At 68.8% G+C, this 56,630-nt stretch carries 53 protein-coding genes, 3 tRNA genes and 1 pseudogene (2 of these 57 running past the window's edge); 27 read left to right on the forward strand and 30 right to left on the reverse strand.

Annotation, left to right across the window (positions count from 1 at the left end; translation table 11 throughout):
• Positions 1-614: the 5' portion of a threonine/serine dehydratase gene (locus tag BJEO58_RS06800; protein WP_101588717.1), read on the reverse strand. It extends 313 nt beyond the left edge of the window; only the first 614 of its 927 coding nucleotides appear in the window; it begins with the start codon at positions 612-614; the stop codon falls past the left edge of the window.
• A 171-nt stretch (positions 615-785) separates the two neighbouring features.
• Between BJEO58_RS06800 and BJEO58_RS06805 the strand changes: the two genes are divergently transcribed.
• Positions 786-1,436, forward strand: a complete 651-nt coding sequence (locus BJEO58_RS06805; protein ID WP_246076125.1) for an RraA family protein — start codon at positions 786-788, stop codon at positions 1,434-1,436.
• Between the two features lie 81 nt (positions 1,437-1,517).
• On the opposite strand, the gene BJEO58_RS06810 is transcribed toward BJEO58_RS06805, so the two are convergent.
• The gene (locus BJEO58_RS06810) at positions 1,518-1,835 is read right to left on the reverse strand and encodes a 4a-hydroxytetrahydrobiopterin dehydratase (protein ID WP_101588719.1); all 318 of its coding nucleotides are present in this window, start codon (positions 1,833-1,835) and stop codon (positions 1,518-1,520) included.
• Positions 1,836-2,038: 203 nt separating this feature from the next.
• Here BJEO58_RS06810 and BJEO58_RS06815 point away from each other — a divergent pair, with 203 nt between their 5' ends.
• Positions 2,039-2,689 carry a hypothetical protein gene (locus BJEO58_RS06815; RefSeq protein ID WP_246076124.1) on the forward strand — a complete coding sequence of 217 codons (651 nt, stop codon included), beginning with the start codon at positions 2,039-2,041 and terminating at the stop codon, positions 2,687-2,689.
• Positions 2,690-2,820: 131 nt separating this feature from the next.
• Here BJEO58_RS06815 and BJEO58_RS06820 read toward each other — a convergent pair whose 3' ends face one another.
• The 3 genes from BJEO58_RS06820 to BJEO58_RS06830 all read right to left on the reverse strand — a co-directional run bounded on the left by BJEO58_RS06820 (position 2,821) and on the right by BJEO58_RS06830 (position 5,850).
• Positions 2,821-4,050 (reverse strand): cysteine desulfurase family protein, encoded by a 1,230-nt coding sequence (locus BJEO58_RS06820; RefSeq protein WP_101588721.1) that lies wholly within the window; start codon positions 4,048-4,050, stop codon positions 2,821-2,823.
• A gap of 35 nt (positions 4,051-4,085) precedes the next feature.
• The gene (locus BJEO58_RS06825) at positions 4,086-4,865 is read right to left on the reverse strand and encodes a glucose 1-dehydrogenase (RefSeq protein WP_101588722.1); all 780 of its coding nucleotides are present in this window, start codon (positions 4,863-4,865) and stop codon (positions 4,086-4,088) included.
• A gap of 193 nt (positions 4,866-5,058) precedes the next feature.
• Positions 5,059-5,850, reverse strand: coding sequence for a lysophospholipid acyltransferase family protein (locus tag BJEO58_RS06830; protein ID WP_246076123.1), 792 nt, complete (start codon positions 5,848-5,850; stop codon positions 5,059-5,061).
• A gap of 256 nt (positions 5,851-6,106) precedes the next feature.
• Between BJEO58_RS06830 and BJEO58_RS06835 the strand changes: the two genes are divergently transcribed.
• The 8 genes from BJEO58_RS06835 (at position 6,107) to BJEO58_RS06870 (ending at position 15,213) form a co-directional block, all read left to right on the forward strand.
• Positions 6,107-7,318 (forward strand): MFS transporter, encoded by a 1,212-nt coding sequence (locus BJEO58_RS06835; protein ID WP_101588723.1) that lies wholly within the window; start codon positions 6,107-6,109, stop codon positions 7,316-7,318.
• A gap of 340 nt (positions 7,319-7,658) precedes the next feature.
• Positions 7,659-8,492 carry an ABC transporter substrate-binding protein gene (locus tag BJEO58_RS06840; protein WP_101588724.1) on the forward strand — a complete coding sequence of 278 codons (834 nt, stop codon included), beginning with the start codon at positions 7,659-7,661 and terminating at the stop codon, positions 8,490-8,492.
• Positions 8,493-8,613: 121 nt separating this feature from the next.
• Positions 8,614-9,408, forward strand: a complete 795-nt coding sequence (locus BJEO58_RS06845) for an amino acid ABC transporter permease (protein WP_180951856.1) — start codon at positions 8,614-8,616, stop codon at positions 9,406-9,408.
• 84 nt (positions 9,409-9,492) lie between these two features.
• Positions 9,493-10,278, forward strand: coding sequence for an amino acid ABC transporter ATP-binding protein (locus BJEO58_RS06850; RefSeq protein WP_101588726.1), 786 nt, complete (start codon positions 9,493-9,495; stop codon positions 10,276-10,278).
• Positions 10,279-10,308: 30 nt separating this feature from the next.
• Complete coding sequence (locus BJEO58_RS06855) at positions 10,309-12,039, forward strand: thiamine pyrophosphate-dependent enzyme (RefSeq protein ID WP_180951857.1); 1,731 nt, start codon at positions 10,309-10,311, stop codon at positions 12,037-12,039.
• 92 nt (positions 12,040-12,131) lie between these two features.
• Positions 12,132-12,791: a winged helix-turn-helix transcriptional regulator gene (locus BJEO58_RS06860; protein ID WP_101588727.1), complete on the forward strand. Its 660-nt coding sequence runs from the start codon at positions 12,132-12,134 to the stop codon at positions 12,789-12,791.
• Positions 12,792-12,803: 12 nt separating this feature from the next.
• Positions 12,804-13,463 (forward strand): dihydrofolate reductase family protein, encoded by a 660-nt coding sequence (locus BJEO58_RS06865; protein ID WP_101588728.1) that lies wholly within the window; start codon positions 12,804-12,806, stop codon positions 13,461-13,463.
• A gap of 73 nt (positions 13,464-13,536) precedes the next feature.
• The gene (locus tag BJEO58_RS06870) at positions 13,537-15,213 is read left to right on the forward strand and encodes an amidohydrolase (protein WP_308297859.1); all 1,677 of its coding nucleotides are present in this window, start codon (positions 13,537-13,539) and stop codon (positions 15,211-15,213) included.
• 96 nt (positions 15,214-15,309) lie between these two features.
• Here BJEO58_RS06870 and BJEO58_RS06875 read toward each other — a convergent pair whose 3' ends face one another.
• Positions 15,310-16,959 (reverse strand): class I adenylate-forming enzyme family protein, encoded by a 1,650-nt coding sequence (locus tag BJEO58_RS06875; RefSeq protein ID WP_101588729.1) that lies wholly within the window; start codon positions 16,957-16,959, stop codon positions 15,310-15,312.
• Positions 16,952-18,145 carry a phosphotransferase family protein gene (locus BJEO58_RS06880; protein ID WP_219617084.1) on the reverse strand — a complete coding sequence of 398 codons (1,194 nt, stop codon included), beginning with the start codon at positions 18,143-18,145 and terminating at the stop codon, positions 16,952-16,954. The genes BJEO58_RS06875 and BJEO58_RS06880 overlap by 8 nt, the downstream gene beginning before the upstream one ends.
• Positions 18,146-18,249: 104 nt before the next feature.
• On the opposite strand from BJEO58_RS06880, the gene BJEO58_RS06885 reads away from it, so the two are divergent.
• The gene (locus BJEO58_RS06885; protein WP_219617085.1) at positions 18,250-18,891 is read left to right on the forward strand and encodes a TetR/AcrR family transcriptional regulator; all 642 of its coding nucleotides are present in this window, start codon (positions 18,250-18,252) and stop codon (positions 18,889-18,891) included.
• A gap of 55 nt (positions 18,892-18,946) precedes the next feature.
• Positions 18,947-19,672 carry a DUF6308 family protein gene (locus tag BJEO58_RS15145; protein WP_246076122.1) on the forward strand — a complete coding sequence of 242 codons (726 nt, stop codon included), beginning with the start codon at positions 18,947-18,949 and terminating at the stop codon, positions 19,670-19,672.
• Positions 19,673-19,946: 274 nt separating this feature from the next.
• Here the strand turns inward: BJEO58_RS15145 and BJEO58_RS15365 are convergent.
• Both BJEO58_RS15365 and BJEO58_RS06895 read right to left on the reverse strand, forming a co-directional pair.
• A pseudogene (locus BJEO58_RS15365) lies at positions 19,947-20,471 on the reverse strand (GPP34 family phosphoprotein); the annotation flags it as partial.
• On the reverse strand, positions 20,471-21,823 hold the full coding sequence (locus BJEO58_RS06895; RefSeq protein WP_101588731.1) for an aspartate aminotransferase family protein: 1,353 nt from the start codon (positions 21,821-21,823) through the stop codon (positions 20,471-20,473). The gene BJEO58_RS06895 and the pseudogene BJEO58_RS15365, both read right to left, overlap by 1 nt.
• Before the next feature lie 114 nt (positions 21,824-21,937).
• Here BJEO58_RS06895 and BJEO58_RS06900 point away from each other — a divergent pair, with 114 nt between their 5' ends.
• On the forward strand, positions 21,938-22,564 hold the full coding sequence (locus BJEO58_RS06900) for an IMPACT family protein (protein WP_101588732.1): 627 nt from the start codon (positions 21,938-21,940) through the stop codon (positions 22,562-22,564).
• Between the two features lie 39 nt (positions 22,565-22,603).
• Here BJEO58_RS06900 and ybaK read toward each other — a convergent pair whose 3' ends face one another.
• Entirely contained in the window at positions 22,604-23,101 is a 498-nt protein-coding gene (ybaK, locus tag BJEO58_RS06905) for a Cys-tRNA(Pro) deacylase (protein ID WP_101588733.1), read from the reverse strand.
• A gap of 157 nt (positions 23,102-23,258) precedes the next feature.
• Positions 23,259-23,618, reverse strand: coding sequence for a metallopeptidase family protein (locus tag BJEO58_RS06910; RefSeq protein ID WP_101588734.1), 360 nt, complete (start codon positions 23,616-23,618; stop codon positions 23,259-23,261).
• Positions 23,619-23,776: 158 nt separating this feature from the next.
• On the opposite strand from BJEO58_RS06910, the gene BJEO58_RS06915 reads away from it, so the two are divergent.
• The 4 genes from BJEO58_RS06915 to BJEO58_RS06930 all read left to right on the forward strand — a co-directional run bounded on the left by BJEO58_RS06915 (position 23,777) and on the right by BJEO58_RS06930 (position 25,097).
• A tRNA-Glu gene (locus BJEO58_RS06915) sits at positions 23,777-23,849 on the forward strand.
• A 45-nt stretch (positions 23,850-23,894) separates the two neighbouring features.
• A tRNA-Asp gene (locus BJEO58_RS06920) sits at positions 23,895-23,968 on the forward strand.
• A 92-nt stretch (positions 23,969-24,060) separates the two neighbouring features.
• Positions 24,061-24,136, forward strand: a tRNA-Phe gene (locus BJEO58_RS06925).
• A 175-nt stretch (positions 24,137-24,311) separates the two neighbouring features.
• Positions 24,312-25,097, forward strand: coding sequence for a helix-turn-helix domain-containing protein (locus BJEO58_RS06930; RefSeq protein ID WP_101588735.1), 786 nt, complete (start codon positions 24,312-24,314; stop codon positions 25,095-25,097).
• 146 nt (positions 25,098-25,243) lie between these two features.
• On the opposite strand, the gene BJEO58_RS06935 is transcribed toward BJEO58_RS06930, so the two are convergent.
• Positions 25,244-26,455 (reverse strand): globin domain-containing protein, encoded by a 1,212-nt coding sequence (locus BJEO58_RS06935; RefSeq protein ID WP_101588736.1) that lies wholly within the window; start codon positions 26,453-26,455, stop codon positions 25,244-25,246.
• 505 nt (positions 26,456-26,960) lie between these two features.
• Between BJEO58_RS06935 and BJEO58_RS06940 the strand changes: the two genes are divergently transcribed.
• From BJEO58_RS06940 to BJEO58_RS06950, 3 genes are all read left to right on the forward strand, one after another.
• A complete protein-coding gene (locus tag BJEO58_RS06940; protein WP_101588737.1) occupies positions 26,961-27,164 on the forward strand; it encodes a cold-shock protein in 204 nt (67 codons plus the stop codon).
• A gap of 107 nt (positions 27,165-27,271) precedes the next feature.
• Complete coding sequence (locus BJEO58_RS06945; protein ID WP_101588738.1) at positions 27,272-28,411, forward strand: fatty acid desaturase family protein; 1,140 nt, start codon at positions 27,272-27,274, stop codon at positions 28,409-28,411.
• A gap of 69 nt (positions 28,412-28,480) precedes the next feature.
• Entirely contained in the window at positions 28,481-29,503 is a 1,023-nt protein-coding gene (locus BJEO58_RS06950) for an acyltransferase family protein (protein WP_180951858.1), read from the forward strand.
• A 21-nt stretch (positions 29,504-29,524) separates the two neighbouring features.
• Here the strand turns inward: BJEO58_RS06950 and BJEO58_RS06955 are convergent, their stop codons facing one another.
• Together BJEO58_RS06955 and BJEO58_RS06960 are read right to left on the reverse strand one after the other, a co-directional pair.
• Positions 29,525-30,793, reverse strand: coding sequence for an MFS transporter (locus BJEO58_RS06955; RefSeq protein ID WP_101588740.1), 1,269 nt, complete (start codon positions 30,791-30,793; stop codon positions 29,525-29,527).
• Positions 30,794-30,853: 60 nt separating this feature from the next.
• The gene (locus BJEO58_RS06960; RefSeq protein ID WP_101588741.1) at positions 30,854-31,672 is read right to left on the reverse strand and encodes a DUF8083 family protein; all 819 of its coding nucleotides are present in this window, start codon (positions 31,670-31,672) and stop codon (positions 30,854-30,856) included.
• Between the two features lie 216 nt (positions 31,673-31,888).
• Here BJEO58_RS06960 and BJEO58_RS06965 point away from each other — a divergent pair, with 216 nt between their 5' ends.
• Positions 31,889-32,083, forward strand: coding sequence for a DUF3073 domain-containing protein (locus BJEO58_RS06965; protein WP_101588742.1), 195 nt, complete (start codon positions 31,889-31,891; stop codon positions 32,081-32,083).
• Positions 32,084-32,202: 119 nt separating this feature from the next.
• Here BJEO58_RS06965 and purM read toward each other — a convergent pair whose 3' ends face one another.
• The 11 genes from purM to BJEO58_RS07020 all read right to left on the reverse strand — a co-directional run bounded on the left by purM (position 32,203) and on the right by BJEO58_RS07020 (position 42,529).
• A complete protein-coding gene (gene purM / locus BJEO58_RS06970) occupies positions 32,203-33,312 on the reverse strand; it encodes a phosphoribosylformylglycinamidine cyclo-ligase (RefSeq protein WP_101588743.1) in 1,110 nt (369 codons plus the stop codon).
• Positions 33,313-33,314: 2 nt separating this feature from the next.
• Positions 33,315-34,835, reverse strand: coding sequence for an amidophosphoribosyltransferase (gene purF, locus BJEO58_RS06975; protein WP_373270410.1), 1,521 nt, complete (start codon positions 34,833-34,835; stop codon positions 33,315-33,317).
• 13 nt (positions 34,836-34,848) lie between these two features.
• Positions 34,849-35,301: a hypothetical protein gene (locus BJEO58_RS06980; RefSeq protein WP_101588745.1), complete on the reverse strand. Its 453-nt coding sequence runs from the start codon at positions 35,299-35,301 to the stop codon at positions 34,849-34,851.
• 64 nt (positions 35,302-35,365) lie between these two features.
• Positions 35,366-36,808 (reverse strand): aldehyde dehydrogenase family protein, encoded by a 1,443-nt coding sequence (locus BJEO58_RS06985; RefSeq protein WP_101588813.1) that lies wholly within the window; start codon positions 36,806-36,808, stop codon positions 35,366-35,368.
• Between the two features lie 75 nt (positions 36,809-36,883).
• A complete protein-coding gene (locus BJEO58_RS06990) occupies positions 36,884-37,282 on the reverse strand; it encodes a sterol carrier family protein (RefSeq protein WP_101588746.1) in 399 nt (132 codons plus the stop codon).
• Positions 37,279-38,301 (reverse strand): asparaginase, encoded by a 1,023-nt coding sequence (locus BJEO58_RS06995; RefSeq protein WP_101588747.1) that lies wholly within the window; start codon positions 38,299-38,301, stop codon positions 37,279-37,281. The genes BJEO58_RS06990 and BJEO58_RS06995 overlap by 4 nt, the downstream gene beginning before the upstream one ends.
• Positions 38,302-38,305: 4 nt before the next feature.
• A complete protein-coding gene (locus BJEO58_RS07000; RefSeq protein ID WP_101588748.1) occupies positions 38,306-38,770 on the reverse strand; it encodes a DUF3151 domain-containing protein in 465 nt (154 codons plus the stop codon).
• A 34-nt stretch (positions 38,771-38,804) separates the two neighbouring features.
• Positions 38,805-39,794: a hypothetical protein gene (locus BJEO58_RS07005; protein ID WP_144573892.1), complete on the reverse strand. Its 990-nt coding sequence runs from the start codon at positions 39,792-39,794 to the stop codon at positions 38,805-38,807.
• Between the two features lie 5 nt (positions 39,795-39,799).
• Entirely contained in the window at positions 39,800-40,861 is a 1,062-nt protein-coding gene (locus BJEO58_RS07010; protein ID WP_101588814.1) for a glycosyltransferase family 2 protein, read from the reverse strand.
• A 44-nt stretch (positions 40,862-40,905) separates the two neighbouring features.
• Positions 40,906-41,679, reverse strand: coding sequence for an ABC transporter ATP-binding protein (locus tag BJEO58_RS07015; RefSeq protein ID WP_101588750.1), 774 nt, complete (start codon positions 41,677-41,679; stop codon positions 40,906-40,908).
• Positions 41,663-42,529 carry an ABC transporter permease gene (locus tag BJEO58_RS07020; protein ID WP_101588751.1) on the reverse strand — a complete coding sequence of 289 codons (867 nt, stop codon included), beginning with the start codon at positions 42,527-42,529 and terminating at the stop codon, positions 41,663-41,665. The genes BJEO58_RS07015 and BJEO58_RS07020 overlap by 17 nt, the downstream gene beginning before the upstream one ends.
• Positions 42,530-42,626: 97 nt before the next feature.
• Here BJEO58_RS07020 and purD point away from each other — a divergent pair, with 97 nt between their 5' ends.
• The 4 genes from purD (at position 42,627) to BJEO58_RS07040 (ending at position 47,200) form a co-directional block, all read left to right on the forward strand.
• Positions 42,627-44,840 carry a phosphoribosylamine--glycine ligase gene (gene purD, locus BJEO58_RS07025; protein WP_101588752.1) on the forward strand — a complete coding sequence of 738 codons (2,214 nt, stop codon included), beginning with the start codon at positions 42,627-42,629 and terminating at the stop codon, positions 44,838-44,840.
• Between the two features lie 55 nt (positions 44,841-44,895).
• Positions 44,896-45,162 (forward strand): phosphoribosylformylglycinamidine synthase subunit PurS, encoded by a 267-nt coding sequence (gene purS / locus BJEO58_RS07030; RefSeq protein ID WP_101588753.1) that lies wholly within the window; start codon positions 44,896-44,898, stop codon positions 45,160-45,162.
• The gene (gene purQ, locus BJEO58_RS07035) at positions 45,159-45,935 is read left to right on the forward strand and encodes a phosphoribosylformylglycinamidine synthase subunit PurQ (RefSeq protein WP_246076119.1); all 777 of its coding nucleotides are present in this window, start codon (positions 45,159-45,161) and stop codon (positions 45,933-45,935) included. The genes purS and purQ overlap by 4 nt, the downstream gene beginning before the upstream one ends.
• Before the next feature lie 119 nt (positions 45,936-46,054).
• Entirely contained in the window at positions 46,055-47,200 is a 1,146-nt protein-coding gene (locus BJEO58_RS07040; RefSeq protein WP_101588754.1) for a DUF6882 domain-containing protein, read from the forward strand.
• A gap of 45 nt (positions 47,201-47,245) precedes the next feature.
• On the opposite strand, the gene trhO is transcribed toward BJEO58_RS07040, so the two are convergent.
• Together trhO and BJEO58_RS07050 are read right to left on the reverse strand one after the other, a co-directional pair.
• Positions 47,246-48,136: an oxygen-dependent tRNA uridine(34) hydroxylase TrhO gene (gene trhO / locus BJEO58_RS07045; RefSeq protein WP_101588755.1), complete on the reverse strand. Its 891-nt coding sequence runs from the start codon at positions 48,134-48,136 to the stop codon at positions 47,246-47,248.
• 10 nt (positions 48,137-48,146) lie between these two features.
• Positions 48,147-49,208 (reverse strand): Glu/Leu/Phe/Val dehydrogenase dimerization domain-containing protein, encoded by a 1,062-nt coding sequence (locus BJEO58_RS07050; protein ID WP_101588756.1) that lies wholly within the window; start codon positions 49,206-49,208, stop codon positions 48,147-48,149.
• Positions 49,209-49,398: 190 nt separating this feature from the next.
• On the opposite strand from BJEO58_RS07050, the gene purL reads away from it, so the two are divergent.
• Entirely contained in the window at positions 49,399-51,771 is a 2,373-nt protein-coding gene (gene purL / locus BJEO58_RS07055; protein WP_101588757.1) for a phosphoribosylformylglycinamidine synthase subunit PurL, read from the forward strand.
• Positions 51,772-51,873: 102 nt separating this feature from the next.
• On the opposite strand, the gene BJEO58_RS07060 is transcribed toward purL, so the two are convergent.
• Positions 51,874-53,160: an adenylosuccinate synthase gene (locus BJEO58_RS07060; protein ID WP_101588758.1), complete on the reverse strand. Its 1,287-nt coding sequence runs from the start codon at positions 53,158-53,160 to the stop codon at positions 51,874-51,876.
• A gap of 128 nt (positions 53,161-53,288) precedes the next feature.
• Here BJEO58_RS07060 and BJEO58_RS07065 point away from each other — a divergent pair, with 128 nt between their 5' ends.
• Positions 53,289-53,792, forward strand: coding sequence for an arsenate reductase/protein-tyrosine-phosphatase family protein (locus BJEO58_RS07065; protein WP_180951859.1), 504 nt, complete (start codon positions 53,289-53,291; stop codon positions 53,790-53,792).
• Positions 53,793-53,795: 3 nt separating this feature from the next.
• Here BJEO58_RS07065 and fbaA read toward each other — a convergent pair whose 3' ends face one another.
• Together fbaA and BJEO58_RS07075 are read right to left on the reverse strand one after the other, a co-directional pair.
• Positions 53,796-54,818: a class II fructose-bisphosphate aldolase gene (gene fbaA, locus BJEO58_RS07070; RefSeq protein WP_101588760.1), complete on the reverse strand. Its 1,023-nt coding sequence runs from the start codon at positions 54,816-54,818 to the stop codon at positions 53,796-53,798.
• Between the two features lie 83 nt (positions 54,819-54,901).
• Positions 54,902-56,630: the 3' portion of a BCCT family transporter gene (locus tag BJEO58_RS07075; protein ID WP_101588761.1), read on the reverse strand. 254 nt of this gene lie beyond the right edge of the window; the window shows 1,729 of its 1,983 coding nt (coding positions 255-1,983); its start codon lies beyond the right edge, outside the window — the gene reads right to left on this strand; the stop codon is at positions 54,902-54,904.

Below are 56,630 nucleotides of genomic sequence, written 5' to 3' on the forward strand. Positions count from 1 at the left end.
AGTGTGGAGGCTGTGCGGGGCTCGACTCCCACGACCTTCGCACGGCCCTCCGCGGCGGCCAGTGTGCCGGCGAGCAGCCCTCCTCCGCCCACTGCGACGACGATCGTGTCGACGTCCGGCGCCTCCTGAAGGATCTCCTCCGCCATCGTGCCCGCACCGGCAGTGATCTCCGGCTGGTCGTATGCGTGGCAGTAGACGGCGCCGGTGCGCTGCGTGTGCTCCATCGCGGCTGTGAACGCCTCCGCGTACTCCCGCCCCACCGGCCGCACGATCGCACCGTAGGACTCGAGGCGTGCGACCTTCACCTGCGGGGCAGTCTCTGGGACGAACACGGTCGCGGGGACACCCGCCTGGCGCGCGGCGAAGGCGTTCGCCATCCCTGCGTTGCCTCCGGAGGCCACGACGATGCCCACGTCGGGGTCCAGCTCACCGCGCTCCCAGGTCGCGAGGACGCGGTTGAAGGCTCCGCGAGCCTTGAAGGACCCCGTGTGCTGGAGGTATTCGCACTTGAGGAGGAATCGCCCGCGGGCCCCCTCCACCTCGATCATCGGGGTTCGGCGCACGTGGGCGCGCACCCGGTCGTGGGCGGAGAGGACATCGGAGCGCGTGAGCATGCATGGCCTTTCGAGACGGAACCAGCAAGGGCGTACGGCGCTGCACGACGATGTCATCACCGCGTGAGCTGCATCGCAGTCAGGCTAGCGCACGCGCCACGAGCCGGTCGACGAGAGATTCTTCAGCGCCGCCCCCTTCCCACCGGCGCCCCGCCCCGCCATTCTGGGAGCATGGACGATTCCAGCCGTATGGACGGTCGGCCGGACACGACTGCCCACGGGCACTCCGCTGCGACCCTGTTCGAAGCCTCCGCGCACAGTCTCGCCTGCGGATCGTCACTGCGACCGGCCTGGCCCGGAGCGGCGGTGACGGGACCCGCATTCACCGTCCACGGACGCGGAGGCGACAACCTCGCGCTCCACCACGCCGTACTCCAGGCTCCATCCGGCACCGTCCTCACGGTCGACGTCCAGGGAGCCGAATACGGACACTGGGGTGAAGTGCTCGCCGTCGCCGCTCGAGCGCGCGGCATCGCGGGCCTCATCATCGACGGCGGTGTGCGCGACACTGAAGCGATGAGCCGGATGCGCTTCCCCGTCTTCTCGTCATGCTCCTCCGTGGTCGGCACGCGGAAGGAATGGTTCGGACAGTTCGGGGGAACCATCAGCGTGGACGGCGCGCGCGTGCAGTCAGGCGATCTCGTGGTCGCGGACGCGGATGGCGTCGTCATCGTCCCGGCCGCGCACACACATGAGGCACTCGAGCATGCGGATGACCGCGTCGCGGCAGAAGAGGAGTTCATGGAGCGACTGCGGAACGGGGCGACGACCGTCGACCTGCTGCGTCTGCCGAGGGCCAGGAGCGCACAGCCCGGCCCCTGACGCGCTCCGCGCTTCTCCCACCAGCGCTGACCTCGGACTGACGGGTCGGTTCAGCCCGCCCCGGCAGTCCGGTCGCCCCGGTCAGTCCGTCGGTGCGACGTCGATCTCGGCACTGGCCGCGAGTTCGCTGATCTGCTGCGCGAGCCGCAGATCGCGTTCCGTCACCCCTTCGACATCGTGGCTGATGAGACGCACGTCCACGTGCGGGTAGGTGAGCAGGAGATCCGGATGATGCCCCGCATCCTCGGCGACTGCGGCGATCCGTTGGACGAGTTCGAGCCCGGCCATGAAATCGCCCGTGCTGAAGCGGGCGCGCAGGCCGTCCTGGGCCGCGCTCCAATCAGTGAGTCGTGCTTCCTGCAGTGCCTGTGAGAGCTGCTGTCCGCTGTACTCAGTCATGCTCTCAGCCTACTGCCCGCTTCAAGTTCGGAGCCTGTGCATCTCGTCCTGATCCGGCGAACGGTCCTGTGTGCGGAGACGGATGCGTGTGGCTGTTCAGCTACCGCGGGGGACACACGCTCGCGTGCTGAGTCCGTCAGACTGGACGAGCGACGACGAACGGGAGACACGACGAACGGGAGACACGACGAACGGGAGACACAATGCACCCAGCAGGACCACACGGCCGCGCGCCCGGCACACGGATGCGCGGCATCGGGCGGCTGCTCTTCTGGATCGGCGGCATCCTCACGATCGTCTGCGTCGCAGGCGGAGTCATCCTCGCGGTCTCCGGCTTCACCCGCGTCGCGGAGTCCGCCGCGATCTCGCATCCCGTCGACGGCCCCACCGACATCGACCTCGAAGCCGGCGAGCAGATGATGTACTACGTGCCCGGCGTCGTCGACCCATCGACTGCAGGTTCAGGAAACGGTTCCGGCTACGGTTCCGACGACGACTCCGATCCACCCGACTACGTCCCCGCGGGAGCCGCCGACTGCTCCGCGACCGGGCCCTCCGTCGTCGACATCAGGCCGGGCGGGACGAAGCACACCACCTCCAGCGGCGGCGAGACCCGCGTGAGCGACGGCGGATTCACCGCTGAGGATCCGGGCACCTACACCGTCACGTGCAGTCCCGATGCCGGCGTCGACGTGACTCTGGGACCGCCCACGGATGTCGGAGGGATCCTCAGCGGGATCGGCGGCGTGCTCGCGGCGGTCTTCGGCGCACTGGGATTCGGCGCCGTCACTCTGCTGGGGCTCGTCCTCTGGCTGGTGGGCCGGGATGCGATGAAGAGGCACGGAGCGCTCTGAGGCCGCACGAACGCTGCGCCCGAATCGTGAGCCACACGTGGGCACCAGCACACTCACCACCAGCATTCATCAGACCGCACACGTTCTATCCCCTGCGAACTGATGAAAGCTGGTGTTTCCTGATCCGGCGCTCACACGTCAGTCGCGACCACTTCCGCGGCGATCCCCGCCGCGATCCGCGCGACGTCGTCCTCGGTCGTCCACCGCCCCACTGATAGACGCAGCGCTCCCATCGCGCGGTCCACGTCCATGCCCATCGCGGTGAGCACGGGCGACGGCGCGTCCGTCCCCGCATGGCAGGCCGATCCCGTCGACGCGGACACGCTCGCGGCGCCCGCCAGCACGTCCACTCCCCGCGAGCCCGCGATGCTCACGTTGAGCGTCTGCGGCAGCCTCTCCTCCCGGGGACCATTGAGACGCACCCGCCCCGGCAGCAGCTCCTCGAGCGCCACCTCCAGCTCGTCGCGCAGCCTCCGCATGCGCTCCGGTCCGCCGGTGTCGAGATCCTCGCCGGCCAGCCGCGCAGCCTCGCCGAACGCCACGATCCCCGCGACGTTCTCCGTCCCTCCTCGCAGTCCCGCTTCCTGCCCTCCGCCGGGCATCAGCGCCGCGATCGGCGTACCCGCGCGGACGTACAGCGCCCCCACACCCTTCGGCGCATAGAGCTTGTGGCCCACGACCGTCAGCAGGTCGACCCCCAGCGCATCGACGTCGACGGGCACCTTGCCGACACTCTGCGCTGCGTCCGTGTGGAACAGCACTCCGGCGTCCCGAGCAGTCCGCGCCAGCGCGGAGATCGGCTGGATCGCCCCGGTCTCGTTGTTCGCGTGCATGATCGACACGAGGACCGTGGTCGGTCGCAGCGCGGCCGCGAGCGATGCCGGGTCGACGAGCCCGTCCGTGTCGATCGGCAGGCTGGTCACGTCGACGCCGTCCCCGGCCAGGACCTCGGCGGCGGCCAGCACAGCCGGATGCTCGGTCTCCTGGATGACGAGGTGGGGACGGGCCCCGGCAGACCCGGAGCCGGCCGCAGGAGTCGGGGCTCCCGCACCCTCCGCCGAGGCTGTCCGCACCGCTCGCAGCACACCCCGGATCGCGAGGTGGTCGGCCTCGGTGCCGCTGCCGGTGAACACGATCTCGGCGCCGGACTCCGCCCCGATGAGCGAGGCGACCTGGGCTCGGGCGCGGGCCACAGCCTCGGCAGGAGCCGTCCCGAACCCGTGGGAGCTGGAGGGGTTGCCGAAGTGGGTGGAGAGGAACGGGATCATCGCCGCCACGACGCGAGGGTCGACCGGCGTGGTTCCGTTGTAGTCGGCGTAGACGGGATCAGACGCGGAGAAGGGAGACTGCGAGGCGGACATGCCTCCCAGTCTCCCCCACAGCCGCTGGACGCAGCTCAGTACATCGCGTGCTGACCACCGTCGATCGGGACGACCGTGCCGTTGATGAAGCCGGACTCCTCGGCGAGCAGGAACGTGACGAGGGCCGCGACCTCCTCCGGCTTGCCGAAGCGCTTCATCGGATTGGCCGACACGAACTCCTCGCCGGCCGCCTCCCAGTCCTCACCGCCCAGCTGACGCAGTGAGCCCTCGACCATCGCGGTCATGATGGCCCCCGGAGCGATCGCGTTGATGCGGATGCCGTGCTCGCCGTACTCGCGGGCGGAATTGCGGGTCAGCCCCACGACTCCGTGCTTCGCGGCCGCATAGCCCGACTGGTTGCCGACACCGCGGATGCCGCCCACGGACGCCGTGTTGACGATCGCACCGGAGCCCTGCCGGCGCATCTGCTTGAGGACGGCCGCCATACCGGCGAAGACGCCGGTGAGGTTGACGGCGAGCACCTTGGCGAACTCGTCATCGCCGAAGTCCTCTGTGAGGTTCTGCCTGCCCTCGATGCCCGCGTTGTTGAAGAAGCCGTCGACCGAACCGAACGTGGTGAGCGCAGCGTCCACGTACTTCTGGACGTCCTCGGACTTCGTGACGTCCGCCGTGACCAGCTCGACGCCGCCGGCGCCTGCGGATTCGACCTGCGTCCTCGTCTCCTCGAGACCGTCGGCGTTCATGTCCACCAGGACCAGGTTCGCGTCTTCCTGCGCCAGACGCAGTGCAGTCGCCTGCCCCAGTCCGGAGCCCGCGCCGGTGATGATGACGGTCCTGCCTGAGAAACGTGCCATGTGAGAACCACTCCTCGTCATACGTGTCGGGTCGCTGCCCGACTGTCAGAAGAACGATCAGCCCTTCCGCATCCTGCAACCTTCACCTACGCGGTTCCATTCCCCCCGCGGGATCGCCACGCGGGCACGCGTCAGCGCCGGACGGGCAGGTGGAGTGCTGGACGGGCAGGTGTCAGTGCTGAGCTGGCAGGCGTCAGCGCCGGCGCTTGGCGTCGCGCTCGGACTCGGCCTCTTCCACCAGCGCACGGATGGCGGACATGATCTGCTCCGTGACCTCACGGCGCTGCGGCCCCGCAGGGTGCGCGCGCGGCGGGGCGGGGATCGCCTTGCCGAAGGTCATGGAGAACGTCTTGGGCTGGGGAGCGTTCGCGTCGACGGGCATGACGTCCTCCGTGCCGACGATACCCACGGGCACGATCGTCGCGCCCGTGCGGATCGCGAGCTCCGCCGCCCCGGTCTTCCCCTCCCCGACCTTCCCGTCGCGGCTGCGCGTGCCCTCCGGGTAGATGCCGAACACTCCGCCGGCGCGCAGGATCTCCTCGCCCGTCTCCAGCGCCTTCACCGCCGCCGCGGCAGTCCCGCGCTCCACCGGGAACGCGCCCACGGCGCTCATGAAGCCGCCCACCATCTTGTTCAGGACGTTCCTGCGCTCGAAGTACTCGGCCTTCGCCATGAAGCTCACGCGACGCGGGGACAGGGCAGACAGGTAGATCGAGTCCGCGAACGATCGATGGTTGCTCGCGATGATGACAGGGCCGGTCTTGGGCACGTTGGTGATGCCCGTGACCGTCGGACGGTGCGCGGTGCGGATGGAGCCGCGGAACATCGAGCGCATGGCCCTGTACTTGAACGAGAGCTGATCATCGCCGACTCCCACCGGGAGGCCGCTGTCGACGCCTTCGTCGACGGCTCGCTCGATCTCCGAACCGGTCGCCTCGTGCTCATCCGGCCGATCCGCCGTACCTTCATCCATCGCGTCGCTCATGTCCTGACTGCTGTCCTCCCGCACGGGCACAGCCCCTCGGGTGCCGCAGAGCTGTCTTCCTGACTGAATGCTAAGAACATCGTAACCACCGGCCGAACGCCCGCGTGCATCGCGCCGGTCGCATCCCCGACGTCGGATCCGGTGAGAACCGTCACCCCTGCTCATCCAGCCTGTCCCTGCACCGGAGCGGAGGCATAGAATCAAGTCTTCGTGCGCGGTGCCGCCGCTCCCGCACCACCTGCCCGATAGGAGCCCCATGGCCCGCGGCCGTCCCTTCGGAGCTCGCCCCTCCACGCCCCGCTCGCCCAGCATGGCGCTCACCGCTCTGGCAGCGGGCGGATTCGCAGTGGGCACCACCGAATTCGCGTCCATGACGCTGCTTCCGTGGATCGCCGAAGACCTGGGCATCACGATCCCCCAGGCAGGAATGGCCGTCAGCGCGTACGCGATCGGAGTGGTCGTGGGCGCCCCGCTGCTCACCGCGCTCACTCCGCGGATGGACCGCAAGCTGCTGCTCATCCTCGCCGCCGCGGTCTTCACCCTCGGCAATCTGCTCACCATCCTGGCGGTGAACCTGCCCATGCTCCTGGGAGTCAGGTTCCTCACCGGACTGCCCCACGGCATCACTCTGGGCATCGCAGCGATCGTCGCCGCCGGCCTGGTGCCGCCCGAACGGTCCGGCACCGCGATCTCACGGACGATGCTGGGTCTCACGATCGCGAACATCGTCGGCGTCCCCGCGGCCACTGCACTGGGGAGCGCCGCGGGGTGGAGAGCCGCATACGTGGTCATCGCACTGATCGGACTCGTGACGATCATCGGACTGCTGACGTTCCTGCCGGCGGTCCCCGCACGACCCACGTCCTCCGCGACAGCGGAGCTGAAGACCATGACCCGCCCTCAGGTCTGGCTGCCGCTGCTCGCGGGAGCCGTGGGATTCGGCGGATCGTTCGCGCTCTACACGTACATCACCCCGACGGTCACGGAGGTGACGGGCATCCCCGGCGGCCTCCTGCCGTGGGTCCTCGTCCTCTACGGCTGCGGCATGACGGCTGGCTCACTCGTCGCAGGACCGTGCCTGGACCGATCCATCGACAAGTCTGCGCTCGCAGGGGTGGTGGGCATGGGCGTGGTCCTCGCGCTCTTCGCCGTGCTCGCCCATATCTGGTGGATCGCCCTGCCCCTGCTGTTCCTCAACGGCATCGCCATGAGCCTCTTCACGAACGGGCTGCAGGCGCGACTGCTGCGAGAGTCCCCCGACGCTCCGAACATGTCCGCGGCGATGAATCACGCGGCCTTCAACGCAGCGAATGCGCTGGGCGCCTTTCTGGGCGGCGTCGTCGTCGCGGCCGGCCTGGGATTCCGGGCTCCCGCGGCAGTGGGCGTCCTCTGTTCGATCGCCGGCACCGCTGTCCTGCTCATCGCGTTCGGACTGGGCCGCCGGCGCCACCGCGAACGCATCGCCTGACCCACGAGGCGAGAAGCGCCGCCCCCGTCGAACGACGAACCGCACCACCCGCGACCCGAGCCACGCGCCACCCGCGGTCCGAGCCACGCGCGGCCCGAGTCGCGCGCCACCCGATTCGCGAGGGACGGGCTGCAGGTTCGACGGCCTCCCGGTTGCGCCCGTCCGTCGAACCGTCGACCCGCCCCTCGCGGATCCGGGTCAGCCTGGGCCGCCGTATTCATACCCATTGGTGACGAGTGACGCGGACCACAGGTATATTCCACCTGTATGACAGCGGATCGGGCAGGTCGGCCATCCCGCCTCCTCCACCCCCCGCACACTCGGTCCCAGGAGGCACCACGTGAAGAAGATCCTGCCTGCAGTCGCCGCGAGCGCCGCAGCACTCCTCGCACTGTCCGGATGCGGAGGCGATGATCCCGACGCCGTCTCGGAGGTCGACGGCGTCCAGCTGGTCACCGCGGGGAAGCTCACCCTCTGCTCCGACATCCCCTACGAGCCGTTCGAATTCGTCGAGGACGGCGAGAACGTGGGCTTCGACATCGACCTCGCGCAGGCGACCGCGGACAGCATGGGCGTCGAACTCGAAGTCATCACGACCGCCTTCGAAGCCATCCAGTCCGGATCCGCCCTGGACACGGGCCAATGCGACATCGCCCTGTCCGGCATGACGATCACGGAGGAGCGCCAGACGCAGATGGACTTCTCCAAGCCGTATCTCAAGGACAACCTCGCCCTCATGACGAAGAAGGACTCGGACGTCGAGAGCATCGAGGACATCCAGGGCGAGGAGGCCGGCGTCCAGCAGGCGACGACCGGAGAGACCTACGCCACCGACAACGGAGTCACCCCCGTCCAGTTCGAGGACGCGGGCCTCATGACGCAGGGCATCCAGTCCGGCCAGGTCAATGCGGTCATCGCGAACATCTCCACGATCTTCGCGGCCACCGAGTCGGACGACAGCCTCCACCTGGTCGAGGAGTTCGACACCGGCGAGGTCATCGGCGCTGCGGTGAAGAAGGACAACACCGCGATGCTCGAGCAGTTCGAGGCGACCGTGACAGAGCTGCGCGACTCCGGTGAGTACGACGCCATCGTCGACCAGTGGTTCGGCGAGGTCGCGGACGCGGCTCGGCTGAGCGCCGAGGAGGCGGACGAGGGGCCTGCATCCGAGTGACGTGACCTGGGGGCCGACGGGTCGGCTACGATCACCCGTTGGCCCCCACACGCAGCGCGGCAGGCTCACTCACCCCGCAGAGCGCCGCCCGTACACCCACCTCTGATCGAGGAGAGCCCCCGTGGCAATGAGTCCGCGCAAGCGCGCACAAACGTCCAGGATCGTGCAGTACGCGATCCTCATCGTCGCTGCCGCTGCAGCCGCCTTCGTCACCGACTGGCAGACGGTCGGCGAGAAGTTCTTCAACCCGACGGTCGCCCTCCAGCAGTTCCCGGGCGTCGTCACGACCGCACTGAAGAACACGATCATCTACACCGCCCTGGGCTTCGTGCTCGCGCTGGCCCTGGGCCTCCTCCTGGCTCTTATGAAGATCTCCTCCGTGGGCCCGTACCGGTGGCTCGCGACGCTCTACATCGAGTTCTTCCGCGGTGTCCCCGCGCTGCTCGTCTTCATCGCGTTCGGCTATGCGGTGCCCTTCGCCTTCGGCATCCGGCTCGACACGTACGTCACTGTCATGCTGTCGCTCGGCATCGTCGCGTCCGCATACATCGCAGAGACCCTGCGCGCAGGCCTGCAGGCGGTGCCGAAGGGCCAGTACGAGGCCGCACGCTCGCTGGGCATGAGCCACACCCGCGCGATGATCAGCATCGTCATCCCGCAGGCGATCCGGATCATCCTGCCGCCGCTGACCAACGAGATCATCATGATGACGAAGGACTCGTCGCTCATCTACCTGCTGGGACTCACCGCGAGCCAGTACGAGCTGGCGAAATTCGGCCGCGAGGCGATCTCGTCCCCGGAAGCGGGTCTCACCCCACTCGTCATCGCAGGCGCCGCATACCTCGTCATCACGGTGCCACTGGGCATCCTGGCGCGCAGGTTCGAATCACGCACAGCGAAGCTGTCGAGGCCGTAGTGCGGACACGATGACGGCACCCGCCCCTCACCCGCACGGCCCGGCAGATCTCCGGCAGGACCGGTACCCGCACAAGGAGCGCCCATGAGCACCCCCGCCACCCCTCACGTGCCCGCAGCGCAGGGCTGCACGATCACGAACCTCCACAAGTCCTACGGAGACGTAGAGGTCCTCAAGGGGATCAGCGTCGATGTGAAGCCGGGAGAGGTCGTCTGCCTGATCGGCCCCTCCGGATCCGGCAAGTCGACTCTGCTGCGCTGCATCAATCTCCTGGAGGAGCCGAACGACGGCACGATCACCGTGGCGGGCTTCGACGCGACGGACCCGGACGTGCAGCTCGACGAGATGCGGGCGCACGTCGGCATGGTCTTCCAGAGCTTCAACCTCTTTCCGCACATGAGTGCGCTGGACAACTGCTCGATCGCCCAGCGACGTGTCCTCGGGAGGAGCAGGGACGAAGCAGACGCCACGTCTCGAGAGCATCTGGAACAGGTGGGGCTCGCCGAACTGGCCGACCGGTATCCGGACCAGCTGTCCGGAGGTCAGCAGCAGCGTGTCGCGATCGCCCGCGCTCTGTCGATGCAGCCGTCGCTCATGCTCTTCGACGAGCCCACCTCCGCACTCGACCCGGAGACGGTGGGCGACGTGCTGGGCGTCATGCGCCAGCTGGCGAAGGCCGGCATGACGATGGTCGTCGTCACGCACGAGATGGGCTTCGCCCGCGACGTGGCCGACCGCGTCCTCTTCATGGACGGAGGCCTCCTCGTCGAGCAGGGTCCTGCACGCGAGGTCATCGGCAATCCCCAGCACGAGCGCACGCAGTCGTTCCTGGCCCGCGTCCTCCACCCGGACGGCACCGTCGACGGCTGAGCGTCCGGGCCACGTGATAGGACTGTGTCCATGAGCGAAGCCACAGCGTCCGCCACCGCCGCCGGAGCCACCACGTCCACCATGTCCGCAGGCCACCTCATCGTCCGTCAGCTGGAAGCTGAGGGGGTCCAGCGGATCTACAACGTGCCGGGCGAATCGTTCCTCGACGTGCTCGACGGGCTCTACGACTCCCCCATCCACACTGTCGTGTGCCGCCAGGAGGGCGGGGCGGGCTACGCCGCACTCGCAGAGGCTCGCCTGACCAGCCGTCCCGGCATCGCCATGGTCACCCGCGGGCCGGGCGCCTCCAACGCGATGATCTCCATCCACACGGCATACCAGGATGCGACACCGCTCGTCCTGTTCGTGGGCCTCATCCCCACTGCGCAGCGCGGACGGGAGGCCTTCCAGGAGTTCGAACCGGCCGGCTGGTTCGGCTCCACCGCGAAGAAGGTGCTGATCCTCGATGACCCGGACTCCGCCGCGAGGGTCGTCGCCGACGCACTCCATACGGCCGCCTCGGGCCGACCAGGCCCGGTCATCGTGGGCCTGCCGGAGGAGACGCTGCTCGAACGCACCGCCTCCCAGCCGGTCCCGCCCCGTCCCCTGCCCGCCCCTGCACCCGCGCCCGTGGACGTCGCCGCCGTGGAATCGGCCGTCGCCGCCGCGCAGAAACCCCTTCTGATCGTCGGAGGACAGGGCTGGACAGGCGATGCCGCTGCGGAGATCTCCACCTGGGCCCGCAGTCGTGGGGCCGGCATCGTCGCTGACTTCCGCGCACACGATGCCGTGGACCATGACGAGTCGGTGTTCCTGGGACCGCTGGGATTCTCCAGCTGGCCCGGCACACGGGACGCGCTCGAAGAAGCGGACCTCCACATCTTCATCGGCTGTGTGCGCGCCGATGTCATGACGGGCGGGTACTCCTTCGGAGTGAGCCCTGACCGCACACTCGTCGCGGGACCGGACCCGGACGCCCACGGGCACTTCGGGCCGCTGGATCAGCAGATCCTCACCACCCCGGTGGCACTGGCCCGGGCACTGTCGTCCTCCGCTGCGCACGGCTCCGCGGACGGGGGCTCGACCGGCGCCTCCGTCGGCACCTCGGCCGCCGTGCCGGAGGACGCCCCCGAGGATGCCGCCTGGTACTCGGACCACCGGAGCCGGTACATCGACTGGCGCACCAGCGTCGTCGGGGGCGAGCGCAGCGATGAGTTCATCGACCGCGACCGGGCCTACCGCGATGCGGCGGAGGTCCTCCCCCACGACGCGATCCTCACGTACGGCGCGGGCAATTATTCCGCGTGGGCGCTGCGCTACTGGCCTCTGCACGGCCCGGGCTCCGTCGCCGCACCGCGCAACGGCGCGATGGGCATGGGAACACCCGCGGCCGTGGCGGCCGCCCTCACGTTCCCCGACCGCGCCGTCGTGGCGCTGGCCGGCGACGGCTGCTTCATGATGAACGGCCAGGAGTTCGCGACGGCCGTCCACGAAGGCCTCAACATCACGGTCATCGTGGATGACAACTCCGTCTACGGAACGATCGTCGGCCACCAGGTGCGGGAGTACCCCGGTCGCCCCTCCGGCACGACGATGACCAACCCGGACTTCGCGGCGCTGGCCGATGCGTACGGCGGACGCGGGTTCCCCGTGAAGCGGACGGCCGACTTCGTGCCGATGTTCGAGCAGGCGCTCGCGCACGACGGTCCCGCACTCCTGCACATCCGCACGGATCCGGAGGTCCGACTGCCGCGCGTGTGAGCGCTGGTGAGCTCCAGAGCACCCTCCCGCGGAATACCGAGACCCCTGCTTCAGCTCTTTCTTTTGCGAAGTGAACTCTATATTCTGGAGTCATGAGTAAGGACTACGGACAGTTCTGCGGCCTCGCGAGAGCGGCACAGGTGCTCGGTGAACGATGGGCGCTGATGATCGTCCGCGATCTCACCGTCAGCGCCCGACGGTTCACGGACCTGCATGAGGGGCTGCCCGGCATCCCCACCACGGTGCTGACCACCAGGCTCCGTGAGCTGGAGGAATCAGCCGTGATCACGCGCCGGGCCGCACCATCCCCGGCCCGCGGGGTGCTCTACGAGCTGACGCCCCGCGGCCGCGACCTGCAGCCGATCCTCGACGCCCTCGGGCGCTGGGGAGCCGAAGCGATGGCCTCTCCCCGGGAGTCGGAAGTCGTCACGGACTCCTCACTGGCCAGCGCGCTGCGCTCCGCCCACAGGCCCGGCGGCCTCGCCGGGCCGCTCACGTACCACGTGCGCTCGGGCGCGGCCTCCGCCTGGGCGACTACCCGCGGCGACGAGGTGACGGTGGGTCCCGGCGAGCCCTCGTCGGATCCGGATCTCACCATCGACGCCGGCCCCGAGCTGCGTCTTCTGCTCGCGGGAACCCTGACTCCCGAAGAGGCGCTGGCCTCAGGAGGCATCGCCATTGCGGGTGCCCGGCGGCTCCTCGAGGAGTTCACCCGCTCCTTCCGCGTCCCCCTGTCTGCACCCGCCCCCTGAAAGGACACCCTCATGAAGCTCAGCATCAACCTGTTCACGACCCTGGACGGCGTCAGCCAAGCACCCGGCGGCGCCGAGGAGGACACCCGCGGCGGATTCACCCGCGGCGGCTGGCTCCTGCCGCACTTCGACGAGGGCTGCGGGAAGGCCGTCGACGAGTGGTACCGCCACGCCAGCGCTCTGCTCCTGGGCCGCCACACCTACGACACCTTCGCCGGCCACTGGCCGCTCGTCACTGACCCCGACGACCGGGTCGCAGCCGCCATCAACACCCTGCGCAAGTACGTCGTCACCTCCTCGCCGACCGGCGAGACCTGGGCGGACACGACGACGGTCCTGGACTCCGATGCCCTGGACCGCATTCGTGACCTCAAAGCCCGGGACGGCGACGAGCTCCAGGTGCACGGCAGCGTCCGCCTCGCCAGGAGCCTGCACGAGGCCGGGCTGGTGGACATCTACCGGCTGCTCGTCGCCCCCGTCGTCGTAGGCTCCGGATCTCGCCTGCTCGAGGCCGGCGGGCCCGCACACTCCCTGACGGTGACCAGCGGCACCATCACCGCCAGCGGCGTCACCTCTCTCGTCATGGAACCGCGCGAGTTCGTCGCGGCGACCGCGACCGTCGAGGACGGCAAGGACTCCGTCAGTCGGGACGCGCACCCCCTCACCCCGTGAGCGGCGATCACGGGATCACGGCCGGTCGGGCCCCTTCATCGGTCCGAGGAGGACACTCTAGGCTGGACCTGCGGTGAGCACCGCACTCGCGCCGCGCACGCCCGTCGAACGGAGATCCCCGATGCTCGACCTCATCCTGGACAACGCTCGGATCCGCACCCTGGACGACGACCGGCCGGGAGCTCGGACGATCGGCCTGTGGGAGGGGAAGATCGTCGGGTTCGACGACGACGTGCGCAGCCTCAACGCCGCGCGGCGCATCAACCTCGACGGGGCGACGGTGCTGCCCGGGTTCAACGATGCGCACTGCCACACGACCTGGTACGGCCTCTCGCTGGCGAGTGTCGACTGCACCGCGCTGCCGGGCGGCCTGGACGAGGTCTACCGCCGGATCGAGGACGCGGCACAGTCCACCCCGGCCGGCGAATGGATCAACGCCACCGGATACGGGCACCGGGACTACGGCGGCGAGTACCCCGATCTCGAGGTGCTGGACCGCATCACAGGCGATCGCCCGCTCTTCCTCCGCCAGCAGTCGGGGCACTCCGCGATCGTCAACACCGCTGCGATGGAGCGCGCCGGAATGCTGGCCCCCGGTTTCCGGGACCCCGCGGGAGGACGGGTCGTGCGCGACCGGGACGGCCACCCCACCGGGCTCGTCGAGGAGACCGCGCAGGCACTCATCCAGGACCTCATCCGCCCCTACTCCCTCGACACCGTCGTCGACGCTCTGGACCGTGCGACTGCGGTCTATGCGTCGGAGGGGATCACCAGCTTCGGCGAATGCGGCATCTTCGCCGGATGGATCGGCCACTCCCCCCTCGAAGCGCACGCGTACCAGTCGGCACGGGAGCAGGGGAAGCTGCGCGCACGTGCACAGATCATGCCGATGGCCGACGGGCTGCACCGGATCGGCGCGCACACGGCGGACGACTACGGGATCGGCCTGGACACCGGCGTGCGGACCGGGTTCGGCGATGACTGGCTGAGCTTCGGACCCGCGAAGATCTTCATGGACGGGGCGATGAGCGGTGAGACCGCCGCGATGAGGGAGGACTACGCAGGACGCGACACTGCCGGATATCTGCAGGACGACCCGGAGACGCTCCGCCGGACGATCCTCGACGTCTATCGGTCCGGATGGTCGCTGGCCGTCCACGCTATCGGCGACCTGGCCGTCGACCACGCGGTCCGCAATATCGTCGAGGCGATGGATACGTATGGACGGCGCAGCGTCCCCAACCGCATCGAGCACGCGGGCACCGTCCACGACGAGCACCTGGCGACGCTGTCCGAGTACGGCATCGCCGTCACCCCGCAGGCATCGTTCGCCCGCGACATCGGCGACGGGATGAACCATTCGGTCGGAGAGGAGAGGCGCCGCCTCCTGTACCGGGGGCGGTCCTTCGTCGACGCCGGCGTCCTGCTCGCGGGATCGTCGGACCGTCCGTGCTCCGATGGCAATGCGCTGCGCGGCATCCAGTCATTCGTGGATCGTCTCACCAGCACGGGAGACGTCTTCGGGTCCGCCGAGGAATGCCTCACCGCGAAGCAGGCGGTGACCGCCTACACGCGGACCGCGGCCCAGGCCTCCGGCCACGGCGCGGTCAAGGGGACGCTCGCGCGCGGAAAACTCGCGGACCTCGTCGTCCTGGGTGATGACCCGCTCTCCGTCGACGCGACGACGATCAAGGACATCGACGTCGTCGCCACCCTCGCCGGCGGGGAGTTCACGCACTCGACCCTGTGACGAGGCTGGACGCCCAGGATCACACCCAGGATGGTCGTCGGGCCGGGTGAGTGTCCTGAGCCTGGTCGGTGTCCAGGCGATGAGTACTGTTCCTGCTCACCCCTGGTCGCGCAGGTCGCGGCGCTTGATCTTCCCCGTCTGGGTCTTGGGCAGTTCGTCGATGATGTGGACTTCTCGAGGGTACTTGTACGCCGCCAGTCGCTCCTTCGTGAACTCCTGCAGCGCTGCTGCGGTCGTGGGCGCGCCCGGTTGCAGTGAGACGTATGCGGTGACGGTCTCCCCGCGGTAATCGTCAGGAGTGCCGACGACCGCGGCCTCGTACACGTCGGAGTGCTCGTAGAGCGCGTCTTCGACCTCGCGGGGCCAGATCTTGAAGCCGGACGCGTTGATCTGGTCCTTGAGCCGATCGACCAGGTACACCCATCCGTCCTCGTCGATGATCGCGACGTCGCCGCTGCTCATCCAGCCGTCTGCGGAGAGGACGTGTGCGGTCTCCTCGGGCTTGCGCAGATACTGCGGCATGACCTGGGGGCCCCGCATCTGCAGCTCCCCCTCCTCGCCGGAGCGGAGCGGGCTGCCGTCGGCTCCGACGACACGCGCGTCGAGGCCCGGCATCGGCACCCCGATCGACAGGGTCCCGCTCGCCGCGTCGACAGGAGCCCGCGCCCCCGGCGGCACTGCGATGACCGCGGAGGCAGTCTCCGTCATGCCGTAGATGTTGTGGATGTAGTGGCCGAACCGCTTCTGGAAGCGGTCCACCGTCGCGGGTGGGATCGGTGCGCCACCGGAGTACAGCCACCGGACCGTCTCCAACTCCGCCGCATCGCCGCGGTCCAGGGCCAGGAGTGCGTTGTAGACCGTGATCGCTCCGACGGTCACACTCACACGATGCCGCTGGAACGCCTCCAGCATGACCTCAGGATGCAGGCGATTGAGGAAGACGAGAGCAGCGGGGGATACGAGCGTCGCCGCTGCCGTCGCGACGGCGCCCGTGATGTGGAAGAGCGGAGCAACGGCGAGGACCACGTCCTCATCGCCGACCCCCTGCCACGCGTTGAAGGCGGCAGCGGTGCTCAGCACATTGCGGTGCGTATTCAGTGCGCCCTTGGGCGGGCCCGTGGTCCCGGACGTGTAGGTCAGCAGCGCGGCGTCCTCAGCCCGGACCTCGGCGACGGCAGGGGTTCGGCCCGCGTTCTCCCGCACAGCGGTGAGGAGGTCATCGGCACCCTCGACGACCACCCGCGCCGCGTCCGCGAAGATCCGGGGATCGTGCTCCGTCTGGAGGTCGAGGTCGCTGGTGGTCATGCGCCACCTCACCGTGGAGCCGGCCAACGTCGCGGCTGCCTCGTCTCCCTCCCGGTCGAGCCCGATGAAACCGGTCGCGTGGGAGTCGTCGATGAGTCGGCGGAGCTCTGCTCCGCGGTACATGGGGTTGAGGATGAGGACCGTCGCCCCCGCCTTCCACAGCGCGAGCATCGCGATCGCGAACTGGGGGATGTTCTGCAGCTGGACGCCCACCACGTCGCCGCGATCCACACCGCGGTCCTGGAGGTGGGACGCCAGGGCATCGGAGTCCTCGTCGACCCGTCGCACCGTCAGCGTGGTGTCGAAGTAGACCAGGCAGGGCGACTCCGGGGACGTCGCCGCGCGGTCGCGCCATGCCGCGACGAGGGACTCGGGCACCTGCGGCGGGTCGACGCTGAGACCGTCCGGGTAGAGAGGAGCCCAGGCCGGTTCCTCAGCCATGGCCCAGCGCCTCCAATGCGCGCCGGGCCAGATCCGGCACACCGGCCTCCAGCTGGGGGGCGAAGTCATCGCCGGGACGCTCGCCCGCCAGATAGCGGGTGTACATCGCCTCACAGAAGACAGCGGACTTCCAGTAGGCGAGGGCGCGATACCACCCGAGGTCGCTGAGGTCGAGACCCGACGCCTCGGCGTACCGCTGGGCGAGCTCCGCCGCCGTCGGATATCCGTCACGGCGCGTGACCGGCGACAGGTCGAGGGCCGAATCGGGCGATCCGACCTCCGAGTAGTTCGCCAGCAGATAGCCGACATCCGCGAGCGGGTCCCCCAGCGTCGCCATCTCCCAGTCGAGGATCGCTCGGACCTCCGGCTCTCCGGAACCGGTGATCATGAGATTCCCCAGTCGGTAGTCGCCGTGCACCACGGCGTGGCGCTGCGTCGCGGGAACGTCTGCGGCCAGGAGGTCCGCCACGCGGACGACGTCCGGGACCGAACGCCGCGTGTTCACGTCCCAGAGCCTGCGGAAGGTGGCCACCTGCCGATCGAGGTAGCCGCTGGGCCTGCCGATGTCCGACACGGGCGGTGCTGACACGTCGATGCGGTGGAGGGCCACAAGCGTGTCGACCATGTTCATCGCGACCGCGCGCCGGGCCTGCGGCGTCTGGATCCGCTGGGGCTCCACCTCTGTGATGACATCGCCGTCCAGATGATCCATGACGTAGAAGGGCACACCCAGCAGGTCCGCGTCGTCGCAGACGGCGAGGATGTGCGGGACGGGCACGCCGCCCTGACCGGCGAGCGACTGCTGGATCCGCGCCTCGCGCACCATGTCGTGCGCCGATCGTGGGAGAGGCGGTCGCGGACCGCGGCGCAGCACGACATCGGCTCCGGCCCGTGTCACCCGGAATGTCAGGTTCGAATGCCCGTCGCCGATCCGCACTGCGGTGACGGGTCCCGTTCCGATCCCGTGCGCGTCGAGGAATGCTTCGACCACATCGAGGACGAGGAGGGGCGGCAGCGCCCCGGCGGGGACGTCCCCCATGGTCGCGACGATCTCCGGGGCGAGCGGATCCTGTCCGCTCTGCTGTGCTGTGCCGGGACGTGTGTCTCCGGCGATCGCCTGGCCCCCTGCGTGCTGCTCGTCCACTCGCTGCACCTCTCCGTCGTCGACCGTCGTCTGCGCTGCCACCCCGACCGAGCGAGCGATCGGTGAGCTTTCACCGTACTGTGGTCCACATCACGACCCGTGTCAATGAGCACCCCGTCCACGGCCCCGCATCCGAAGGAGGCCCCGTGAGCACCGACGCTGTCAGCGCGGACACCTGGCACGACTATGCGCGCTCGCAGCTCCACCCCGTGCTGGAGGGGGCGCTGCACTGCTTCACCCTGCACGGCTATCACGGCACCACGATCCGCATGATCGCCGCGGCGAGCCGCCTGTCCGTAGCGGGCGTCTACCACCACTACCCGTCGAAGCACGCGATCCTCGTCGCCGTCATGAGCCAGGCGATGGAGGATCTCTGGCAGCGCAGCATCGCGGCGGATGCAGCCGCGCAGGGCGGCCCGGTCGACCGTTTCGTCAACATCGTCACCTGCCTGCTCGAGTTCCACACCCAGCGGCGGGACGAGGCGTTCATCGCCCTGACGGAGATCCGCAGTCTCGAGGCGAATGCCCGAGCTGATCACATCGCGAAACGGGACCGCCAGCAGCGACTCGTGGAGTCGGTCGTCGAAGACGGCGTGGCGGCGGGCGCCTTCACCACCGAACATCCGCGGGATGCGAGCCGCGCGGTCGTCACGATGTGCACCTCCGTCTCCGACTGGTACCGACCGGACGGCGCCCTCAGCAGCTCCGAGCTGGCTGCGCGCTACTGCGGGATCGCGCTCGGCGCCGTCGGGGGTCACACACAGACAGGCGGCCCTGTCAGCGCATAGAGTCGAGTCCCAGCACATCCACGAGGACGCCGTCCGGCGCAGAAGAGGAGACACCATGTCTCGCAAGGGCTTCCCTGAGGTGGAGCAGCAGTACATCGACCACGCCCGGGAACAGGCGCTGATCGCACTGACGAGCGCGGACACCCCCCAGCGACTGCGGCGCCACTACTGCGTCGACACCGACTTCGCCGGGTCGAGCTTCACACGGATCACGCCGAACACGTCCGACGCGATCACAACTGCCGACCTGCTGGCCACGACGATGCTGTCCGCCTCGGTCCCCGCGCATTCGACCCGCCTGCTCCTCGACGACAAGAGCACGCGGAAGACTGTGCGTCGCCTGCTCGACGCGCTGCCCGACCGCCGGCTCGAGGATGCGAAGGCCAAGCACTACCGGCCCATGAGCGATGTCTACGACTTCCTGAAGGAGATCCTGGGCCGGGCCGGCGCCGCAGACCCGAACCCCTGGGTGACGGCGAGCAAGCTGGCCGCGCGCAAGAGACCGGACCTCTTCCCCGTCCGCGACGCGGCGGTCCGCGGCCTCCTCCGCGTCTCCGAGCTCCGCGACTACGGCAAGGACTGGAGGGTGTTCCGCACGCTCATGCGCGATCACGACGTGAGCGATGCGCTCGACACGACGATCGGCGCCCTGAAGTCCCTGGAGACCGACTGTCGGGTGAAAGCGGACAAGGAGCGGCTGCGAATCCTCGATGCCGCCCTGTGGGCGCATGCGACCGACCTGGACCCGGCGCCGTGCGTCGACCACGACTCCGACTCCTGATCCGTCCCTGAGCGGTCCCTGAGCGGTCCAGCGGAGGCCCCCAGCGATCGAGCGCCGGAGTCGCCGCAGGGCTCACGAGCCTCCCGACGATGAGGCCGACACCGCCACGGACGCGGCGACCCCGGCCGAGACTGCCGCGCTGATCGCAGCGATGGACGCACTGAGTGCCCTGCCGCTGTGCTGGGCCGGAGTGGGCAGCTCGTCGGCGATCCGATCGATGCGCCTGTTCAGAGCACGGCCCTTCAGCCCCCTCGGCTGCGGCCTCCTCCTTGAGGATGACCTTCGCGGAGTCCATCCCCCGCAGGATCCCCAGCACCATCGCATCCGACACGGAGACATCGCCCCGTCCAGCCAGGGCCTCACGCAGACGAGCGCGGGTGTGCGCCTCCGGCCCGCCATCGATGGCGGGGTACCGCTCCGGCTTGAGCCCCAGGAATCGCGCCTCCTCCAGATCCACGACCCCTTGGGCCACGAGGCTGCGGGAGACGACCTCCTTGGGATTGAACCAGCCTGCGGTGACGAGGGCCTGGACCCGCGGCGGCTTCGAACGCGCCGCGAGAGCCCGCACGCCGAAATCCATGACGGCGCCGGGGCCCGCGTCCTCCGCGTCGCCGCCTCCGAGCTCACCGGACAGCCACACCTTCGGATCCTTCTTCCGGTCCTCGAACTCGACGCAGTCCGCCAGCGCCAGATCGGCCAGGAGGCCGGCTGCCAGAGCGTAGTCGCGGTAGCTCACCCACGCCTCGGTCCGGCCGTCGTCGCGCGTGAGCAGGAGCAGCAGGTCTTCGCAGATGAGCATCAGACGGGCTCCGTGAATGCGCGCTCGAGGACTGCGAGGCCCTCCCTCAGCTCCGCCTCACTCACGTTGAGCGGCGGGACGACGTGGATGCGGTTGTAGTTGGCGAACGGCAGGACACCGCCGGCTCTGATCCGACCGATGACCTCGTTCATCTGCGGCGACGATCCGCCGTAGGGCGCCAGCGGTTCCTTCGTGTCCTTGTCCTTCACGAGGTCGATCGCCCAGAACATCCCCGTGCCGCGCACCTCGCCCACGATCGGAGAGGTGGCTGCGATCTCGCGCAGCCGTGGGCCCACCACGGTCTCGCCCAGCTGCGCAGCATTCTCCACCATGCGCTCGTCCTCCATCGCTGCGATCGTCGCGACGGCGGCGGCGCAGGCCAGCGGATGCCCGGAGTACGTGAGCCCGCCGGGGTACGCGGCATCGGCGAAGGTAGCGGAGATCGCGTCGCTGATCGCCACGCCGCCCAGCGGCACGTAGCCCGAGTTCACGCCCTTCGCGAAGGCCACCAGGTCCGGGACCACGTCGAAGTGCTCGAAGGAGAACCACGTCCCCGATCGGCCGAAGCCCGCCATGACCTCATCGGCGATGTAGACGATGCCGAATTCGTCGCACAGTGCGCGCACGCCCTGCATGTACTCCGTCGTCGGAATCATGATCCCCGCCGTGCCGGGGATCGATTCGAGGATGACGGCGGCGATCGTCTGCGGGCCCTCCAGCTCGATCGTGCGGCGCAGGTGCGTGAGCGCGCGCTCGGTCTCCTCCGCCTCGGTCGTCGCGTGGAACTCGGACCGGTAGAGGAAGGGACCGAAGAAGTGCACCGTCCCCGCGTCGCCCATGTCATTGCGGAACCGTCGCGGGTCACCGGTGATGTTGATGGCCTGCTCCGTGCCGCCGTGGTAGCTGCGGTAGCGGGAGAGGACCTTGCGCCGTCCGGTGTGCAGGCGGGCCATGCGCACGGCGTGCTCGACGGCATCCGCACCGCCGTTCGTGAAGAAGACGCGGTCGAGCGATGCGGGCAGGCGCTCCGTGATCAGCCTGGCGGCCTCGGAGCGCTTGTCGTTCGCGTGAGCGGGATTGATGGTGCAGAGCACGTCGGCCTGGTCTTTGATCGCCTGCACGACCGTGGGGTGCTGGTGACCGATGTTCGTGTTGACCAGCTGAGAGGAGAAGTCGAGCAGCGGCCGCCCCTCCCCGTCATACACGTACGACCCTGCGGCCCGGGACACGACCATCGGGGTGATCTGCTTCTGCGCCGACCACGAATGGAACACGTGCGCCCGGTCGAGGTCGTAGGCCCGCTGCGACTCCCCGCGCAGCTCCTCCAGCTCGTCCTCCGAGAAATCCAACATCGTCGTCCTCCAGGGTTTCGGGTGGGGGCCGGCCCGCACCGCCGTGACGTGCCGGGCTCTCCCGGCCTTCCCTCCCACGATACGTCCGATCTCGCACACGGATAGGGTCGCACCATGGCCTCCCCGACCTCGTATCGCACACTCACCGGCGCCGTGGAGGCGGAGATCGAGATCAAGCGGTCCCGCTTCCTGGGTCTTCTCGCGCCCGTCCCGGATGAGGAGGGTGCTCGCGAGGTCATCGCGCAGCGTCGCGCCGACCACCCCAGAGCACGGCACCACTGCACCGCGTTCGTCCTGGACCCCGATTCCCGCACGCGCCGCTTCAGCGACGACGGCGAACCTGCCGGCACCGCGGGCGCCCCCATCCTCGATGTCCTCGTCGGACACGAGCTCACCTACGTGCTGGCAGTCGTCACGCGCTACTTCGGCGGCACTCTGCTGGGGGCGGGCGGTCTGGTGCGCGCCTACGGCGACGCCGCCTCGCAGGCTGTGGCCACGGCACGCATCGTGACGCATTCCCAGCACGTTCCCGTGACGGTGACGGTCGACTACGCACTGGCCGCGGCGATCGATCGGATGGCGCGTGCCGCAGGCTGGACCACGGAATCGGAGTACGGCGCCGAGGTCGTCGTCACCGTCCGCATCCCGCCCGCGGAACTGGACGCGGGCCTGCACAGCCTCGCCGACGTGAGCGCCGGTTCAGTGGACCCCGCCATCGGCGCACCGGCCTGGTCGGCGTGATCACCGGGGCAGTCGGCCGGACGGTCACCGGCCGGAAGGTCAGTCGAGCTGCGCGATCCGGCCGACGGACGCGTTCGTGAGCATCAGCAGATCGTTCGGACGCATCTCGATCTCGAGCCCGCGGCGACCCGCGGAGATGAACACCGTGTCGTGCTCGAGAACGGATTCGTCCACGTAGACAGGAGTGGAGGTGCGCTGCCCGAACGGGCTCATGCCGCCTGCGGTGTACCCCGTGCGGCGCTCTGCTTCCGCGACACCGGCGAGTGTCGCCTTCTTGCCGCCGGCCGCAGAGGCGAGGGCCTTGAGGTCCAGCTGACCCGACACCGGCACCAGCGCGCTGACCGGCTCGGAGTCGACGAGGATGTGCAGGGTCTTGAAGACCCGGTTGGGTATGACGCCCAGCTTCTCTGCTGCTTCGCCGCCGTAGCGGCGAGCACGGGGGTCGTGCTCGTACTCGTGGACCGTGTATTCGATACCGGCCAGTCCGAGTACGCGCAGTGCGGGCGTGGCGGCTACCACCTGAGTTCGACGGGACATGATGCGACCACGATACGAGATACGCTGTACCCACACGAAATCGAGCGACCTGCGTCACACATGACGCCACTCCGTTCCGGCCGGACCGCCCGCGGGACTCAGCACCTCGGAGTTCAGTCCGCCGGGGCCCGCCCACCGGGACTCTGCCCGCCAGAGCTCAGCCCCATCCCAGCTCGTGGAGCCGGTCCTCCTCGATGCCGTAGTGGTGAGCGATCTCGTGGACGATCGTCACGAGGATCTCCTCACGCAGGTGCTCCACATCCTCCGCGAAGGCGATCAGCGGGTGCTTGAAGAGGGTAATGGTGTCCGGCGGGACGAAGCTGAACGAGCCCCCTCCCCTCTCCGTGAGGGGAATGCCGTCATAGATGCCCAGCAGCCCGGGAGTCTCCGCCGGCGGTTCCGGCTCGACGAAGAGGGCGACATTGTCCATGTGGTCGACAACGCCCGGCGGCAGATCCTCCACCGCCTGATCGACCAGGGAGTCGAAGAGCTCGTCACTGACCTCGCTCGCGTCCATGCGACCAGTCTAGGGAGGGCGGAAGCTCCGAAGTTCCGCGGCGGGGATCGGCAGAGGAATCTGTGACGGAGGACACGGCTGATCTGATTTGCGAACCGCCTGAAGATGGGGCTAAGCTTACGGAGGTTCGCAGGCCGAAAGGCGGTAGACCGCTAGAAGCCCCCATCGTCTAGTGGCCTAGGACACCGCCCTTTCACGGCGGCGACACGGGTTCGAATCCCGTTGGGGGTACGTGTACGATAGGCGTTCGCGCTCATCACACGCACAAATGAATATGGCCCTGTAGCGCAGTTGGTTAGCGCGCCGCCCTGTCACGGCGGAGGTCGCGGGTTCGAGTCCCGTCAGGGTCGCGGAGCATGAGGCTCTTCTGTCGCAGAAGAGCCTTTGTTCTTTCATCGGCCAACATGTTCAGCCTCGGCTGATCAGGTCGACAATCGAATATGGCTCTGTAGCTCAGTTGGTAGAGCGTTCGACTGAAAATCGAAAGGTCACCGGATCGACGCCGGTCGGAGCCACCATCACGAAGAAGCCCTCTGGTTCGCCAGGGGGCTTCTTCGTGCCCTCGTGACTCCGGCCGGCGCGGCGAGGTCACGACCGGTATCCACGTTCCGACGAGCCGCGCTCTCGGTGCGCCGTTCGAAGTCCGGCGTCAGGGCGTCGAGGTTCCAGACAGTGGGACGCCACCGTCCAACGATGCTCATGCACCGCGAGGCCTCCGTGCCCCGCACCTACACTGACGGCATGCCGCGCCGGGTCGATGACTACAGGGGGCTCACACAGGTGAGCCGCCTCCGACTGCTGCAAGCCGTGCACCGGCAGCCCGGTCAGCAGCTGCGAGCTCTCGCCGACGATGCCAGCCTCCACATCAACACCGCCCGCGATCACCTGCGCGTCCTCGAAGAGGAGGGCCTCGTCGTGAGCGCTCCCGTCGAAACCGGCAGGCGCGGTCGACCGCCGATGGGCTACTCCCCCGTGACCCGCGCCGAGCACAACCCGGAGGCCGAGCGCCGCGCCGGCGACGCCAGATCCCGCGGATCGATGCTGCGCGCCATCGAACCCGATCTCGATCACAGCGACGACCTGGGCGATGACGCCGTCCACCAGCTCGATGCACTGTACGAGCATCTTGACGATGCGGGACTCGAACCGGACGTCGACGACCACGATCTCACGGTGGGGCTGGTCCCCTGCCTCTACCAGGAGCTCATCGATACGGACCGCCCGCTCGTGTGCTCCGTCCACGCCAAGCTCGTCCGCCACCAGCTCGAGCAGGTCGCCGGACCGCTCGAACTGAGAAGGCTCCACCCCTTCGTCGGGCCGGACCGCTGCGTCCTCGTCCTGGGGCTTGCCGGCGAGGGCCCACGGGTGAAGAGACCGGGCGGGATCGACGGCGACAAGGACGACGCCGAGCTCGAGCAGCACGCGGCGGATGCAATGCGCTCACTGCAGGATCGACGCCGGGACGAGCAGCGCCACTAGCGGCATCGCCCACCCCCGGTGGAACGCCACGTCACCCACCTCCGCGACCTGCCGGTCACCGGTTCGAAACGCCGCGCCCGGACACGGCGCTTCGAGCCGGTGGTCGGGCATATCCGATCAGCCGAGCCCAGGTGGGCTCAGGTGCTTCAGCCCTCCGGGTTCCGCACCCAGAGATCCGGCCCGAAGACCTCGTAGTGGATGCTGTCGCTGGGAACGCCCTGCGAGATCAGGGTGCGCCGGGCTATCTGCATGAAGGGCAGCGGTCCGCACATGAACACCTGCGCCTCGGCCGGCAGCTCCACGTCGGTGAGGTCCATGAAGCCCGAGCGCGCGGGATGCAGGGTCGGGGCGGACTCCGCCTCCTCCTCGTACCAGTTCTGCGCCTTCGCGTCGGACATCGCCAGCACCTGCCGGCGCAGACCGTCGTACAGGGCGTGCTGGCCGTGCGACTTGTCCGCGTGGAAGAGCCGCACCGTGCGGTCCGGCTGCCGGCGGGACAGGTCCTCGAGGATCGCGGCGACAGGCGTGATCCCGATGCCCGCGGACACGAGGACGACCGGCGAATCGGACTCATCCAGGATCACGTCGCCGGCAGGCTGCGACACGTCGAGGACCGTACCGGGCACCGCGTTCTCGTGGAGCCACCCGGACACCTGGCCATCGGGCGCACCGTCGACACCGCGGACCCGCTTGATCGTCACGCGGATCGAATCGCCGCGCGGCCCGGACGAGATCGTGTACTGCCGCGGCTGCCGCGTCCCACCGGGGACATCGACGGCGATCGCGACGTACTGGCCCGTGCGGTGGCTGGGGATCTGGCCCGACACCGGTGCCAACAGCAGGGAGAAGACCTCGTCGGATTCCTCGAAGCGCTCAACCACGCGGTACTGCCGCCACGGCTCCTCCGGGTCGGTCCCCGCTTCCGCATACAGCTTCGCTTCCTCCGCGATGAGCGACGTGGCGAACAGCCAGTACACCTCGTCCCACGCCTGGCCGACCTCCGGCGTCACCGCGTCGCCCAGCACCTTCCCCACCGCACCCAGCAGGTAGCGGCCCACGATCGTGTACTCGCGCGCCTTGATGCCCAGGGACACGTGCTTGTGCGCGATCCGCTGCATGATCGGGGTGAAGTCCGGCGCGTCCGGATCGATGAGGTTCACCGCGAAGGCCACCACAGAGGCCGCGAGCGCCTTGGGCTGCTCCCCGACCGCCTGATTGGCGACGTTGAACACGTTGAGCAGCTCCGGGTGCGCGTCGAACATGTCGCGGTAGAAGACGGTCGTGATCTCCTCCGCATGCGCGGCGACGACCTCCGCCGTCGCTGCGACGACGGCTTCAGAATCAGGGGACAGCTTCATGGGGTGCCTTCCTCTCGTGGTCACGGTGGGTGAGTACGGTCCGATCCTCCTCCGCCGCGCGATTGCGCGCCTCCGGTTCGACCGTGATTATTCGGGATCCTGCCGATGCATCGAATCCGATCCGCCGTGCTAGGATGAAATCAATCGGTGCGGCAGCCAGACGTCCACAAGGCGTTCGAAGCCACTACCGCTGAGTCAGTCGGAGAGCCACTCCGGTCGACATGCCCCTCTGTACCCGGCGAATATTCGACCAGCCGTCAAGGCCCGACGAAACGATATTTCATCTTCTTCACTCGCTTCACCTCTCACCATCCGCAGGCAGGCACTGCACGCACCGTTGCGTGCCCCACCAAGCCGCCTCCACGGATGACCCTCACCCGTCCGGCGCACAGCGTCGGATGCACCGCACACTCTCAGGTGTGCATCCCCCAGATCTCCGGACCGGTAATCGGCTCGGAAAACACGGTCACTCAGGTGGGTGGCCCGTACACAAAGGATATGCAGTATGGCTACAGGCACCGTCAAGTGGTTCAACGCGGAAAAGGGCTTCGGCTTCATCGAGCCCAGCGATGGGTCCGCTGACGTCTTCACCCACTTCAGCGCTATCGAGGGCTCCGGCTACCGCAGCCTCGAAGAGGGTCAGGCAGTCGACTTCGACGCAGAGTCCAGCCCCAAGGGCATGCAGGCGACGCGAGTCCAGGCTCTCTGATCTTCAGTGAACGGGGGTGGAAGGTCTTTGACCTTCCACCCCCGTTCTCCATTCATCACACTGGGGCCCCGACAATGCTGCCCCACGACAAGAAGCGGTAGACATACATGCCTGCATCTGCTCCTTCAGAGCTCACGACTTCCCCCTCCTCCGCCAGCCCCATCACGAGTTCCCCCGCCCAGGAATCCGGCCTGGTGCATACGCTCCCGTTCCCCCCTCTGGCGAAGTCGTATCTGGAGGTCTCGAAAGTCGTCCGCGCCGAGGGTCTGCTCGCGCGGACACCGTGGTTCTACGCACTCATCGGTGCGGCTCTCGTCATCGGATTCATCGCATGCGGCGTGGGATTCGTCCTTCTCGGCGACAGCTGGTTCCAGCTCCTCATCGCTGCGGCTCTGGGCATCCTCTTCACGCAGGTCGCGTTCCTCGCCCACGAGGCAGCGCACCGCACCATCCTGTCGTCCGGCCCCGCGAACGATCGCCTCTCGATATTCTTCGGCGGGTTCGTCGGCATGAGCTACTCGTGGTGGGATTCGAAGCACTCGCGCCACCACGCGAACCCGAACAAGGTGCAGAAGGACCCGGACATCGCACCCGGCGCACTGTCATTCGTCGCGACGGACGCAGCTCAGACGAAGGGACCCATCAGGTGGCTGCAGAGCTACCAGGGCTGGCTCTTCTTCCCCCTCCTCACCCTCGAAGGGATCAACCTGCACGTCCAGGGGATCCTCCACCTGTGTTCGCGCGGCAAGGTCAAGCACCGCTGGATCGAGCTCACACTTCTCGCCATTCGCTTTCCCGCGTACCTCATCCCGCTCTTCATGTTCCTGCCGCTGGGCATGGCATTCGCGTTCCTCGGGGTCCAGCTGGCGGTGTTCGGCGTCTACATGGGCGCATCGTTCGCGCCGAACCACAAGGGGATGCCCATCATCGACCACAGCGTCAAGATGGACTTCTTCTCGAAGCAGGTCCGCACGTCCCGCAACATCCGGGGCGGCTGGTGGGCGACCTGGTTCATGGGAGGACTCAACTACCAGATCGAGCACCACCTCTTCCCCAGCATGCCGCGCCGGCACCTCGCGAAGGCCCGTCGGATCGTGCTCGAGAAGTGCCGCGAGCTGGGTGTCCCCTACACGGAGACCGGACTGCTCCAGTCCTACGGCATCGTCATCGGCTACCTCAATCGTGTGGGCCTCGCCGCGCGCGACCCGTTCGACTGCCCGATGATGGCTGAGTACCGCCGCGGCTGACCCGCACCATCACCGCCGAGGCCGGCCTCACCGCCCGGTGCTCCGTTCACCTCCCGTACGCTGATGGGGATGGCTGACACAGAGACCGCGCGGACCCGCGCCGGGTGGATGGACATGCTCCGCGGGCTCGCGGTGCTCCTCGTCGCACTGTTCCACATCCAGTACCCGGTCGCCGAGCGCGTGCCCGGGACTCCCGACGCACTGCTGCGGTTCGGGGAGGCGATGCAGCCGTTCCGGATGCCTCTGCTCTTCTTCCTCTCCGGACTCCTCCTGCCGCGCTCGCTGGCGAAGCCGCTGAAGACGTACACGGCGGGCAAGCTGCGCGGGCTCGTCTGGCCCTTCGCCCTGTGGACCGCCATCGTCGTCGTCTGCTTCGAAGTCCTCTGGACCGATGACGACCCGCTGCGGCTCTTCACAGACGTCCCGGCGATGCTCATGGGCTGGCAGCACATGTGGTTCCTGTCGGTCCTCATCGTCTGCTACGCAGTCGCGCCGCTCACCCGCTTCCTGCCGTCCTGGGCGCTTCCGGTCCCCCTGGCGATCGCCGCGACGTTCATCGTCTCCGACGGGTCATGGGCCGAGTACGGCCAGAAGGTCCTCTGGTACGGCGCGTTCTTCTTCGTCGGCGCGGCCGTGAGCAGGTATCTGCACACGTGGCAGCGACTGCACCCCGCACTGCCCTCGGCGATGCTCGCCTTCACCGTCGTGTGGGGATACATCGCAGCCCATGACCGCGAGCTGCGGACCGCGATGGGATTCTCGACGTTCCTCATATCGCTCGTCGGAGTGCTCGGCGTCCTGTGGCTGGCCCCGCGCATCCCTCGCATCAGGTTCCTCGAGTGGGCAGGACGCGGATCGATCGTCGTCTACCTGGTCAACCTGACAGCGATCACAGTCGCATTCGAGTCCATCGATGCACTCGGGATCACCGACGCCCGGGCAGTCGTCACGATCCTCTGCATCGCTGGGCTCGCCCTCCCGCTCGCTATGGTGCCGCTCGGCCGCACGGTCCTCTTCACGTGGCCCGCGCCGCCCGCCCCCGCACCGGCGCGGTCGGGCGACACGGTCAATCCGCGACGAACTCCGCGGTGATCGACCCGATCTCCTCACGGGTCAGGTCGTTCGCCGGCGCCGTCTCAGCGACTTCTCCCCGCCGCTGATGACGAGCAGCAGTCCTGCGAACCAGATCGCGCCTGCCGGCCCCACAGTGGAAGCGACGGCTCCTGCCGCCATCGGCAGAGCCACCTGCCCCAGCCGGTTCCCCATGAGCCGCACCGCCAGCGCGGTGCTCCGCCACGTCATCGGCACCGCCTGCACGATGAGAGTCATGGTGAGCGGCTGTCCCAGGCCCAGGAAGAACCCGCCGATGGCCATGAGCACGATCGTGACGGTCGGCCACATGAGAGTCGACGGAGTGGCGACGATCATGACGCCCGCACCCAGGAGACTGACGATCACGAGGTCTGACCGCCTGAAGCGCGCAGACAGCCACGGCAGGACGATCCGCGACAGGATCGTCGCGCCGGCACGCACCGCGAGGAACACGCCGACCCACACCGGGGACACGTCCTGCTGCTCCCCCACGACCGGGAGGAAGGCGATGAGCAGGTCCACCATCGCGAGCAGGGCGAGGGAGGCGACCATGTGCGAGGGAACCGACCGCACGCGCAGGATTCCGCGCATCGTGGGGGCTGCCGCAGAGGCAGCGGCAGCATCGGGCCCCGCATCAGCGGACGACTGCGGGGGCCTCGGCTGCGGGTCCTCCGCACCCGGTGCGCCAGCACTCGAGCCGGGCAGTGCCCGGCCGAGGAGCAGCGGGGCGATCACGGGAACCGCCGCCAGCGACACCGCCGCACCGACGAGCATGATCAGGCCGATGGCCGCAGTGCGGTCGCCCGGGCCTGCGTCCGCGCCCAGCATCAGGCCGCCGAGGACCGGCCCGATCAGCTGACCGACCGCGAACCCGGCCGTGAACCAGCCGAAGCCCCGATCCAGCTCTTCGGAGGGCAGATAGCGCGCGATGGCCGCCTGTCCCGCGATGGTGAACACGATGTGGGCGACACCCAGCACGACGGTGGCCAGGGCCACGACCCAGATCGTGGTCGCGATCGAGAGGAGCAGACAGGACGCGGAGAAGACCACCGCAGCCACGGCGACCAGGACGGACAGGCGGGGTGTCCTCTCCGTGAGCCGCCCCAGCCACAGCACGAGCACCAGGGGGAGCAGCGCATAGGCGGAGGTGACTGCGCCGACGACGCCCGCGTCCGCGCCCATCCCCAACAGCTGGTAGCTCACGGTGGGACGGACGAGGTTGAGCGTCGTCTGTGTGAGGATCGCCGACCCGACGAGGAGCCACAGCCAGCGACGACCGGACCCGCTCACGCCGCGCCCCGCGTCCCCCGCAGTCCTGCGATGTCCTTTCGCACGTCGGCTGCGTCTCCGTCAGTTCGCGCGCGCCTGCAGGCGCTGGGTCTCCACACCGTGCATGTACCGGCCGAAGGCGTTCGCGGCGCGCTCGGAGTCGTCATCGCCCAGTGCGGTCACGCATTCATCGACCAGCGCGCGCAGGTCGTTCTCCCAGTGGGCTGCGGACATCCCCCCGAGGTCGAGTTCGAGGATCGAGTTGAAGTCGAAGCCGTCCAACCACTCTGCGAAGTCGGAGACGATCGTCCCCGCACCGCCGGGTGGAGTGCTCTCCGCCAGGATGTCGCGCGCCCAGTCCACACGTGCGGAGGCGCTCATGATCTCCGCGCGCACGCGGATGCGCGTCGATCCGTCGGGACCCTCCTCCTCGATGACCTGGTCGACCGACTCGTCGAAGGCGAGCCACCACTGGAACGGGACGTGCCACGCGCCCATCTGCGCGTACACCAGGTCGCCGTCCTCGCGCCGCAGCCAATCCATCCGCTCCATCGACGCCTCACGGCGCACACTGCGCGGCACCAGCGGGTCGAGCAGAGCGTTGGGCACTGCTTCCTCCAGCTCGCGGATCGCGCTCCAGGACAGCACGTCCTGCTGGACGGGCCAGACCCTGTCGATCCCATCGGAGGTCTGCGAAGCAGGCAGGTACATGCGCATGCTCGGAGTCGCAGGAGGCATGGGTTCGGGGGGCAGCACGACCAGCCGGTCGTCCGCATCCTGCCGCAGTGCTGATTCGATCCGCTCTCTGTTGGCCTCCAGGCCGCCGCGCTGCCAGTCGGGATGGGCGGCAAGGGGCTCGAAGACCCGCAGACAGAGCTCGTACGGACGTGTGAATGACATGGGCACAAGCCTATCCGCGAGGGTGGTCCTCTGCGCCCAGGGAACGTCCGAAGCACCGCCCTCCGTCTGGAAGGGCAGTGTTCGAGCCCGGCTTCGGACCGTGTCCCGGAATGGCTACGGTTGCCGCGAAGAGGTAGGATGCTCCGGAGAACGATTCAAGACGGGCCAGGGACCTCATGTCACCCGCCCTGGATGAGCACGGAGGGGGTCAGGCCAGTGGGTCGCGGTCGCGCCAAGGCGAAGCAGATCAAGGTCGCTCGGAAGCTCAAGTACTACAGCCCGGACACGGACCTCAGCGCGCTGCAGCGTGAGCTGGGCAAGGAATCCGCGGTGTCGGATGACGACGACCTCTCGATGTACGCGGACACGTACGACGAGGTCGACGAAGACGACGACAGCGAGGAGCGCTGACGGGTACCGTCGTCACTCATGACGTGAGGGGCGGGAAGACCATCCGGTCTCCCCGCCCCTCACGCATTCACGGTCGAGGCTGACGCCCCGACGCCGCAGCAGGAACCGCTCACCCCCAGTCAGTCGGTGAGGATCGCAGCACCGGCGTCGACGCCCTTCGCACCCTGGACGTAGGCCTCGTCCGCACCGAAAGCTCCGTCGTCAGCGCGGACATCGCCCAGCTCCCAGGCTCCGGGGTAGGCGCTCAGCACGTCGTCGACGCGCTCGGGGTCGACTGCGAGCACCATGCCCACTCCCTGGTTCCACGTGCGCTCCCGGTCGAGTCGGGGGACGCGCCCGAGGTCGCCCAGCACATCGAACACTGCCGGCACGGTCCACGAGGCGCGGCGCATGACGCCCACCGTGCCCTGCGGGAGGACTCGTGCGACATTCGCGCTGAGTCCACCGCCCGTGACGTGGGAGATCGAGTGCACAGCGCCCGGAAGCTCTGAGATGAGCGCCAGCAGCGGGCCCGCGTACACGCGCGTCGGGGTGAGGACCTCTTCGCCCAGCGAGCGGCCGAACTCCGCGACCTCACGGTCCAACGACCAGCCGGTATCCGCGAGGATGCGCCGCACCAGCGAGTAGCCGTTCGAGTGCAGCCCCGAAGCCGGAAGGCCCACGAGCACGTCGCCCGCCTGCACACGATGAGCACCCAGGACCTGGTCGGCCTCGACGACGCCCGTCGCGGCACCTGCCACGTCGTACTCGTCGTCGCCCAGCAGGCCGGGGTGCTCAGCGGTCTCGCCGCCGATCAGCGCGACCCCTGCGCTCTGGCACGCTTCCGCGATGCCTCGGACGATCGCGGCGATGCGGTCCGGGACGACTCTGCCGCACGCGATGTAATCGGTCATGAACAGCGGCTTCGCCCCGATGACGACGATGTCGTCGACGACCATGCCCACGAGGTCGTGGCCGATCGTGTCGTGGATGTCCAGCTGCTGCGCCAGCGCGACCTTCGTCCCCACGCCGTCCGTCGACGTCGCGAGCTGCGGCCGGCGGTAGTCCTTGAGTGCAGTGGCGTCGAAGAGACCGGCGAAGCCGCCCACGCCGCCCACCACCTGAGGGGTGTGCGTCGCGGACACCGCCGCCTTCATCAGCTCGACTGCGCGGTCACCGGCCTCCACGTCCACGCCGGCGGCGGCGTACGTGGTGCCGGATGGCCGGGAATCGTCGTTCGAACGCGTCATCGTCATGTCCTCGTGTGTGTGAATTCCATCCCGGGGCCCTCCACCGGGATCGGGTAGCTGCCGGAGAAGCACGCCGTGCACAGGTCCTCGCGCGGCTGGCGCGTGGCGGAGATCATGCCGTCCAGCGAGATGTAGCCCAGGCTGTCCGCTCCCAGGTTCTGGCAGATCTCTTCCACGTCCAGGCCGTTGGCGATCAGCTCTGCGCGGCTGGCGAAGTCGATGCCGTAGAAGCAGGGCCACTTGACCGGTGGCGATGAGATCCGGACGTGGATCTCCTTCGCCCCCGCGGCGCGCAGCATCTTCACGAGCGCGCGCTGGGTGTTTCCGCGCACGATCGAATCGTCGACGACGATCAGGCGCTTGCCCTCGATGTTCTCGCGCAGCGGGTTGAGCTTGAGACGGATGCCCAGCTGTCGCAGCGACTGGGTGGGCTGGATGAAGGTGCGGCCCACATAGGCGTTCTTCATGAGCCCCTGCCCGAATGGGATGCCGGACTCCTCCGCGTATCCCACGGCGGCGGGCACCCCGGACTCCGGGGTCGCGATGACCATGTCCGCGTCGACCGGGTGCTCGCGCGCCAGGACGCGGCCCATCTCTGCGCGGGCGGCGTGGACGGTACGGCCCGCCAGGACGCTGTCCGGTCGTGCGACGTACACGTACTCGAAGACGCACTGTGCGAGCTTCTTCTCCGCGAAGCGCTCCGAACGCAGTCCGTCCTCATCGATCGCGATCAGCTCACCCGGTTCCACCTCGCGGACGAACGTCGCACCGACGATGTCGAGCGCGGCCGTCTCCGATGCGACGACCCAGCCGTTCTCCAGACGTCCCAGCGACAGGGGACGCACGCCGTGGCGGTCACGAGCGGCGTAGAGCGTTCCCTCGTCCATGAAGGTGAGGCTGAAGGCGCCCTCCAGCGACGGCAGCAGCTCCATCGCCGCGTCGTGCAGCGATGCCTTCTCCGAGGACCCGAGCAGCTTCGTGATGAGCGATGTGTCGCTCGAGGAGTCCCGGTGGCCGCGCGTGCGCAGGGTCTTGTTCGTCGCGCGCGCCACGGTCTGCTGGTGGTTCGCGTGCACGTCCTCCGCCATCGCCTCGAGGGTCTCGACATTCGTGAGGTTGCCGTTGTGGGCGAGGGCGAGGGCACCGAACGGAGTGGGTCCCAGCGTGGGCTGCGCGTTCTCCCAGGAGGACGCACCCGCTGTCGAGTACCGCGTGTGTCCGATCGCGATGTGACCGGGCAGGGTCTCGAGGTCGGACTCCCGGAAGACGGACGACACGAGCCCCATGTCGCGGTACACGAGGATCTGCTGGCCATTGCTGGCGGCGACCCCCGCGGACTCCTGACCACGATGCTGCAGCGCATAGAGGCCGAAGTACGTCAGCCTGGCCACTTCTTCACCGGGTGCCCAGACGCCGAAGACGCCGCACTCCTCCCCGGGTGGCGGTTCGAGGCCTTCGGGCCGTTCGGAGGACTGCGAGGGCGTGGGGGCGCTCGCGTCGCGGGCGACGCTGGACAGGTTCACGGCTGGCACGTCGTCATTGTTCCACATCGCCCTGGGGCCTCTGTTCGCCCTCTGCCGCCGACGCTGAGCCGTCCGCTCCGGCAGGGGACTGATCGTCTGCGGTGGACGCCGCGGCATTCCCGTTCTGCCCGAACTCGGGAGTCGCGCCGGCTGGAGCCTTCCTGGCGATGTACTCGCCCCGCACCGTGTAGGTGCGGACCTTCCGCGCGTTGAGGCGATCGAGGATGAGCGCCACCCCCAGCCCGAGCCCTGCGCCGAGCATGCCCAGCAGCAGCATGAGGAGCGCCATCGTCGCACCGATCGAATAGTCGCTCGTGAGCGCCGAGGTGTCCACGGGCAGAACGACCAGCACGCCTGCCGCGATGAATCCGAGGAGGACCCCCAGGAGGAGGAAGGCCCGGAAACGGGGCGTGCGGCGGACGACTACGTCGACGTCGTCTGTCATCCGGATATCGGGGTCGCTCATCGGCTCCTGCTCAGTGACGGGGTGACGGGATGCCCACCATTCTAATCGTCGCGGCGGATCCCGTTCACAGCTTGATGACGACGGTCTTCGTCTGCGTGTACTCGTCGAACGCCTCGATGGACTTCTCACGCCCGTACCCGGACTTCTTGTACCCGCCGAACGGCAGTTCGACGCCGCCGCCCGCGCCGTAGGTGTTCACGAACACCTGGCCCGCCTCGATCTCGTGCGCCAGACGGTGCGCACGCGACAGGTCCCGGGTCCAGACGGCGGACACCAGGCCGTACTCCGTGCCGTTGGCCAGCGCGAGGGCCTCCTCGTCGTCCTCGAAGGTCGACACCGCGACGACCGGCCCGAACACCTCTTCGTGGAAGATGCGCTGTGCGGGGTCCACCCCCGTGACGATCGTCGGGGAGACGAACGCACCGTTCTCCAGCACGCCGCCCAGCCCCGCGGGCCGGCCTCCGCCCACTGCCACCTGCGCCGGGTCGAGCTCGTTCAGGAACCCCTGCACGCGGTCCAGCTGCCTGCTCGAGACGAGCGGACCCAGACCCGGATCGTCGGTCCCGCGGCCCACGGTGATCTCCGCGACTGCCCGGCCCATCTTCTCGACGACCTCGTCGTGCACCGACGCGTGGACGAGGAGGCGGGCGCCCGCAGAGCAGGTCTGACCGGCGTTCTGGATGAAGGAGCGCACGAGGCTGGGCACCGCGCCGTCGATGTCCGCGTCCGGGAAGACGACGTTCGCCGACTTCCCGCCCAGTTCGAGCACGGTGGGGATGACGCGGTCGGCCGCCGCATGCGCGATGAGCGAGCCCGTCGCGGTCGAGCCCACGAACCCCAGATGCGCGACACCGGGGTGCTTCGCCAGCGCATCGCCGGCCTCCGCACCCAGCCCGACGACCACGTTGAAGGCGCCGCGGGGGAATCCCGCTTCCTGGATGATCTCCGCGAGGCGGACCGTGGTGCGCGGGGTCTCGTCGGCCGGCTTCGCCACGGCGCAGTTCCCGGTCGCCAGGGACGTCGCGGCCGCACGACCGATGAGCTGGAGCGGATAGTTCCAGGCGACGATGTGTCCGGTCACCCCGTAGGGCTCACGGCGGGTGTAGACGTGCATGTCGTCGGCCATCGGGATCTGTGCGCCGTAGTACGCCTCGATCGTGTGGCCGTAGTACTCGAAGTACCGGGCGCAGACGTCGACGTCCGCATACGCCTGGGTGAGCGGCTTGCCGGTGTCCTCCGATTCCAGGCGCGCCAGCTCCTCACGGTTCGCGCGGATCCGAGTCCCCGCCGCGACGAGGAGCGTCGACCGCTGCTCCGGTGAGCTGCGGCGCCATTCGCGCTGGGCCTTCGCCGCCGCCGCGACCGCTCGATCGACCTCGTCGGCGCTCGCGCGGGAGACATCGCCGATCAGATCCCCGGTGGCGGGGTCGATGTTGGGGTAGGTCTTCAGCGTGGGGAGGTGACGGCCGCCGATGAACGACGTGGTCTGCAGTGTGGGAGCGGTCATGAGGCCATTGAACACCACGGATCGCCGGGTCCGCAGTGTGCGTCCGTTGAGTGGATCAGCGCGCGACCGATGCCGTCAGCCCAGGGAGCGGCCCTGCGCATCGAAGAGCGGCAGCAGGTGACTGATGTCCGACCGGACGCCGGACGCGGCGACGGAGTTCTGTCCGACGGCCGCGGCGAAGTCCGCGTCACCGGTGACGAGCGCCAGCCACGTGCTCGGGTCGGACTCGACGGTGCTGGGTGGAGTGCCCCGCGTGTGCCGGGGCCCTGCGACCGCCTGTGTCACGCCGAACGGCGGCACCCGCACCTCGACGCTCCCGCCCGGATGGCGGGCTGCGAACTCCTCGAGCGCGTAGCGCACGGCGGTGGCGAGCGTCCTGCGATCGATGCCGGATGCGGAGCAGGTCCGCGCGGAGCACCAGGCGGCCAGAGCCTGCTGCCCGACTGCGGGGTCCGTCCTGCGCTTCGCGCTCATCGGTCCTCTCCCCCGCGCGACCGCAGAGCCGCACCCTCGCGCAGGCGGCCCACGTGGACCGTCCGCCCGGCCTCGTCGATGCCGCCGGTGACGTGCTGCGCCAGCCGGTCGATGACTCGCTGAACGGCGTCAGCGGACACCTCGCCGCTCGCCTCCAGCAGGCGCAGCGCAGTCAGCGTCGTGGGGCGCGTCGAGCCGTCGAGGCATTTCACCGCGACGGACCAGCCGGTGCGGGTCGCCATGACCATGACGCCCTCCGCCCCGAACTTCGCGAAGATCCCCAGATCTTCGATGACCGTGGTGTTGGGCCCACCTCCGCCCTCGATCGTCCAGGGATGCGCGAAGACGCCGTCCATGAGTCGGGCGCTGTGCTCGTCGGCTCGTCTCGCCGCATGCGAGATCGCGGTGGCGAGCGCGGTGAGCGTGAGTGCGTGGACAGGGGCGCCGCATCCGTCGACCCCGACCGCCAGCGGCGGGGCGCCCGTGAACTCCTCGACCACCCGTTCGACCTCTCGCTGCACGGGGTGGGTGGGATCCAGATAGGAGTCCGTGGCGTGCCCGCCGGCGACGGCCGCCATGAGGAACGCGGCGTGCTTCCCGGAGCAGTTGAAGTGCAGTCGGGAGGTGGGCTGCCCTGCCGCCGACCGCGCGTTGCGCGTCGTGCGGTCGGCGGGTGCGACGGCCGGGCAGCGCAGGTGCGATGCGTCCAGACCGGCGGAGGCCAGCATCTCCGTCACGACATCGATGTGCCGCTGCTCCGCCCGGTGCGATGCGGTCGCAAGCCCCAGTGCCGGACCCGTGAGCTCCGCTCCCATCCGCATGCTCGCGATCGCCTGGAGCGGCTTGAGAGTCGAGCGCACGAAGACCGGCGCGTCCACCGATCCGAGTACCGCCGCGGGCGTTCCGGACGGGTCGAGGAGCACGGCGGAGCCCACGTGCCGGGACTCGACGAAGCCCGATCGCTCGACGACCGCCAGTTCGACCGCGGCGTCTGCAGAGAAGGTCGCAGCCGACGGCACGGGGTCAGCCCCGGTTCCCGGCGATCTGCTCCATCGCCGTCGGATCGGAGTCGTTCAGGAACTTCTCCACCCGCGCGGCCTCCTCCGATTCGCCGATGCTCGCCGCCGCGCGTCCCAGCGCGTAGAGCGAGCGGAGGAATCCGCGGTTGATCTCGTGCGTCCAGGGGATCGGCCCCGCTCCGCGCCACCCCGCGCCGCGCAGGGCATCGAGCCCGCGGTGGTAGCCGACCCGCGCATACGCGTAGGAGTCGACCGTGCGGCCCTCGTCGAACGCCTCGTCCGCGAGTTCGGCCCATGCGAGGCACGACGAGGGGAGGATGCTCGCGACGTCGACCGGTTCTTCGCCCGCGTCCAGGCGGCGCTTCGCGTCGACGTCCGGGTGGTCATCGGGAAGGTAGGTGGGCTGCGGGCCCAGCTGCGCCGCGTCGAGGTTGCCGATGTGCGAGGGGTTACCGAGGTTCTGGCTCATGCCCTCACAATAGGACACGCACCTCAGTGGGCGATCAGCCCTCTGCACCGTCCTCATCCTCTGCGGACTGGAGTGCGAAGGGATCGTCGGTGAGTGCGCCCAGTGCGCCCGCGTCTGCCGATTCGGTGAGCTGCTGGGCGGACTCCACACCGGTGAGCCACACGCCCACGTCCGATCCCAGCCATTCATCCACGCGTTCGGCATCGGCACGCACAGCGACCATGCCGAATCCCGCCGCGGCGAGGTCTGTCGGAGACGTCCCGTCCGGGTCTCCCTCGAAGAGTGCCACCGCGCCCGCGTCGGCGGTCCGCTCCGCGAGCGCCGCATCGGCGGTGCGGACGATGACGGCATCGATGCGCTCCGCGTCCTGGGCGGAGGTGAGCACCGCGTCGAGCACCGCGTCGGAGTCGACCGACGGCATGAACACCGTGTCGGAGCCGAAGTCCTCGTAGACCTCGGCCCACGTCGCCGGTGAGCCCGTGCTGGTCTCCTCCCGCGGTGCGGGGATGGTGCCGTCAGAGAACTCGTCTGCTGTCAGGTCCGCGTACGACGCACCGTGCACGTCCTCGCCGGCCTCCTGACCGCCTGCACCCAGAGCGACCGTCCCGTCGCCCAGCTCCACGAGGTCGACTGCCGGTATGAAGCCGAACCGGACGTTCTCCCGGACGGCCTCCGCCGAGTTCGCCGGATAGATGGCGGCTCCCCCGCCGACGGCGGCGATGACGGGAGTCGGCAGGGACCCCGCCGTCGGGGGGTCGTCGGAGGACAGGGCGGACCATCCGATGAGGGCGAGGACCGCTGCTGCGGCGACGCCCGCGACGATGAGCGGGGCGAACGTCCGGCGTCCGGCCTTCGCCGCCTCCGCCTCTGCGACGCGCTCCTCCCACGCGGCCCGTTCCTCCGCGGACACCGGCTTCGCACGTTCGGGCCCGCGGCGTCTGCTGCCCTTCACGCGCTCCGGGGTCAGATCCGCCAGGGACTCGATGCGGTCGTCGCCGCGACGATCGCGCTTCTTCTTCGCCACCCGGTTCACCTGCTCCTGTCCCTGTTGGATGCTGCGCCCGTCGCCAGTCCCCGCAGGAACCCGGCTCCCCAGCTCACGTGCATGGACGGGAGCACCAGGCCGAACCACAGTCGCTCGCGGATCCCCGCGTCGTCGGCTCGCCACACCGCCGTGACGATCCCCGCCGCATAGGCGGCGCTGGGCACGTGCACCAACGACGTGAAGCCCCGCACGAATCGTGGCCAGCTCCGCGTCGAACCCGTCAGCTGCAGCACCGCCTCGACGAGCGAGGCGGTCACGCCCAGCACCAGCAGGGGCGGCGCGAAGTATCTCGCGGAGTTCCGCGCTCCGTACCGACGGACGATCTCCGCTCGCCACACCCCGGTGGCGTAGAACTGCTTCACGAGGTTCGACCAGGTGGCCCGCGGCCAGTAGGTGACCTGCAGCTCTGGGGCGAACCACACGAGGCCGCCGGCTTCGCGGAGGCGGAGGTTGAGCTCCCAGTCCTGTCCGCGGCGCAGCGTCTCATCGAAGCCGTCCAGTGCGTCGAACACCTCGCGGCGGAAGACTCCCAGGTACGCGGACTCCGCCTCCTGGGCCTCGTCACCCGCGTGATAGGCCGGGCCGCCCAGTCCGATCCGCGACATGTACGCCCGCGCGACGGCCCGCTGGAAGGCGGTGCGGCCTCGGGCCCGCATGAGGCCTCCCGCGTTCGCGGCGCGTGTCTCGCGCAGGACGGCCACGCCGCGGGCGGTGTAGTCCGCGGTGAGCTCCGAATGCGCGTCGACGCGGATGACGACGGCGTGCGTCGTTCGCGCGACAGCCAGATTCAGACCGATCGGGGTGTCACCGGCGGGGTTGTCGACCGTGATGATCCGAGGGTCCGCCGCGGCCATCCGGCGGACGACCTCCGTGGTCCCGTCGGTCGACGGCCCCAGCGCGACCACGATCTCCTTCTGCCCCGGGTAGTCCTGGGCGAGGATCGTCGACACCGCCTCCTCGACGTGGTCCGCCTCGTTGAGGATGGGCATGATGTAGGACACGCCGGGCAGTGCGTCCAGGGGAGGCAGCTCCGTCGGCGCGAGCACGCTTCCCGCTCCGCGCCGTGCGCTGCGCACCCTGCGCGTGCTGCTCACTTGTGCTTCTCGTATTCCTTGACGACGTCGGCCGTCGCGCCGTCTGCGCGCAGAACGCCCTTCTCGATCCAGATCGTGCGGTTGCACGTGTCGCGGATCGAGCGCATCGAGTGCGACACGAGGAAGACGGTGCCGGCGGATTCGCGGATGTTCCGGATGCGCTGCTCGGAGCGCTTGCGGAACTCACGGTCGCCCACGCTCAGCGCTTCGTCCACGATGAGGATCTCGTGGTGCTTCGCCGTCGCGATCCCGAACTTGAGGCGGGCGGTCATGCCGGACGAGTAGGTGCGCATCGGCATGTCGATGAAGTCCCGCAGCCCCGTGAACTCGACGATGTCGTCATACTTCTCCTCGATCTCCTGGCGGCTCATTCCCAGCGCCTGGCCGCCCAGGATGATGTTCCGGCTGCCCGACAGGTCGCTCAGCAGCGCCGCGCCGATACCCAGGAGGTTCGGGCGGCTCTTCGCGTACACGGCTCCGCCCGTGGCTGGTGTGAGCCCGGTGATCGTCCGCATGAGGGTCGATTTGCCAGACCCGTTGGTCCCGATGATGCCGATGGATTCGTTGGCGTGCGCCGTGAAGGAGATCCCCTTGAGCGCGTGCACCGTCTGCAGCGAACGACCGCGGCTCAGCAGCCCGGCGGAGCTCCCCGGCGTCGCCTTCTTGCCGGTCGCCAGCGTGCGGTACTCGACGTGGACGTCGTCGCAGATGACGACGGGATCCTCCGCCGCTTCGCCGTCCAGCGCGCCTGCGTCAGTTGTCTCGGCCATAGCGCTCCTCCGCCTTCCAGAAGAAGACCGTGCCGACGGACACCATGACGACCGCCCACACGCTGAAGTTGAACCAGTACTCGACGGGCAGTGCGTGGTCCTCGAGCAGGATCCCGCGAGAGATCGACAGGACGTTGTGCAGCGGGTGCCAGTCGTAGATCGCCGCGAAGATCGGCGGCCGTCCGTCCAGCAGCCGGCTGGGGTCGAAGAAGACCCCGGACGTGTAGAAGATCATCCTGGACACGAACGGGATGAGCTGGCTGAGGTCGCGGAAGTGGACCGTGAGCCGCGAGAAGATGAGCGCGACACCCAGGTTGAAGATCGTGAAGAGCGCGACCAGCGGGATGAAGAGGAACCACGACCAGTCGGGACGTGCACCGAAGACGATCGCGAGCAGGAACATCAGCCCCAGGGTCGGCATGAAGTTCATGAGGTTCTGCATGACCTTCGCCACCGGCAGCACCATCCGCGGGAAGGGCAGGGACTGCACCAGACTCGCGTTGGAGATGATCGCCTTCGCGCCGCCGTTCATCGAGGAGTTGAAGAACTCCAGCGAGAACACGCCGATGACGAGGAACGACACGAAGTTGTCCGGCCTGCTGCTCCCGGTGATGATGAAGCCGAACACGGTCCCGTAGACGAGCGCCTGGAAGCTGGGCCTCAGCAGGACCCAGGCCATGCCGAGGCGGTTGCGCTCGTTCTCGCTCTGCATCCGGTAGCGAGCCAGGGACAGCGTGAAGTCCCGGCGCTCCCAGACCTGCTTGAGGTACGACGGGAGGGACGGTCTGGCACCGACGCGGGCGAGGCCGAATCTCTCCGCCTTCTCCGCCAGTTCGGAACTGTTGCTCATCGAGTGGGTTGCTCTCATCAGGGAACGGACACCGCGATTCTAGCCCTCGAACCCTGGGCGACCTCACGGACGCGTCCCACCGACTACTCTGGGTGGCGTGAAGGTACTCGTCATCGGTCCCGGCGCCCGGGAACACGCACTCGTCTCCGCACTCTCCCGCGATCCTCAGGTCGAGGCGGTCATCGCCGCCCCGGGAAATCCTGGGATCGACCTCCTCTGCGACACACGTCCGCTCGACCAGACGGATCCCGCTGCGGCCGTGGGCCTGGCCCAGGAGCTGGACGCCGACCTCGTGGTGGTCGGCCCCGAAGCGCCTCTGGTCGCCGGAGTCGCGGACGCCCTGCGGGAAGCCTCGTTCCCCGTGTTCGGCCCCGGGCAGGAGGCCGCGACGCTCGAGGGGTCCAAGACCTACGCGAAGGAGGTCATGGATGCCTCCGGCGTACCGACCGCGCAGGCGGTGACGGCCACGACCTCGGCCGAGGCCGCTCAGGCGCTCGACCGGTTCGGCGCCCCGCACGTCGTCAAGGCGGACGGGCTGGCAGCGGGCAAGGGCGTCGTCGTCACGGACGACCGCGCCGCCGCGCTGTCCCATGCGGAGAGCTGCCTCGCAGTCGCGGACCGCGTCGTCATCGAGGACTACCTGGACGGACCAGAGGTCTCCCTCTTCGTCGTCTGCGACGGCACCACCGCCGTCCCCCTGTCGCCCGCGCAGGACTTCAAGCGGATCGGCGACGGCGACACCGGCCCCAACACGGGCGGCATGGGCGCGTACTCGCCGCTGCCGTGGGCTCCGGAGGGGATGGTGGACGACATCGTCGCCCGCGTCGCGCAGCCGGTGGTCGACGAGATGGCTCGCCGCGGAAGCCCCTTCGTGGGTCTTCTGTACTGCGGCCTGGCGCTCACGTCGCACGGCACCCGCGTCATCGAGTTCAACGTGCGGTTCGGAGATCCGGAGACGCAGTCCGTGCTCGCCCGCCTGCGCACCCCGCTGGCCGGTCTGCTGCTCGCCGCAGCACAGGGGACGCTCGCGCAGCATCCTCCTCTGGAATGGGACGAGCGCACTGCGATCACCGTCGTCCTCGCCGCACAGGACTACCCGGGCGCCCCGCGCACGGGCGACCCCATCGCCGGCCTGGAGGAGGCTCTCGCGCTGGACGGCGTCGACGTCCTCCATGCCGGGACCGCACTGGGCGAGCAGGGGGAGTTCGTCACCTCGGGCGGACGCGTCCTGTCCGTCGTCGGGCTGGGCGACGGGATCGCCGCGGCTCGCGCTCGCGCCTACGACGCAGCCGACCTGATCGAGTGGGAGGGCGTGCAGAAGCGCACGGACATCGCACTCCTGGCGGAGCAGGGCGCGATCACCGTCCCCGCAGCCTCCACCGGTGCGGCCCCCGCCGAGGTCGCAGCCGGCTCCCGGCCCACAGCGCCCGTCGTCCCCGGCTGGACGCACGCATACTCCGGCAAGGTGCGCGACCTCTACGTCCGTGAAGGGGTCCGGTCGCCGGAGTCAGCGGACGAGATCCTCATGGTCGCCTCGGATCGCATCAGTGCCTATGACTGGGTGCTGCCCACGGAGATCCCCGACAAGGGCAGGGTCCTCACCGGACTGACCCTGTGGTGGTTCGATCAGCTCGCCGACCTCGTGGGCAATCACGTCGTGAGTCTCGACGTGCCCACCGAAGTCGCAGGACGCGCGATGATCTGCACGCGCCTGGACATGTTCCCCGTCGAATGCGTGGCCCGCGGCCACCTCACGGGATCCGGCCTGGCCGACTACCGCACTGCGGGCACCGTGGGCGGGAACGTGCTGCCGGAGGGTCTCGGGGAATCGAGCCCGCTCGAGCCCGCGATCTACACACCCGCGACGAAGGCCGCCGTCGGCGAGCACGACGAGAACATCGACTTCGACCGGACCGTGGAGATCCTGGGAGCAGTGGACGCCGCCATCCTGCGCGATCTCACACTCGAGGTGTACGAGCGAGCACGCACGATCGCCGCGGAGAAGGGGATCGTGCTCGCGGACACGAAGTTCGAGTTCGGCCGCGATGCGAACGGCGCCGTCGTGCTCGGGGACGAGGCCCTCACACCGGATTCGTCCCGGTTCTGGGACGCGGAGTCCTTCGCGCCGGGTCAGCCGCAGGACAGCTTCGACAAGCAGTTCGTCCGGGACTGGCTCACGTCGGACGCCTCCGGGTGGGACCGGTCGGCAGACACTCCTCCCCCGCCTCTTCCCGCCGACGTCGTCGCGCGCACCCGCCAGCGCTACATCGACGCGTTCGTACGCCTCACGGGCCAGCAGTTCCCCGGGTGACGACGGACTAGACTGAGTCCACACTCTTCTTCCACCGCATAAGGAGTACGCGCGCATGGGTCGCATCGTCGTCGAAGTCATGCCCAAGCCAGAGATCCTCGACCCTCAGGGCAAGGCGATCGGCACCGGACTGGAGCGGCTGGGCCTCTCCGGCTTCTCCGGTGTCCGTCAGGGCAAGCTCTTCCACCTGAGCATCGAGGGCGAGGTGACCGCCGACGCGCTGGCGAAGGCGCGTGAAGCGGCGACCTCGCTGCTGTCCAACCCCGTCATCGAGGACGTCGTCTCCGTGCGCGAAGCGGATGACGCGGAGGTCTCCCGATGAGCAGCCGCACCGCGATGGCGACGGCGACACCCCTGATCGGCGAGCGCAGTGACGACGGTGCGATCCCCGGCGCGGACGCCCTGCGCGTGGGCGTCGTGCAGTTCCCGGGATCGCTCGACGAGCGGGATGCTCAGCGAGCAGTCACGCTGTCCGGTGCCCGGGCGGTCTCGCTGTGGCACGGCGACGAATCCCTGTCCGACGTCGACGCGGTCATCCTCCCCGGCGGCTTCTCGTACGGCGACTATCTGCGGTGCGGCGCGATCGCCCGCTTCGCTCCGCTCATGACGGCGGTCGTCGACGCGGCGAAGGGCGGCATGCCCGTCCTCGGCATCTGCAACGGCTTCCAGGTCCTGTGCGAGTCGCACCTGCTGCCCGGCGCACTCATCCGCAACGACCACCAGCACTTCATCTGTCGCGATCAGGACCTCGCCATGGAGAACGTCGACACGGCGTGGACGCGCGACTACACGAGCGGTGAGACGATCACCATCCCGCTGAAGAACGGCGAGGGCGGATTCGTCGCGGATCCGCCGACACTCGACGAGCTCGAAGGCGAAGGTCGCGTCGTGGCCCGCTACAGCGGGCTGAATCCGAACGGTTCGCAGCGGGACATCGCCGGCATCACGAATGCGGCGGGCAACGTCGTGGGCCTCATGCCCCACCCGGAGCATGCGGTGGAAGCGGGCTTCGGCACTGATTCCGCAGACGGCATGCGGGCGGGGGTCGACGGGCAGGGGTTCTTCACCTCCGTGCTCCGAAGCCTCCTCGTCTGACCTGCGGTCCACCGTGCCGCCGGCCGGGTCCGGCCCGACCTCCGGACCGACCTCCGGACCGACCTCCGGACCGTCGCCGGCCCGCGGACGGACGGTCTGCCTCCACTAGGGTGGAGGCCATGAGCGATTCCCTCCAGAGCCTGGTCGACCGTGCCGCGTTCCTCTCCGCAGAGGTCCAGCAGAGCTTCGGCTCCGTCATCGCGGAACGAGAGTTCGAGGTGGACTTCTCCTCTGCTCCGACGCTGCGGTTCACCGGCGACCAGACGATCAGCTTCCGGCCCCACATGATGGGCTCGTCCGTGAGCCGACAGGCCGAGAAGACGTGGCACTGGGCCTGGGACAACATCAACGAGTTCCCGGAGCAGGTCGTCGCCCTGTCCGCACGTGTGCGCGAGCACGGCTCCGCACGCGGGATCGCGGAGCTCAGCGACGCGGAGCTGCCCCTCGATCCGGAGAACCTCCCCCTCGCCCTCACGCTCGCGTCGAAGGCGATCACCGGCGCGTGGGCGCACTACCCCGTCGCAGCGGGCGGGGGCACGACCGTGTGGGTGCTCATCGACGACGAGCGCCTCACTCTCGGAGAACCCGAGCTCAAGCCGGTCGTCCGCGCTCTGGCCTCCGGCATCACGGGGCTGGAGGTCTCCGACCACCGGATCGCGCTCGCATCCTACGCGACGCTGCGCGGTCTGCGGACCGCACCGTTGCCGGACGGCGGCGTGCGGATCCTCTGCGCCGACGGGTCTGCGGACGTCACGTTCGACGAGCAGGAGCGCATCTCGTCCTGCCAGGCGAATCAGACCCTCGAGGGCGAGGCGGCCGAGCAGTTCGCGCAGATCGGTGCGGTGACGGGCACCGCAGTCTTCGGTGGAGCCGCTGCAGGGCTCCCCGCTCCGGTCGAGTCCGCCCCCGCGCAGAGGGAGCCGGTCACGAGCGCCGCGCCAGAGGAGCCGCCCGCTCCGGCGCCCGCGCCGGTTCCAGCAGAGCATCCGGCTGCAGAGCAGCCCGCACCGGTCGCTGCGGAGACTCCGGCAGCGGAGGCGCGTCCCCAGGCCGAACAGCAGCCGACTCCTGCGGCGGACGAGCCGCACGAGCCCTCCGCCGAGGCCCCCTCTGAGACTGAGACTCCCCCGGAGACCGAGGCACCGGCAGAGGCTGAGGCACCGGCATCGGCAGAGACCGAGTCGCCGGCAGAGACTGAGGCACCGCAGGAGGAGCGTCCGCAGAAGGAGAAGAAGGGACTGTTGCGCCGCCTGTTCGGCCGCTGAGCGACGGCTGGCCCGACGGACGCTGGACCGTCGGGTCCTCGCCCGTCAGACCGTCGCCGGCTCGCAGGCCCCGCAGCTCGGATGCCGGCCGGCGGCGGTGCACTCCTCGCACCGCAGGAACTGGGCACGGCACACCTCGTTCGCGCAGTTCACGAAGAGTGGAGTGCTCACACCGCACTCCACGCAGGTGCCGAGCGACTCCACTCCCTCCCCGAACTCCATGTGCATCCGGTTGTCGAAGACGTACAGCGAGCCGTCCCACAGGCCTGCGTCGCCGAACGATTCGCCGTAGCGGACGATCCCTCCGTCCAGCTGGTAGACCTCCGTGAAGCCGCGGTTCTTCATGAGCACGCTCAGCACCTCGCAGCGGATCCCTCCGGTGCAGTACGTGACGACCGCCCTGTCCTTCAGGTGGTCGTACTTCCCGGAATCCAGTTCCGCCAGGAAGTCCCGGGTGGTGTCCGTCTGCGGAACGACCGCGTCGCGGAAGCGGCCGATCTCCGCCTCCATGGCATTGCGCCCGTCGAAGAAGACGACGTCGTCGCCCCGGGCGTCGACGAGCCTGTGGAGCGCACCGGGCTTGAGGTGCTGCCCGCCGCCCTGCACACCCTGGTCCGTGACGACGATGTCGTCCGGTGCGTTGAAGGTCACGAGCTCGTCCCGCACCTTCACACTGAGACGCGGGAAGTCGTCGCCCGTCCCCGTCGACCACTTGAAGTCCGCTCCGTGGAACGGCGCGTAGGACTTCGTCACCTTCACGTGCTGCTTGAGGTCCGCGACGTCACCGCCCAGCGTGGCGTTGATCCCCTGCGAGGACACGATGACCCGACCGGTGAGCCCGTGGCGCTCCGCGAGCGCGTGCTGCCACAGGCGCACGGCCTCGGGATCGGACAGCGGTGTGAAGACGTAGAAGAGGACGATCTTGGCAACGGACATGGGCAGTATTCTAGAGCGCCGCCGCCATCCGGTCGCGCCCGATCCGCTCGGCCACCTCCGCGGTCGGCAGACCTTCGCGATCAGCTTCGGTGAGCACCTCGGTGATCGAGTCGAAGAGCGAGAGCACGGTCGCGCGCGCCGATTCGATCGAGGGTTCGGAGTAGATCGAGACGCCCGCAGCCATCATGCCGCCGGCATTCGCGACGAAGTCGGGGACGAAGGTGATGCCCTTCTCCAGCAGACGGCGTCCGTGCGCCGGGGTCGCGAGCTGGTTGTTCGCGACCCCGCTCACGAGCTTCGCGGAGATCTCCTCGATCGTGTCGTCGTTCACGACGCCGCCCAGAGCGCACGGTGCGAACACGTCGACGTCGGCGGCGTGGATGCGATCCGGTGCCACCGCCTCGGCGCCGAACTCCGCGACGACGGAGTCGACTGCGGCCTGTGCCACGTCGGCGACGACGAGCTGGGCCCCTGCCTCGTGGAGGAGTCGGCAGAGTTCGCGACCGGTGCCGCCGAGGCCCTGTACCGCGACCCGCATGCCCTGCAGGTCACTGGCCTCCCGGTCACCACGACCCCACACGTGGGCGATGCCCGCGCGCATGGAGGTGAAGGCCCCGAGCGCGGTGAAGGTGCTCGCACTGACGCCGGGCGGGAACTGGCTGGCACGGGCGAAGACGAAGTCGCACTCCTCCGCGAGGACGTCGGCGTCCACCGGTCCCACACCCACGTCGATCGCCGTCCAGTAGCGGCCGCCGAGCGACTGGACGTGCCGGGAGAACGCACGGAGCACATCGGCCTTGTCCGGTCGGGCGGGATCCGCGATGATCACGCACTTGCCTCCGCCCAGCGGCAGGCCGGCGACGGCGTTCTTATAGCTCATGCCGCGGGAGAGTCGCAGCACATCGGTGAGCGCCTCCTCCTCAGTGGCGTACGGGTGCATCCGGCACCCGCCGGCGGCAGGTCCCAGCGAGCGGTCGTGCACAGCGATGATCGCTCGCAGACCGGTGCCGGGATCGTGGCAGAAGACGACCTGCTCGTGGTGGTCGAATTCTGGATGATCGAAGAGATTCACGAAGGCTCCTTCGGTTCGTGACCGGGTAACAGCATCCGACAGTCGGCGGGCCCGGATCGCAGGCGACCGCCTGCTCTGACCGTACCCCGCAGGAGGGTCTGACCGTACCCCGCAGGCGGGCGATCGGTGCACGCGAGGCGGCGGTAGGATGACACCGGCGCAGTCTTCACGAAAGGATCTCCCGAGGATCATGACCCACACCCACTCGACCCCGGCGGATTCCGCACCGGCACGAACAGCGGCTCCCGCTTCGGACGACTCGGACAAGAGGGTCAAGGAGACCGTCGGATTCGCCGCACAGAATCCGGATGTCGACCAGCCGTACGCGGAGCTGGGACTGAAGAGCGATGAGTACCAGAGGATCCGCGAGGTGCTCGGGCGCCGCCCGACGTCGGCGGAACTCGCGATGTACTCCGTCATGTGGTCCGAGCACTGCTCCTACAAGTCCTCGAAGGTCCACCTCCGCAAGTTCGGCGAGAACGTCACCGACGACATGAAGAAGGACCTGCTGGTCGGGATCGGCGAGAACGCGGGCGTCGTCGACATCGGCGACGGCTGGGCCGTCACCTTCAAGGTGGAGAGCCACAACAGCCCCAGCTATGTCGAGCCCTACCAGGGCGCTGCGACCGGCGTCGGCGGCATCGTGCGCGACATCATCTCCATGGGCGCACGTCCCGTGGCCGTCATGGACCAGCTGCGCTTCGGCGAGATCGACCACCCGGACACCGCCCGTGTCCTCCCCGGCGTCGTCGGCGGCATCAGCGGGTACGGCAACAGCCTCGGCCTGCCGAACATCGGCGGCGAGACAGTCTTCGACGCCAGCTACCAGGGCAACCCGCTCGTCAATGCTCTGGCTGTGGGAGTCCTCCGCCACGAGGACATCCGCCTGGCCAACGCGTCCGGCACCGGCAACAAGGTCGTCCTCTTCGGCGCCCGCACGGGCGGCGACGGGATCGGCGGCGCGTCGATCCTCGCCTCTGAGTCGTTCGACGACACGAAGCCCTCCAAGCGCCCCGCGGTCCAGGTGGGCGATCCCTTCGCGGAGAAGGTGCTCATCGAGTGCTGCCTCGAGCTCTTCCGCGCGGGCACCGTCGAAGGCATCCAGGACCTCGGCGCCGCCGGGATCAGCTGTGCGACGTCCGAACTCGCATCGAACGGCGACGGCGGCATGCACATCACCCTCGAGGACGTCCTCCTCCGCGATCCGACGCTCACTCCCGAAGAGATCCTCATGTCGGAGTCCCAGGAGCGGATGATGGCCGTCGTCCGCCCGGACCGGCTCGAGGAGTTCCTCGCGATCACCGGCAAGTGGGAGGTCGAGGCGAGCGTGCTGGGCGAGGTGACCGACACCGAGCGCCTGGTCATCGAATGGCACGGCGACGTCATCGTCGACGTGCCGCCGCGCTCCGTCGCCCACGACGGCCCCGTCTACGACCGTCCGATGGAGGTCCCCTCGTGGACCGACGCGACGCGTCAGGACACGGTGTCCGCCGCGGGGCTCGCCAAGCCTCAGACCGACCAGGAGGTCCGCGACACGCTGCTCACCCTGATCGGCTCCCCCAACCTGGCCTCGAAGGAATGGATCACGCAGCAGTACGACCGGTATGTGCAGGGCAACACGGCCCTGTCGTTCCCGGACGACGCAGGAGTGATCCGCGTGGACGAGCAGACGGGGCGCGGGATCGCCCTGGCCACGGATGCGAACGGCCGGTACAGCTTCCTCAGTCCCTCGGAGGGCGCCAAGCTCGCCCTGTCGGAGGCCTACAGGAACGTCGCGACCTCCGGCGCCCGACCCCTGGCCGTGACCGACTGCCTCAACTTCGGTTCCCCCGAGGACCCGGCGATCATGTGGCAGTTCGGGCAGACCGTGGACGGCCTGTCCTCGGCATGTGTGGACTTCGGCATCCCCGTCACCGGCGGCAATGTCTCCATGTACAACCAGACGGGATCCACCGCCATCCACCCGACCCCGGTCGTGGGCGTGCTCGGTGTGTTCGACGACGTCGGACGGGCCACCCCCAGCGGCTGGCGCCTGCCCGGCCAGACGATCTACCTGCTGGGCACCACGGAGGATGAGCTGGACGGGTCCGCATGGGCGGACGTGGTCCACAGCCATCTGGGAGGGGTTCCGCCGCAGTACCGACCGTCCGCGGAGCGCGGCCTCGCGGAGATCCTCATCAACGCATCGCGCGACGGCATGATCGATGCCGCGCACGACCTGTCCGAGGGCGGTCTCGCCCAGGCGCTCGTGGAGTCCTCGCTGCGGTGGGGCGCAGGTGCGCGGGTCTGGCTCACGGAGCTGCTCGAGCGCGACGGGATCGACCTCTTCACGGCGCTGTTCTCCGAATCGACGGCGCGTGCGATCGTCGCGGTGCCCCGCAGCGAAGAGGTGCGCTTCTCCGACATGTGCACGGCTCGCCGCTTCCCGTTCGTGCGGATCGGCATGACCGACACGGGCGATGAGTCGCACCCGAACGCACTCGAGTTCGTCGACCACTTCACGCTGACGCTGGACGAGCTGTCTGCCGCACACGGCGCGGCCCTCCCCCGCCACTTCGGCTGACGTCCTCGGACTCAGCGGCGAAGCCCCCGGCAGATGCCGGGGGCTTCACTCATCCACTGATGCGGTGCGCTGCCGCGGGTCCGAAGCCCGCGGTGGTCTTCGTCAGTCGATGAGGTCGTGGCGCACGATCGACTGCTCACGATCGGGGCCGACGCCGATCACGGAGATCCGGCAGCCTGACAGGCGCTCGAGCGCCTCGACGTATGCCTGAGCGTTCGGAGGCAGGTCCTCGAAGGTCCTGGCCCCGGTGATGTCCGACTGCCACCCGTCGAAGTGTTCGAAGATCGGCTTCGCGTGGTGGAAGCCGGTCTGCGTCATCGGCATCTCGTCCTCGCGTACGCCGTCGACGTCGTACGCGACGCACACCGGGATGGTCTCGAGCTCGGACAGGACGTCGAGCTTCGTGAGCACGTAGTCGGTGAAGCCGTTCACGCGTGCCGCGTAGCGGGCGACGACCGCGTCGTACCAGCCGCACCGGCGCGGACGACCCGTGTTGACGCCGAACTCTCCGCCCTTCGTCTGCAGGTGCTCGCCCATCGCGTCGAAGAGCTCTGTGGGGAACGGTCCTGCACCCACACGGGTGGTGTACGCCTTGACGATGCCGACGACGCGGTTGATCCGCGTCGGACCGATCCCGGCCCCCACACATGCTCCGCCCGCCGTGGGGTTCGACGACGTCACGAAGGGGTACGTCCCGTGGTCCACGTCGAGCATGGTCGCCTGGCCGCCCTCCATGACGACCAGCTCGTCACGGTCCAGCGCCTCGTTCACCAGACGGGAGGTGTCCGTGACGTACGGCTGCAGGCGGTCCGCGAACGACAGGAAGTAGTCGACGGTCTCATCGGTGAGGATCGCCCGACGGTTGTAGACCTTCACGAGCAGCTCGTTCTTCTGCCGCAGCGCACCCTCGACCTTCTGGCGGAGGATCGACTCGTCGAAGAGGTCCTGGACGCGGATGCCCAGACGACCGGCCTTGTCCGAGTACGTCGGGCCGATCCCCCGGCCCGTCGTCCCGATGGCGCGCTTCCCCAGGAAGCGCTCGGTGACCTTGTCGATCACCTGGTGGTAGGGAGCCACGAGGTGCGCATCCGCAGACACGCGCAGCTTCGACGTGTCGGCTCCGCGGGACTCGAGCATGTCGATCTCTTCGAACAGCGCCTCGAGGTTGACGACGACGCCGTTGCCGATCACCGGTGTGACGTTGGGAGACAGGATGCCGGCGGGAAGGAGCTTCAGCTCGTACTTCTCACCGCCGACGACGACGGTGTGTCCGGCGTTGTTGCCGCCGTTCGGCTTGACGACGTAGTCGACTCGGGTGCCGAGGATGTCCGTCGTCTTCCCCTTGCCCTCATCGCCCCACTGGGCGCCGACGACGACTAATGCTGGCACTGCGATCACCTCACGCGGAAGACGGACTATGCGGGCCAAGCCTACCGCTCGCAGGCCGCCGCGGAACGCATCGTCCCTGCAGACACGCTCTGTTCACCTGGTCGAGGACGGTCGTTATGATCAGCGGCATGGTCGACGTCCTCTTCCTCTGCACCGGGAACATCTGCCGATCCGCCTATGCTGAGCGCCGCGCGCGGCAGCTGTTCCCCGGGTCGGCCATCGCCAGCGCCGGCACTCACGCGATGCGCGGGTGGGGCGTGGATGAGAACCTGGCAGAGGTGCTCATCGAGCGCGGCGGCACGGCGGACGGGTTCAGCGCACGGCAGCTGACGGAGCCGATCGCACGCGAGTCCCGGCTGATCCTCTGCGCGACGCGCGAGCACCGCGCATTCGTCCTGGATGCATGGCCCGACCTCGCCGACCGGACCTTCGTCATGAGGGCGTACGCGCAGGATCTGGGGACAGCGCCGAGGTCCCCACTGTGGAGCGCGCTGCCTCCGGCGGATGGTCGCCCCGCGCTCACGCGCAGGGACGACATCGCGGACCCGTACCGTCTGGGGTCCCCCGAGGCGGTACGGACCGCCGACGAGATCGACGAGGTGCTCCGTGCTGTCGAGCAGGCGCGGGGCTGACGCTCAGGCCATGCGGTTGCCGGCCGAGCCGAGGTGCCGGCACGCCTCGGCGATGCGGTCCGCCATCGAGGCCTCGGCGGCCTTCCCCCATGCACGGGGGTCGTACATCTTCTTGTCGCCCACATCCCCGTCGATCTTGAGGATGCCGTCGTAGTTCTTCATGACGTGGTCGACGACCGGGCGGGTGAACGCGTACTGCGTGTCCGTGTCGATGTTCATCTTCACCACGCCGTGGCGCACCGCCGTCGCGATGTCCTGCTCGGAGGAGCCCGACCCGCCGTGGAAGACGAGGTCGAACGGCCGCTCCCTGCCGACCTCGGCACCGATCGTCTCCTGGATCTCGCCCAGGAGCTCAGGACGCAGCTTCACGTGCCCCGGCTTGTACACGCCGTGCACGTTGCCGAACGTGAGAGCCGTGAGATAGCGGCCCTTCTCACCCGAGCCGAGCGCCTCGATCGTCGCCCGGGCGTCGTCGACGGTCGTGTAGAGCTTCTCGTTGATCTCGTTCTCCACGCCGTCCTCCTCACCGCCGACGACGCCGATCTCGATCTCGAGCAGCGTGTTCGCCTGATTCGACAGCTCGAGCAGCTCCTCCGCGATCGTGAGGTTCTCCTTCAGCGGCACGGCGGATCCGTCCCACATGTGCGAGCCGAAGAGGGGCCCCTCGCCGCGCTTCACCCGTTCGCGGGAGACCTCGAGCAGCGGCTTCACCCAGTCCTCGACAGCGTCCTTGGGCGCGTGGTCGGTGTGGAGGGCGATGTTGACATCGAAGGACTTCGCCACTTCGTGGGCGTACACCGCGAAGGCGATCGCACCTCGGACCCGGTCCTTGACGGTCGGCCCGGAGAGGTACTCCGACCCGCCCGTCGAGACCTGGATGATGCCGTCGGACTCCGCCTCCGCGAATCCCCGGATCGCCGCATTGATCGTCTGCGACGACGTGCAGTTGACCGCCGGGTACGCGAAGCCGTTCGCCTTCGCACGGTCGATGAGTTCGGAGTAGACCTCGGGGGTGGCGATGGGCATGACGACTCCTTCTGTCTGAGGCTGTTGTGCCTCATGGTTCCATCCCGCCGCGGAATCCTCCACCGCGAACGGCCGGGGCGGGACTACCCCCGCTTGAAGCGTGCGAGGAGCCCCCGCGCGCGGCCCTCGCCGCTGTGCTCCTCCTGCGGCGGCCGATCCTGTGCGGAACGGTCGAACGGCCCCGTCGTGCGCGCGAGCCGGTAGTCGATCCGGTCGTCGATCCGCGTATCGACCTGGCGGCCGAGCGTGTCGTCGAAGTCCTCGGCCAGCTGCTCGCTGAACCACTCGTAGCGCGCCCGCCGTTCGAGCTCGTCGCGCCGCGCCTGGTCCGCACTGAGGCTCCGGAAGGTCGCCCAGCACATCAGGAGGAGGATCACGCTGAAGGGAAGCGCGGTGATCAGCGACCCTGCCTGCAGCGCGGTCAGCCCGCCCGACAGCAGGAGCGCGATCGCCAGCAGTCCCTCGAGCAGCGCGAACATCACGCGGGACCACGTCGGGGGGTTCGGATGTCCGCCCGAGGCCAGCATGTCGACCACGAGCGAACCCGAATCCGATGAGGTGATGAAGAAGATCGCCACGAGGATGATCGCGATCACCGACAGGATCCCGCCCAGGGGGAGGCCTCCGAGCATGTCGAAGAGAGCCGCCTCGGGGAGGACGCCCTCCTCGCCGACCAGGTCACCGGCACCGAACAGCTGGCGGTACAGCCCGGCTCCCCCGATCACCGAGAACCAGAAGAAGCCGACGGTGGTGGGCACCAGCAGCACGCCGGCGATGAACTGGCGGATGGTACGTCCACGCGAGATGCGCGCGATGAACACGCCGACGAAGGGCGCCCAGGCCATCCACCAGCCCCAGTAGAAGATCGTCCAGCTCGCGGCCCAGTCGGCTCCCGCATCGCCGGTGTAGGCGCCCGCGTCCAGGGTCATGCCGAGGACTTCGGAGAAGTAGACGCCGAGCGACTGCGCGAAGTTCTGGAACAGGAAGAGCGTCGGTCCCAGCAGCAGCACGGAGATCAGCAGCAGTCCCGCCAACGACAGGTTGATGTTGGACAGCCACTTGATGCCCGTGCCAAGACCGGTGATGACGGAGGCCGTCGCGAGGAAGGTGATGACCACGACGAGTATGACCAGCAGCGTGTTGCTCGCCGTGTCGACCACGCCCATCGACATCAGGCCCGACGAGATCTGCTGCACGCCGAGTCCCAGGGACGTCGCGATGCCGAACAGTGTGCCGAAGATGGCCAGGACGTCGACCACGTCGCCGAGCCAGCCCTTGACACGATCCCCGAAGAGGGGCTCGAGCGCCCAGCGGATCGAGACCGGACGGCCCCGGCGATGGATCGCATACGCCAGGGCCAGGCCGATGACGGCGTAGGCGGCCCAGGGATGCAGGCCCCAGTGCACGAAGGTCTGTGCCATGGCCAGCTGGGCCACGTCGATCTCCATCCCCGGGATGACCGAGGTGATGCCCTCCGCGGTGGTCTCAGTGCCCGGCCAGCCGGGCTTCGGTCCGCTGGTCGCGAACGTCAGCGGCTCGCCGACGCTGTAGAAGACCAGGCCGATGCCCATACCCGCGGCGAAGAGCATGGCGAACCAGGAGAACACGCCGAACTCGGGCTTCTCGCCGTCCTTGCCGAGCGTGATCCTGCCGAACCTGGAGAACGCGATGACGATCACGAAGACGATGAAGACCGCGATGACGATCTGGTAGAACCAGCCCAGGTTGCTGACGATCCAGTTCTGCGTCCCCGTGAGCGCCGTGTCCGCAGCCTGTGGGAAGACGATGGCGAACAGCGCGAAGGCGAGGACG

The sequence above is a fragment of the Brevibacterium jeotgali genome, from assembly GCF_900169175.1.
In the GTDB taxonomy this organism is placed as follows: Bacteria; Actinomycetota; Actinomycetes; order Actinomycetales; family Brevibacteriaceae; genus Brevibacterium; species Brevibacterium jeotgali.

Excerpts from the sequence above, each read along its gene's own strand:
- BJEO58_RS06805 (WP_246076125.1), top strand. The coding sequence starts at position 786 with ATGGACGATTCCAGCCGTATGGACGGTCGGCCGGACACGACTGCCCAC.
- BJEO58_RS06810 (WP_101588719.1), bottom strand. The coding sequence starts at position 1,835 with ATGACTGAGTACAGCGGACAGCAGCTCTCACAGGCACTGCAGGAAGCA.
- BJEO58_RS06815 (WP_246076124.1), top strand. The coding sequence starts at position 2,039 with ATGCACCCAGCAGGACCACACGGCCGCGCGCCCGGCACACGGATGCGC.
- BJEO58_RS06820 (WP_101588721.1), bottom strand. The coding sequence starts at position 4,050 with ATGTCCGCCTCGCAGTCTCCCTTCTCCGCGTCTGATCCCGTCTACGCC.
- BJEO58_RS06825 (WP_101588722.1), bottom strand. The coding sequence starts at position 4,865 with ATGGCACGTTTCTCAGGCAGGACCGTCATCATCACCGGCGCGGGCTCC.
- BJEO58_RS06830 (WP_246076123.1), bottom strand. The coding sequence starts at position 5,850 with ATGAGCGACGCGATGGATGAAGGTACGGCGGATCGGCCGGATGAGCAC.
- BJEO58_RS06835 (WP_101588723.1), top strand. The coding sequence starts at position 6,107 with ATGGCCCGCGGCCGTCCCTTCGGAGCTCGCCCCTCCACGCCCCGCTCG.
- BJEO58_RS06850 (WP_101588726.1), top strand. The coding sequence starts at position 9,493 with ATGAGCACCCCCGCCACCCCTCACGTGCCCGCAGCGCAGGGCTGCACG.
- BJEO58_RS06855 (WP_180951857.1), top strand. The coding sequence starts at position 10,309 with ATGAGCGAAGCCACAGCGTCCGCCACCGCCGCCGGAGCCACCACGTCC.
- BJEO58_RS06860 (WP_101588727.1), top strand. The coding sequence starts at position 12,132 with ATGAGTAAGGACTACGGACAGTTCTGCGGCCTCGCGAGAGCGGCACAG.
- BJEO58_RS06865 (WP_101588728.1), top strand. The coding sequence starts at position 12,804 with ATGAAGCTCAGCATCAACCTGTTCACGACCCTGGACGGCGTCAGCCAA.
- BJEO58_RS06875 (WP_101588729.1), bottom strand. The coding sequence starts at position 16,959 with ATGGCTGAGGAACCGGCCTGGGCTCCTCTCTACCCGGACGGTCTCAGC.
- BJEO58_RS15145 (WP_246076122.1), top strand. The coding sequence starts at position 18,947 with ATGTCTCGCAAGGGCTTCCCTGAGGTGGAGCAGCAGTACATCGACCAC.
- BJEO58_RS06895 (WP_101588731.1), bottom strand. The coding sequence starts at position 21,823 with ATGTTGGATTTCTCGGAGGACGAGCTGGAGGAGCTGCGCGGGGAGTCG.
- BJEO58_RS06900 (WP_101588732.1), top strand. The coding sequence starts at position 21,938 with ATGGCCTCCCCGACCTCGTATCGCACACTCACCGGCGCCGTGGAGGCG.
- ybaK (WP_101588733.1), bottom strand. The coding sequence starts at position 23,101 with ATGTCCCGTCGAACTCAGGTGGTAGCCGCCACGCCCGCACTGCGCGTA.
- BJEO58_RS06910 (WP_101588734.1), bottom strand. The coding sequence starts at position 23,618 with ATGGACGCGAGCGAGGTCAGTGACGAGCTCTTCGACTCCCTGGTCGAT.
- BJEO58_RS06930 (WP_101588735.1), top strand. The coding sequence starts at position 24,312 with ATGCTCATGCACCGCGAGGCCTCCGTGCCCCGCACCTACACTGACGGC.
- BJEO58_RS06935 (WP_101588736.1), bottom strand. The coding sequence starts at position 26,455 with ATGAAGCTGTCCCCTGATTCTGAAGCCGTCGTCGCAGCGACGGCGGAG.
- BJEO58_RS06940 (WP_101588737.1), top strand. The coding sequence starts at position 26,961 with ATGGCTACAGGCACCGTCAAGTGGTTCAACGCGGAAAAGGGCTTCGGC.
- BJEO58_RS06945 (WP_101588738.1), top strand. The coding sequence starts at position 27,272 with ATGCCTGCATCTGCTCCTTCAGAGCTCACGACTTCCCCCTCCTCCGCC.
- BJEO58_RS06950 (WP_180951858.1), top strand. The coding sequence starts at position 28,481 with ATGGCTGACACAGAGACCGCGCGGACCCGCGCCGGGTGGATGGACATG.
- BJEO58_RS06960 (WP_101588741.1), bottom strand. The coding sequence starts at position 31,672 with ATGTCATTCACACGTCCGTACGAGCTCTGTCTGCGGGTCTTCGAGCCC.
- purM (WP_101588743.1), bottom strand. The coding sequence starts at position 33,312 with ATGACGCGTTCGAACGACGATTCCCGGCCATCCGGCACCACGTACGCC.
- BJEO58_RS06980 (WP_101588745.1), bottom strand. The coding sequence starts at position 35,301 with ATGAGCGACCCCGATATCCGGATGACAGACGACGTCGACGTAGTCGTC.
- BJEO58_RS06985 (WP_101588813.1), bottom strand. The coding sequence starts at position 36,808 with ATGACCGCTCCCACACTGCAGACCACGTCGTTCATCGGCGGCCGTCAC.
- BJEO58_RS06990 (WP_101588746.1), bottom strand. The coding sequence starts at position 37,282 with ATGAGCGCGAAGCGCAGGACGGACCCCGCAGTCGGGCAGCAGGCTCTG.
- BJEO58_RS07000 (WP_101588748.1), bottom strand. The coding sequence starts at position 38,770 with ATGAGCCAGAACCTCGGTAACCCCTCGCACATCGGCAACCTCGACGCG.
- BJEO58_RS07015 (WP_101588750.1), bottom strand. The coding sequence starts at position 41,679 with ATGGCCGAGACAACTGACGCAGGCGCGCTGGACGGCGAAGCGGCGGAG.
- BJEO58_RS07020 (WP_101588751.1), bottom strand. The coding sequence starts at position 42,529 with ATGAGCAACAGTTCCGAACTGGCGGAGAAGGCGGAGAGATTCGGCCTC.
- purS (WP_101588753.1), top strand. The coding sequence starts at position 44,896 with ATGGGTCGCATCGTCGTCGAAGTCATGCCCAAGCCAGAGATCCTCGAC.
- purQ (WP_246076119.1), top strand. The coding sequence starts at position 45,159 with ATGAGCAGCCGCACCGCGATGGCGACGGCGACACCCCTGATCGGCGAG.
- BJEO58_RS07040 (WP_101588754.1), top strand. The coding sequence starts at position 46,055 with ATGAGCGATTCCCTCCAGAGCCTGGTCGACCGTGCCGCGTTCCTCTCC.
- trhO (WP_101588755.1), bottom strand. The coding sequence starts at position 48,136 with ATGTCCGTTGCCAAGATCGTCCTCTTCTACGTCTTCACACCGCTGTCC.
- purL (WP_101588757.1), top strand. The coding sequence starts at position 49,399 with ATGACCCACACCCACTCGACCCCGGCGGATTCCGCACCGGCACGAACA.
- BJEO58_RS07065 (WP_180951859.1), top strand. The coding sequence starts at position 53,289 with ATGGTCGACGTCCTCTTCCTCTGCACCGGGAACATCTGCCGATCCGCC.
- fbaA (WP_101588760.1), bottom strand. The coding sequence starts at position 54,818 with ATGCCCATCGCCACCCCCGAGGTCTACTCCGAACTCATCGACCGTGCG.